General features: G+C 53.5%; 48 protein-coding genes, 1 tRNA gene and 3 rRNA genes (2 of these 52 only partly in view). 34 read left to right on the forward strand and 18 right to left on the reverse strand.

Translation table 11 applies throughout. The features are described 5' to 3' along the window. The 7 genes from yfiH to HV237_RS06575 all read left to right on the forward strand — a co-directional run. A protein-coding gene (gene yfiH / locus HV237_RS06545) for a purine nucleoside phosphorylase YfiH (RefSeq protein WP_016154062.1) crosses the window boundary here: on the forward strand, nt 1-552 show its 3' portion. The gene continues 180 nt to the left of window position 1, outside the view; the window shows 552 of its 732 coding nt (coding positions 181-732); its start codon lies off the left edge, out of view; its stop codon occupies nt 550-552. A gap of 129 nt (nt 553-681) precedes the next feature. Continuing rightward, nucleotides 682-3,255, forward strand: coding sequence for an ATP-dependent chaperone ClpB (gene clpB / locus HV237_RS06550; protein ID WP_016154061.1), 2,574 nt, complete (start codon nt 682-684; stop codon nt 3,253-3,255). A gap of 416 nt (nt 3,256-3,671) precedes the next feature. Then, nucleotides 3,672-5,213, forward strand: a 16S ribosomal RNA gene (locus HV237_RS06555). Between the two features lie 85 nt (nt 5,214-5,298). Next, nucleotides 5,299-5,374 (forward strand) — tRNA-Glu (locus tag HV237_RS06560). Nucleotides 5,375-5,594: 220 nt separating this feature from the next. Further along, nucleotides 5,595-8,501: ribosomal RNA gene (locus tag HV237_RS06565) — 23S ribosomal RNA — on the forward strand. Between the two features lie 98 nt (nt 8,502-8,599). Further along, nucleotides 8,600-8,715: ribosomal RNA gene (rrf, locus tag HV237_RS06570) — 5S ribosomal RNA — on the forward strand. The 16S, 23S and 5S rRNA genes sit together here with 1 tRNA gene alongside, the layout of an rRNA operon. A 284-nt stretch (nt 8,716-8,999) precedes the next feature. After that, nucleotides 9,000-10,298, forward strand: a complete 1,299-nt coding sequence (locus tag HV237_RS06575) for an MFS transporter (RefSeq protein ID WP_016154060.1) — start codon at nt 9,000-9,002, stop codon at nt 10,296-10,298. Here HV237_RS06575 and HV237_RS06580 read toward each other — a convergent pair. The 5 genes from HV237_RS06580 to trxC form a co-directional block, all read right to left on the reverse strand. Beyond that, nucleotides 10,295-10,618, reverse strand: coding sequence for a YfiM family lipoprotein (locus HV237_RS06580; RefSeq protein ID WP_016157180.1), 324 nt, complete (start codon nt 10,616-10,618; stop codon nt 10,295-10,297). The two genes, HV237_RS06575 and HV237_RS06580, sit on opposite strands and share 4 nt — an antisense overlap. A gap of 44 nt (nt 10,619-10,662) precedes the next feature. Next, complete coding sequence (gene pssA, locus HV237_RS06585; RefSeq protein ID WP_003835350.1) at nt 10,663-12,018, reverse strand: CDP-diacylglycerol--serine O-phosphatidyltransferase; 1,356 nt, start codon at nt 12,016-12,018, stop codon at nt 10,663-10,665. A gap of 114 nt (nt 12,019-12,132) precedes the next feature. Continuing rightward, on the reverse strand, nt 12,133-14,793 hold the full coding sequence (gene pat, locus HV237_RS06590; RefSeq protein WP_047359241.1) for a protein lysine acetyltransferase: 2,661 nt from the start codon (nt 14,791-14,793) through the stop codon (nt 12,133-12,135). 36 nt (nt 14,794-14,829) lie between these two features. Beyond that, the gene (tapT, locus tag HV237_RS06595) at nt 14,830-15,528 is read right to left on the reverse strand and encodes a tRNA-uridine aminocarboxypropyltransferase (protein WP_019077411.1); all 699 of its coding nucleotides are present in this window, start codon (nt 15,526-15,528) and stop codon (nt 14,830-14,832) included. Between the two features lie 69 nt (nt 15,529-15,597). Further along, nucleotides 15,598-16,017: a thioredoxin TrxC gene (trxC, locus tag HV237_RS06600; protein ID WP_003037559.1), complete on the reverse strand. Its 420-nt coding sequence runs from the start codon at nt 16,015-16,017 to the stop codon at nt 15,598-15,600. Nucleotides 16,018-16,224: 207 nt separating this feature from the next. Between trxC and HV237_RS06605 the strand changes: the two genes are divergently transcribed. Together HV237_RS06605 and tnpA are read left to right on the forward strand one after the other, a co-directional pair. Beyond that, on the forward strand, nt 16,225-17,304 hold the full coding sequence (locus HV237_RS06605) for a tRNA/rRNA methyltransferase (RefSeq protein ID WP_046275240.1): 1,080 nt from the start codon (nt 16,225-16,227) through the stop codon (nt 17,302-17,304). A gap of 178 nt (nt 17,305-17,482) precedes the next feature. Next, entirely contained in the window at nt 17,483-17,941 is a 459-nt protein-coding gene (gene tnpA, locus HV237_RS06610; protein ID WP_181541586.1) for an IS200/IS605 family transposase, read from the forward strand. Nucleotides 17,942-18,048: 107 nt separating this feature from the next. Here tnpA and ung read toward each other — a convergent pair whose 3' ends face one another. Beyond that, nucleotides 18,049-18,738: a uracil-DNA glycosylase gene (gene ung, locus HV237_RS06615; RefSeq protein WP_016154055.1), complete on the reverse strand. Its 690-nt coding sequence runs from the start codon at nt 18,736-18,738 to the stop codon at nt 18,049-18,051. 317 nt (nt 18,739-19,055) lie between these two features. Between ung and grcA the strand changes: the two genes are divergently transcribed. After that, nucleotides 19,056-19,439, forward strand: coding sequence for an autonomous glycyl radical cofactor GrcA (grcA, locus tag HV237_RS06620; RefSeq protein ID WP_003037563.1), 384 nt, complete (start codon nt 19,056-19,058; stop codon nt 19,437-19,439). 112 nt (nt 19,440-19,551) lie between these two features. Here grcA and srmB read toward each other — a convergent pair whose 3' ends face one another. Continuing rightward, entirely contained in the window at nt 19,552-20,880 is a 1,329-nt protein-coding gene (gene srmB, locus HV237_RS06625) for an ATP-dependent RNA helicase SrmB (protein ID WP_016154054.1), read from the reverse strand. A gap of 130 nt (nt 20,881-21,010) precedes the next feature. Here srmB and trmN point away from each other — a divergent pair, with 130 nt between their 5' ends. Further along, nucleotides 21,011-21,748: a tRNA(1)(Val) (adenine(37)-N(6))-methyltransferase TrmN gene (trmN, locus tag HV237_RS06630; protein ID WP_016154053.1), complete on the forward strand. Its 738-nt coding sequence runs from the start codon at nt 21,011-21,013 to the stop codon at nt 21,746-21,748. On the opposite strand, the gene nadB is transcribed toward trmN, so the two are convergent. After that, a complete protein-coding gene (gene nadB, locus HV237_RS06635; protein ID WP_047358259.1) occupies nt 21,733-23,355 on the reverse strand; it encodes an L-aspartate oxidase in 1,623 nt (540 codons plus the stop codon). The two genes, trmN and nadB, sit on opposite strands and share 16 nt — an antisense overlap. Before the next feature lie 305 nt (nt 23,356-23,660). Here nadB and rseD point away from each other — a divergent pair, with 305 nt between their 5' ends. The 12 genes from rseD to acpS all read left to right on the forward strand — a co-directional run bounded on the left by rseD (nt 23,661) and on the right by acpS (nt 33,299). After that, the gene (gene rseD / locus HV237_RS06640) at nt 23,661-23,783 is read left to right on the forward strand and encodes a rpoE leader peptide RseD (protein WP_223306697.1); all 123 of its coding nucleotides are present in this window, start codon (nt 23,661-23,663) and stop codon (nt 23,781-23,783) included. Beyond that, entirely contained in the window at nt 23,780-24,355 is a 576-nt protein-coding gene (gene rpoE / locus HV237_RS06645) for an RNA polymerase sigma factor RpoE (protein WP_003037573.1), read from the forward strand. The genes rseD and rpoE overlap by 4 nt, the downstream gene beginning before the upstream one ends. A 31-nt stretch (nt 24,356-24,386) precedes the next feature. Beyond that, entirely contained in the window at nt 24,387-25,037 is a 651-nt protein-coding gene (gene rseA, locus HV237_RS06650) for an anti-sigma-E factor RseA (protein ID WP_019077408.1), read from the forward strand. Continuing rightward, the gene (rseB, locus tag HV237_RS06655; protein WP_016154050.1) at nt 25,037-25,993 is read left to right on the forward strand and encodes a sigma-E factor regulatory protein RseB; all 957 of its coding nucleotides are present in this window, start codon (nt 25,037-25,039) and stop codon (nt 25,991-25,993) included. Before rseA ends, rseB begins: the two co-directional genes overlap by 1 nt. Continuing rightward, nucleotides 25,990-26,454 (forward strand): SoxR-reducing system protein RseC, encoded by a 465-nt coding sequence (gene rseC / locus HV237_RS06660; protein ID WP_016157173.1) that lies wholly within the window; start codon nt 25,990-25,992, stop codon nt 26,452-26,454. The genes rseB and rseC overlap by 4 nt, the downstream gene beginning before the upstream one ends. Nucleotides 26,455-26,669: 215 nt before the next feature. Next, nucleotides 26,670-28,469 (forward strand): translation elongation factor 4, encoded by a 1,800-nt coding sequence (gene lepA / locus HV237_RS06665; protein ID WP_003037577.1) that lies wholly within the window; start codon nt 26,670-26,672, stop codon nt 28,467-28,469. A gap of 15 nt (nt 28,470-28,484) precedes the next feature. Then, a complete protein-coding gene (lepB, locus tag HV237_RS06670) occupies nt 28,485-29,459 on the forward strand; it encodes a signal peptidase I (RefSeq protein ID WP_047358258.1) in 975 nt (324 codons plus the stop codon). Nucleotides 29,460-29,728: 269 nt separating this feature from the next. Then, nucleotides 29,729-30,409 (forward strand): ribonuclease III, encoded by a 681-nt coding sequence (gene rnc / locus HV237_RS06675; RefSeq protein ID WP_003037579.1) that lies wholly within the window; start codon nt 29,729-29,731, stop codon nt 30,407-30,409. Continuing rightward, nucleotides 30,406-31,311 (forward strand): GTPase Era, encoded by a 906-nt coding sequence (era, locus tag HV237_RS06680; RefSeq protein WP_003037581.1) that lies wholly within the window; start codon nt 30,406-30,408, stop codon nt 31,309-31,311. The genes rnc and era overlap by 4 nt, the downstream gene beginning before the upstream one ends. 132 nt (nt 31,312-31,443) lie before the next feature. Then, entirely contained in the window at nt 31,444-32,172 is a 729-nt protein-coding gene (gene recO / locus HV237_RS06685; protein ID WP_016154047.1) for a DNA repair protein RecO, read from the forward strand. A 15-nt stretch (nt 32,173-32,187) separates the two neighbouring features. After that, a complete protein-coding gene (pdxJ, locus tag HV237_RS06690; RefSeq protein ID WP_016157172.1) occupies nt 32,188-32,919 on the forward strand; it encodes a pyridoxine 5'-phosphate synthase in 732 nt (243 codons plus the stop codon). Further along, entirely contained in the window at nt 32,919-33,299 is a 381-nt protein-coding gene (gene acpS / locus HV237_RS06695; RefSeq protein WP_003037588.1) for a holo-ACP synthase, read from the forward strand. The genes pdxJ and acpS overlap by 1 nt, the downstream gene beginning before the upstream one ends. A gap of 40 nt (nt 33,300-33,339) precedes the next feature. On the opposite strand, the gene HV237_RS06700 is transcribed toward acpS, so the two are convergent. Beyond that, nucleotides 33,340-33,600 (reverse strand): YfhL family 4Fe-4S dicluster ferredoxin, encoded by a 261-nt coding sequence (locus HV237_RS06700; protein WP_003037590.1) that lies wholly within the window; start codon nt 33,598-33,600, stop codon nt 33,340-33,342. A gap of 55 nt (nt 33,601-33,655) precedes the next feature. Then, complete coding sequence (locus HV237_RS06705; protein ID WP_016154045.1) at nt 33,656-34,504, reverse strand: MurR/RpiR family transcriptional regulator; 849 nt, start codon at nt 34,502-34,504, stop codon at nt 33,656-33,658. Between the two features lie 117 nt (nt 34,505-34,621). On the opposite strand from HV237_RS06705, the gene murQ reads away from it, so the two are divergent. From murQ to tadA, 4 genes are all read left to right on the forward strand, one after another. Further along, a complete protein-coding gene (gene murQ / locus HV237_RS06710; RefSeq protein ID WP_016154044.1) occupies nt 34,622-35,515 on the forward strand; it encodes an N-acetylmuramic acid 6-phosphate etherase in 894 nt (297 codons plus the stop codon). A gap of 9 nt (nt 35,516-35,524) precedes the next feature. Then, the gene (locus HV237_RS06715) at nt 35,525-36,889 is read left to right on the forward strand and encodes a PTS transporter subunit EIIC (RefSeq protein ID WP_016157168.1); all 1,365 of its coding nucleotides are present in this window, start codon (nt 35,525-35,527) and stop codon (nt 36,887-36,889) included. A 3-nt stretch (nt 36,890-36,892) separates the two neighbouring features. Beyond that, on the forward strand, nt 36,893-37,528 hold the full coding sequence (gene yfhb, locus HV237_RS06720) for a phosphatidylglycerophosphatase C (protein ID WP_016157167.1): 636 nt from the start codon (nt 36,893-36,895) through the stop codon (nt 37,526-37,528). Between the two features lie 90 nt (nt 37,529-37,618). Then, the gene (gene tadA, locus HV237_RS06725) at nt 37,619-38,083 is read left to right on the forward strand and encodes a tRNA adenosine(34) deaminase TadA (RefSeq protein WP_230675888.1); all 465 of its coding nucleotides are present in this window, start codon (nt 37,619-37,621) and stop codon (nt 38,081-38,083) included. Between the two features lie 48 nt (nt 38,084-38,131). Here tadA and mltF read toward each other — a convergent pair whose 3' ends face one another. Then, nucleotides 38,132-39,682 (reverse strand): membrane-bound lytic murein transglycosylase MltF, encoded by a 1,551-nt coding sequence (gene mltF / locus HV237_RS06730; RefSeq protein WP_016154040.1) that lies wholly within the window; start codon nt 39,680-39,682, stop codon nt 38,132-38,134. A gap of 257 nt (nt 39,683-39,939) precedes the next feature. Here mltF and purL point away from each other — a divergent pair, with 257 nt between their 5' ends. The 5 genes from purL (at nt 39,940) to glnB (ending at nt 48,334) form a co-directional block, all read left to right on the forward strand. After that, nucleotides 39,940-43,827, forward strand: coding sequence for a phosphoribosylformylglycinamidine synthase (gene purL / locus HV237_RS06735; protein ID WP_046275234.1), 3,888 nt, complete (start codon nt 39,940-39,942; stop codon nt 43,825-43,827). 577 nt (nt 43,828-44,404) lie between these two features. Then, nucleotides 44,405-45,835: a two component system sensor histidine kinase QseE/GlrK gene (qseE, locus tag HV237_RS06740; RefSeq protein WP_049282310.1), complete on the forward strand. Its 1,431-nt coding sequence runs from the start codon at nt 44,405-44,407 to the stop codon at nt 45,833-45,835. Nucleotides 45,836-45,857: 22 nt separating this feature from the next. Further along, nucleotides 45,858-46,601 (forward strand): two-component system QseEF-associated lipoprotein QseG, encoded by a 744-nt coding sequence (qseG, locus tag HV237_RS06745; protein WP_047358256.1) that lies wholly within the window; start codon nt 45,858-45,860, stop codon nt 46,599-46,601. Further along, nucleotides 46,601-47,935: a two-component system response regulator GlrR gene (glrR, locus tag HV237_RS06750; protein ID WP_029139623.1), complete on the forward strand. Its 1,335-nt coding sequence runs from the start codon at nt 46,601-46,603 to the stop codon at nt 47,933-47,935. The genes qseG and glrR overlap by 1 nt, the downstream gene beginning before the upstream one ends. A gap of 60 nt (nt 47,936-47,995) precedes the next feature. Next, complete coding sequence (glnB, locus tag HV237_RS06755) at nt 47,996-48,334, forward strand: nitrogen regulatory protein P-II (protein ID WP_002914032.1); 339 nt, start codon at nt 47,996-47,998, stop codon at nt 48,332-48,334. Nucleotides 48,335-48,429: 95 nt separating this feature from the next. Here glnB and hmpA read toward each other — a convergent pair whose 3' ends face one another. Then, nucleotides 48,430-49,620 carry an NO-inducible flavohemoprotein gene (gene hmpA, locus HV237_RS06760; protein ID WP_047358255.1) on the reverse strand — a complete coding sequence of 397 codons (1,191 nt, stop codon included), beginning with the start codon at nt 49,618-49,620 and terminating at the stop codon, nt 48,430-48,432. A 326-nt stretch (nt 49,621-49,946) separates the two neighbouring features. Here hmpA and glyA point away from each other — a divergent pair, with 326 nt between their 5' ends. Continuing rightward, nucleotides 49,947-51,200: a serine hydroxymethyltransferase gene (gene glyA / locus HV237_RS06765; RefSeq protein ID WP_003835277.1), complete on the forward strand. Its 1,254-nt coding sequence runs from the start codon at nt 49,947-49,949 to the stop codon at nt 51,198-51,200. A gap of 78 nt (nt 51,201-51,278) precedes the next feature. Here the strand turns inward: glyA and hcaD are convergent, their stop codons facing one another. The 5 genes from hcaD to hcaE are packed head-to-tail and all read right to left on the reverse strand — an operon-like array spanning nt 51,279 to nt 55,496. Further along, nucleotides 51,279-52,481, reverse strand: a complete 1,203-nt coding sequence (gene hcaD, locus HV237_RS06770) for a phenylpropionate dioxygenase ferredoxin reductase subunit (protein WP_047358254.1) — start codon at nt 52,479-52,481, stop codon at nt 51,279-51,281. A gap of 9 nt (nt 52,482-52,490) precedes the next feature. Further along, entirely contained in the window at nt 52,491-53,303 is an 813-nt protein-coding gene (gene hcaB / locus HV237_RS06775) for a 3-phenylpropionate-dihydrodiol/cinnamic acid-dihydrodiol dehydrogenase (protein WP_047358253.1), read from the reverse strand. Then, nucleotides 53,300-53,620 carry a 3-phenylpropionate/cinnamic acid dioxygenase ferredoxin subunit gene (gene hcaC / locus HV237_RS06780; protein WP_016154025.1) on the reverse strand — a complete coding sequence of 107 codons (321 nt, stop codon included), beginning with the start codon at nt 53,618-53,620 and terminating at the stop codon, nt 53,300-53,302. The genes hcaB and hcaC overlap by 4 nt, the downstream gene beginning before the upstream one ends. Next, nucleotides 53,620-54,138, reverse strand: coding sequence for a 3-phenylpropionate/cinnamic acid dioxygenase subunit beta (hcaF, locus tag HV237_RS06785; RefSeq protein WP_016154024.1), 519 nt, complete (start codon nt 54,136-54,138; stop codon nt 53,620-53,622). Before hcaF ends, hcaC begins: the two co-directional genes overlap by 1 nt. Further along, on the reverse strand, nt 54,135-55,496 hold the full coding sequence (gene hcaE / locus HV237_RS06790) for a 3-phenylpropionate/cinnamic acid dioxygenase subunit alpha (protein WP_047358252.1): 1,362 nt from the start codon (nt 55,494-55,496) through the stop codon (nt 54,135-54,137). Before hcaE ends, hcaF begins: the two co-directional genes overlap by 4 nt. Before the next feature lie 135 nt (nt 55,497-55,631). Between hcaE and hcaR the strand changes: the two genes are divergently transcribed. Continuing rightward, nucleotides 55,632-56,525 (forward strand): DNA-binding transcriptional regulator HcaR, encoded by an 894-nt coding sequence (hcaR, locus tag HV237_RS06795; RefSeq protein ID WP_046275228.1) that lies wholly within the window; start codon nt 55,632-55,634, stop codon nt 56,523-56,525. A 3-nt stretch (nt 56,526-56,528) separates the two neighbouring features. Here the strand turns inward: hcaR and HV237_RS06800 are convergent, their stop codons facing one another. Further along, a protein-coding gene (locus HV237_RS06800) for an ROK family transcriptional regulator (RefSeq protein WP_047358251.1) crosses the window boundary here: on the reverse strand, nt 56,529-57,671 show its 3' portion. Its footprint extends 51 nt past the window's final position; the window shows 1,143 of its 1,194 coding nt (coding positions 52-1,194); its start codon lies off the right edge, out of view; it ends in the stop codon at nt 56,529-56,531.

Raw genomic sequence — 57,671 nt, forward strand, 5'->3', positions numbered from 1 at the left:
CCGTCAAAGCCAGTCTGGCTGGAGCAGGTCCACGGTAAGGATGTCCTGAAACTGACCGGCGAGCCTTATGCCTCCAAACGTGCGGATGCTTCTTACAGCAATACGCCGGGCACCGTGTGTGCAGTGATGACGGCCGACTGTCTGCCGGTGCTGTTTTGCAATCGCGCTGGAACGGAAGTCGCGGCGGCACATGCGGGTTGGCGCGGATTATGCGCAGGCGTGCTGGAAGAGACGGTGGCGTGTTTTGCCGACAAACCTGAAAACATTATTGCCTGGCTAGGCCCGGCGATTGGCCCGAACGCGTTTGAAGTGGGAGCAGAAGTTCGCGCAGCGTTCATGGCGAAAGATCCGCAAGCGGACCTCGCATTTGTACCGCATGGTGATAAATATCTGGCGAATATTTACCAGCTTGCGCGTCAGCGTCTGGCAAATATCGGAGTAGAGAACATCTACGGTGGCGACCGTTGCACCTTCAGCGAAAGTGAGACGTTCTTCTCTTATCGTCGCGACAATACCACGGGTCGTATGGCAAGTTTTATTTGGCTGATATAACCTAAAGAATCAAGACGATCCGGTACGTGTAATTTTCTTTTCACATAATTCAGGTCATTCACCTTGAATAATTGAGGGATGACCTCATTTAATCTCCAGTAGCAATTTTGACCTGTTATGGGAGGAGTTATGCGTCTGGATCGTCTTACTAATAAATTCCAGCTTGCTCTTGCCGATGCCCAGTCACTCGCATTGGGGCACGACAATCAATTCATCGAACCACTTCATCTAATGAGCGCCTTGCTGAATCAGGAAGGGGGATCGGTACGTCCTTTATTAACGTCTGCTGGCATTAATGCTGGCCAGTTACGTACAGCCATTGACCAGGCGTTGAGCCGGTTGCCGCAGGTAGAAGGTACCGGCGGTGATGTGCAACCTTCTCAGGATCTGGTGCGTGTACTGAATCTTTGCGACAAGCTGGCGCAAAAACGTGGGGACAACTTTATTTCGTCAGAACTGTTCGTACTGGCGGCGCTTGAGTCACGCGGTACGCTGACCGATTTACTAAAATCAGCAGGTGCGACGACCGCGAATATCACTCAGGCAATTGAACAAATGCGTGGAGGTGAAAGCGTGAATGACCAGGGGGCAGAAGACCAACGTCAGGCCTTGAAAAAATATACCGTCGACCTGACCGAACGTGCCGAGCAGGGCAAACTCGATCCGGTTATCGGGCGTGATGAAGAAATTCGCCGTACCATTCAGGTACTGCAGCGTCGTACTAAAAATAACCCGGTGTTAATCGGCGAACCAGGTGTTGGTAAAACGGCCATCGTTGAAGGGCTGGCCCAACGAATTATCAATGGTGAAGTGCCGGAAGGCTTAAAAGGTCGCCGTGTGCTGGCGCTGGATATGGGCGCGCTGGTGGCTGGGGCCAAATATCGTGGTGAGTTTGAAGAACGCTTAAAAGGCGTGCTGAACGATCTCTCGAAACAGGAAGGCAATGTCATCCTGTTTATTGATGAGCTGCATACCATGGTTGGGGCGGGTAAAGCCGATGGCGCAATGGACGCCGGGAACATGCTGAAACCTGCGCTGGCACGCGGGGAACTGCACTGTGTAGGCGCAACAACGCTTGATGAATATCGCCAGTACATCGAAAAAGATGCGGCACTGGAACGTCGTTTCCAGAAAGTATTTGTAGCCGAACCTTCAGTAGAAGACACCATCGCGATTCTGCGTGGCCTGAAAGAACGTTATGAGCTGCACCACCATGTGCAGATCACTGACCCGGCGATTGTTGCGGCAGCTACGCTGTCTCACCGCTATATTGCCGATCGTCAGTTGCCGGACAAAGCTATCGACCTTATCGATGAGGCGGCATCCAGCATTCGTATGCAGATTGACTCCAAGCCGGAGGAACTCGACAGACTCGACCGCCGTATTATCCAGCTCAAACTGGAACAGCAGGCATTAATGAAAGAGTCTGATGAGGCGAGTAAAAAACGTCTCGATATGCTCAACGAAGAGCTGGACGATAAAGAGCGCCAGTATTCTGAATTAGAAGAAGAGTGGAAAGCTGAAAAAGCATCCCTTTCGGGAACGCAAACTATCAAGGCTGAGCTGGAGCAGGCGAAAATCGCCATCGAACAGGCGCGTCGTGTCGGCGACCTGGCGCGGATGTCTGAACTGCAGTACGGCAAAATTCCTGAACTGGAAAAACAGCTGGAAGCAGCCACCCAGTCTGAAGGAAAAACCATGCGTCTGCTGCGTAATAAAGTCACGGATGCAGAAATTGCAGAAGTGCTGGCGCGCTGGACCGGGATCCCGGTTGCTCGCATGCTGGAAGGCGAACGGGAAAAACTGTTGCGTATGGAGCAGCAGTTGCACAGCCGCGTGATTGGCCAGAACGAAGCGGTGGAAGCCGTTTCTAACGCCATCCGTCGTAGCCGTGCTGGCTTGTCCGATCCGAATCGCCCGATTGGTTCGTTCTTGTTCCTCGGCCCAACCGGTGTCGGTAAAACTGAACTGTGCAAAGCGCTGGCAAACTTTATGTTCGACAGTGATGATGCCATGGTGCGTATCGATATGTCCGAGTTTATGGAGAAACACTCGGTGTCTCGTCTGGTCGGGGCGCCTCCGGGATATGTCGGCTATGAGGAAGGTGGATATCTGACAGAAGCGGTACGTCGTCGTCCTTACTCTGTCATCCTGCTGGATGAAGTGGAGAAAGCGCACCCGGATGTGTTCAATATTCTGTTGCAGGTGCTTGATGATGGTCGTCTGACTGACGGGCAGGGGAGAACGGTCGACTTCCGTAATACGGTTGTCATCATGACCTCGAACCTGGGGTCCGATCTGATTCAGGAACGCTTCGGTGAGCTGGACTACGGCCACATGAAGGATATGGTCCTGGGCGTCGTGAGCCATAATTTCCGCCCGGAATTCATCAACCGTATAGATGAAGTTGTTGTATTCCATCCGTTGGGTGAGCAGCACATTGCTTCTATTGCACAGATCCAACTGCAACGTCTGTACAAACGTCTGGAAGAGCGTGGCTATGAAATCCATATCTCTGACGAGGCGCTTAAACTGCTGAGTGCGAATGGTTACGATCCGGTGTATGGCGCACGTCCACTCAAACGTGCTATCCAGCAACAGATCGAAAACCCGCTGGCGCAGCAAATTCTGTCTGGTGAGCTGATTCCTGGCAAAACGATTCGGCTGGAAGTGAATGACGATCGCATTGTGGCAGTGCAGTAAGTCACAAAACGACAATAAACGAGCCCTGCGGGGCTCGTTTTTGTTTAAAAACAAAGCAAAAATCAATGTAATGGTTGAAAAGTAGTCGCTTGATAAGTTTTTTGTATTTTTAACTTGTCAGCCTGAAATAACTCCCTATAATGCGCCTCCACTGACACGGAACAACGGATTACAAACCGCCGGGTCAGCGGAGAAAAGCGAAAATAAACGCTTGACTCTGTAGCGGGATGGCGTAATATGCACACCCCGCGCCGCTGAGAAAAAGCGAAGCGGCACTGCTCTTTAACAATTTATCAGACAATCTGTGTGGGCACTCGAAGATACGGATTCTTAACGTCGCAAGACGAAAAATGAATACCAAGTCTCTGAGTGAACACGTAATTCATTACGAAGTTTAATTCACGAGCATCAAACTTAAATTGAAGAGTTTGATCATGGCTCAGATTGAACGCTGGCGGCAGGCCTAACACATGCAAGTCGAACGGTAGCACAGAGGAGCTTGCTCCTTGGGTGACGAGTGGCGGACGGGTGAGTAATGTCTGGGAAACTGCCCGATGGAGGGGGATAACTACTGGAAACGGTAGCTAATACCGCATAATGTCGCAAGACCAAAGAGGGGGACCTTCGGGCCTCTTGCCATCGGATGTGCCCAGATGGGATTAGCTAGTAGGTGGGGTAACGGCTCACCTAGGCGACGATCCCTAGCTGGTCTGAGAGGATGACCAGCCACACTGGAACTGAGACACGGTCCAGACTCCTACGGGAGGCAGCAGTGGGGAATATTGCACAATGGGCGCAAGCCTGATGCAGCCATGCCGCGTGTATGAAGAAGGCCTTCGGGTTGTAAAGTACTTTCAGCGAGGAGGAAGGTGTTGTGGTTAATAACCGCAGCAATTGACGTTACTCGCAGAAGAAGCACCGGCTAACTCCGTGCCAGCAGCCGCGGTAATACGGAGGGTGCAAGCGTTAATCGGAATTACTGGGCGTAAAGCGCACGCAGGCGGTCTGTCAAGTCGGATGTGAAATCCCCGGGCTCAACCTGGGAACTGCATCCGAAACTGGCAGGCTAGAGTCTTGTAGAGGGGGGTAGAATTCCAGGTGTAGCGGTGAAATGCGTAGAGATCTGGAGGAATACCGGTGGCGAAGGCGGCCCCCTGGACAAAGACTGACGCTCAGGTGCGAAAGCGTGGGGAGCAAACAGGATTAGATACCCTGGTAGTCCACGCCGTAAACGATGTCGACTTGGAGGTTGTGCCCTTGAGGCGTGGCTTCCGGAGCTAACGCGTTAAGTCGACCGCCTGGGGAGTACGGCCGCAAGGTTAAAACTCAAATGAATTGACGGGGGCCCGCACAAGCGGTGGAGCATGTGGTTTAATTCGATGCAACGCGAAGAACCTTACCTACTCTTGACATCCACGGAACTTGGCAGAGATGCCTTGGTGCCTTCGGGAACCGTGAGACAGGTGCTGCATGGCTGTCGTCAGCTCGTGTTGTGAAATGTTGGGTTAAGTCCCGCAACGAGCGCAACCCTTATCCTTTGTTGCCAGCGATTCGGTCGGGAACTCAAAGGAGACTGCCAGTGATAAACTGGAGGAAGGTGGGGATGACGTCAAGTCATCATGGCCCTTACGAGTAGGGCTACACACGTGCTACAATGGCATATACAAAGAGAAGCGACCTCGCGAGAGCAAGCGGACCTCATAAAGTATGTCGTAGTCCGGATTGGAGTCTGCAACTCGACTCCATGAAGTCGGAATCGCTAGTAATCGTGGATCAGAATGCCACGGTGAATACGTTCCCGGGCCTTGTACACACCGCCCGTCACACCATGGGAGTGGGTTGCAAAAGAAGTAGGTAGCTTAACCTTCGGGAGGGCGCTTACCACTTTGTGATTCATGACTGGGGTGAAGTCGTAACAAGGTAACCGTAGGGGAACCTGCGGTTGGATCACCTCCTTACCTTAAAGAACCGACCTTTGTAGTGCTCACACAGATTGTCTGATGAAAAGTAAATAGCAAGGCGTCTTGCGATTGAGACTTCAGTGTCCCCTTCGTCTAGAGGCCCAGGACACCGCCCTTTCACGGCGGTAACAGGGGTTCGAATCCCCTAGGGGACGCCACTTGCTGGTATGTGTGAGTGAAAGTCGCCGACCGAAGTATCTCAAAACAGACTTTCGAGTCTCGTTTGAGATATTTGCTCTTTAAAAATCTGGATCAAGCTGAAAATTGAAACGACACACTGTTTCATTTCTCCGTAAACAAGAAATGAAAAGCGGTGTGTCCGAGTCTCTCAAATTTTCGCAACACTGAAGTGTTTTACGAAACATCTTCGGGTTGTGAGGTTAAGCGACTAAGCGTACACGGTGGATGCCCTGGCAGTCAGAGGCGATGAAGGACGTGCTAATCTGCGATAAGCGTCGGTAAGGTGATATGAACCGTTATAACCGGCGATTTCCGAATGGGGAAACCCAGTGTGATTCGTCACACTATCATTACGTGAATACATAGCGTAATGAAGCGAACCGGGGGAACTGAAACATCTAAGTACCCCGAGGAAAAGAAATCAACCGAGATTCCCCCAGTAGCGGCGAGCGAACGGGGAGCAGCCCAGAGTCTGAATCAGCATGTGTGGTAGTGGAACGGTCTGGAAAGTCCGGCGATACAGGGTGATAGCCCCGTACACAAAAGTGCATGTGTTGTGAACTCGAAGAGTAGGGCGGGACACGTGGTATCCTGTCTGAATATGGGGGGACCATCCTCCAAGGCTAAATACTCCTGACTGACCGATAGTGAACCAGTACCGTGAGGGAAAGGCGAAAAGAACCCCGGCGAGGGGAGTGAAAAAGAACCTGAAACCGTGTACGTACAAGCAGTGGGAGCCTCTTTATGGGGTGACTGCGTACCTTTTGTATAATGGGTCAGCGACTTATATTCTGTAGCAAGGTTAACCGAATAGGGGAGCCGAAGGGAAACCGAGTCTTAACTGGGCGTTAAGTTGCAGGGTATAGACCCGAAACCCGGTGATCTAGCCATGGGCAGGTTGAAGGTTGGGTAACACTAACTGGAGGACCGAACCGACTAATGTTGAAAAATTAGCGGATGACTTGTGGCTGGGGGTGAAAGGCCAATCAAACCGGGAGATAGCTGGTTCTCCCCGAAAGCTATTTAGGTAGCGCCTCGTGAATTCATCTTCGGGGGTAGAGCACTGTTTCGGCTAGGGGGTCATCCCGACTTACCAACCCGATGCAAACTGCGAATACCGAAGAATGTTATCACGGGAGACACACGGCGGGTGCTAACGTCCGTCGTGAAGAGGGAAACAACCCAGACCGCCAGCTAAGGTCCCAAAGTCATGGTTAAGTGGGAAACGATGTGGGAAGGCACAGACAGCCAGGATGTTGGCTTAGAAGCAGCCATCATTTAAAGAAAGCGTAATAGCTCACTGGTCGAGTCGGCCTGCGCGGAAGATGTAACGGGGCTAAACCATGCACCGAAGCTGCGGCAGCGACACTATGTGTTGTTGGGTAGGGGAGCGTTCTGTAAGCCGTTGAAGGTGGCCTGTGAGGGTTGCTGGAGGTATCAGAAGTGCGAATGCTGACATAAGTAACGATAATGCGGGTGAAAAACCCGCACGCCGGAAGACCAAGGGTTCCTGTCCAACGTTAATCGGGGCAGGGTGAGTCGACCCCTAAGGCGAGGCCGAAAGGCGTAGTCGATGGGAAACAGGTTAATATTCCTGTACTTGGTGTTACTGCGAAGGGGGGACGGAGAAGGCTATGTTAGCCGGGCGACGGTTGTCCCGGTTTAAGCATGTAGGCGGAGATTCCAGGTAAATCCGGAGTCTTGTTAACGCTGAGGTGTGATGACGAGGCACTACGGTGCTGAAGTAACAAATGCCCTGCTTCCAGGAAAAGCCTCTAAGCATCAGGTAACACAAAATCGTACCCCAAACCGACACAGGTGGTCAGGTAGAGAATACCAAGGCGCTTGAGAGAACTCGGGTGAAGGAACTAGGCAAAATGGTGCCGTAACTTCGGGAGAAGGCACGCTGATATGTAGGTGAAGTGATTTACTCATGGAGCTGAAATCAGTCGAAGATACCAGCTGGCTGCAACTGTTTATTAAAAACACAGCACTGTGCAAACACGAAAGTGGACGTATACGGTGTGACGCCTGCCCGGTGCCGGAAGGTTAATTGATGGGGTTATCCGTAAGGAGAAGCTCTTGATCGAAGCCCCGGTAAACGGCGGCCGTAACTATAACGGTCCTAAGGTAGCGAAATTCCTTGTCGGGTAAGTTCCGACCTGCACGAATGGCGTAATGATGGCCAGGCTGTCTCCACCCGAGACTCAGTGAAATTGAACTCGCTGTGAAGATGCAGTGTACCCGCGGCAAGACGGAAAGACCCCGTGAACCTTTACTATAGCTTGACACTGAACACTGGTCCTTGATGTGTAGGATAGGTGGGAGGCTTTGAAGTGTGGACGCCAGTCTGCATGGAGCCAACCTTGAAATACCACCCTTTAATGGCTGGTGTTCTAACGTAGACCCGTAATCCGGGTTGCGGACAGTGTCTGGTGGGTAGTTTGACTGGGGCGGTCTCCTCCTAAAGAGTAACGGAGGAGCACGAAGGTTAGCTAATCCTGGTCGGACATCAGGAGGTTAGTGCAAAGGCATAAGCTAGCTTGACTGCGAGAGTGACGGCTCGAGCAGGTGCGAAAGCAGGTCTTAGTGATCCGGTGGTTCTGAATGGAAGGGCCATCGCTCAACGGATAAAAGGTACTCCGGGGATAACAGGCTGATACCGCCCAAGAGTTCATATCGACGGCGGTGTTTGGCACCTCGATGTCGGCTCATCACATCCTGGGGCTGAAGTAGGTCCCAAGGGTATGGCTGTTCGCCATTTAAAGTGGTACGCGAGCTGGGTTTAGAACGTCGTGAGACAGTTCGGTCCCTATCTGCCGTGGGCGCTGGAGAATTGAGGGGGGCTGCTCCTAGTACGAGAGGACCGGAGTGGACGCATCACTGGTGTTCGGGTTGTCATGCCAATGGCATTGCCCGGTAGCTAAATGCGGAAGAGATAAGTGCTGAAAGCATCTAAGCACGAAACTTGCCCCGAGATGAGTTCTCCCTGACCCTTTAAGGGTCCTGAAGGAACGTTGAAGACGACGACGTTGATAGGTCGGGTGTGTAAGCGTAGCGATACGTTGAGCTAACCGATACTAATGAACCGTGAGGCTTAACCTTACAACGCCGAAGATGTTTTGGCGAAAGAGACATCGAAATTCAGCTTGATTACAGATTACATCGACAGACCCGAGAGGTATGTTGATAAACAGAATTTGCCTGGCGGCTGTAGCGCGGTGGTCCCACCTGACCCCATGCCGAACTCAGAAGTGAAACGCCGTAGCGCCGATGGTAGTGTGGGGTCTCCCCATGCGAGAGTAGGGAACTGCCAGGCATCAAATAAGTGAAGAAGCCCATCCTGCCGGATGGGCTTTTTTGCGTCTGCAGGGAGTGAAAACTGCCGGAGGCAGCGTACCGTTTTATCCAGCCCATAAAAGCCCACTCTATTTCAAACCGATTTTTCTCTTTCTCGAACATATCTGAATCCTTTCTCTGCTAATGAAAATCGTGATCTTTCTCTCATAATAAATTATAACAATTATATAACATTTATTTCACCAAAAAAGACACAACCACCATTGATAAATTAATGCAATCGTTGGCAGGGGTACAATTCTAATGGCTGATAGCAGTGTAACTGAGAACGGGGCGCTGGCAGACGGCGATACTCGGCGTCGTATATGGGCGATTGTCGGAGCATCGTCAGGGAATCTGGTCGAATGGTTTGATTTCTATATCTATTCTTTCTGCTCTCTCTATTTTGCTCATATCTTTTTTCCATCAGGAAACACCACCACGCAACTCTTACAAACAGCCGGAGTTTTTGCTGCAGGCTTTCTGATGCGACCGATTGGCGGCTGGCTGTTTGGTCGCATCGCGGATAAGCACGGGCGTAAAAAGTCGATGCTGCTGTCAGTTTGTATGATGTGTATGGGATCGCTGGTGATCGCTTGTCTTCCGGGATATGAAACCATCGGTACCTGGGCTCCTGCTCTATTGCTGCTGGCTAGGTTATTTCAGGGGCTGTCTGTGGGTGGTGAATACGGGACCAGCGCTACCTATATGAGTGAAGTAGCAGTTGAAGGTAAGAAAGGTTTTTATGCTTCCTTCCAGTACGTGACGTTAATCGGCGGGCAGTTACTGGCACTGCTGGTTGTGGTCATATTACAGCAAACGTTAGAAGACTCAGCGCTGAGATCGTGGGGTTGGCGTATTCCATTTGCGTTGGGCGCCGTGCTGGCTATTGTTGCGTTATGGCTACGTCGACAGTTGGATGAAACCTCGAAACAGGACGTTCGTGCGCTGAAAGAAGCTGGCTCTCTGAAAGGTCTGTGGCGTAATCGCAAAGCCTTCATCATGGTGCTTGGCTTTACCGCTGCTGGCTCGCTGTGTTTTTACACGTTCACAACTTACATGCAGAAGTACCTGGTTAACACTGCCGGTATGCATGCCAACGTAGCCAGTGGGATTATGACGGCGGCACTGTGTGTGTTTATGCTGGTGCAACCGTTGTTCGGTGCCTTGTCAGATAAAATTGGCCGACGTACTTCAATGCTGTGTTTTGGCGCGTTGGCCGCGATTTTCACCGTCCCCATTCTGACAGCGTTGCAAAGCGTGACGTCTCCGTATATGGCGTTTGCTCTGGTGATGTGTGCCTTGCTAATTGTGAGTTTCTATACGTCAATCAGCGGTATTCTGAAGGCCGAGATGTTCCCGGCACAGGTGCGCGCTCTGGGGGTTGGATTATCTTATGCGGTGGCCAATGCTCTGTTTGGTGGCTCAGCCGAATATGTTGCGTTATCCCTGAAGTCTGTCGGTATGGAAACAACATTCTTCTGGTACGTTACAGCACTGGCAATAGTCGCATTTTTGGTATCGCTGATGCTGCATGGGAAGGGGAAAGGTCTGCGCCTCTAGTGATGTGCCAGTTGCCAGACCGCATAGCCGGTAGACGCACCTGCAACATCCCAGGCGAAGTCTTTCCAGCTCCAGCCGCTCCCAGCGGGACGGCTGTCCCATAACTCTTTTGATGCGCCCAGGCTGACAGAGAACATCAGGCCGATAGCCGCGCTGCGATCGCGGCTGTTGCCCTGATGTTGAGCATATTCGTTTCCAGCTGCGGAGAGCATAGCGGAGGCGATAAAGTGTTGAGCCTTGTCTTGTCCGCTCCAGCGGTCGTTTGCCATGTGGCTGCAGCCAGAAATGGCCAGAATACTGAAAAGAATAAACAAGCGCACCGTTGCCTCCATAGGAAAAACCCCGTCACTTGACGGGGTCTTGGTTACAGAATACGGCTAATTAGTCTGTCGATACGGATACGGCGTAGTCGACGGATGAGCTTACGCACTTTGACTGGATAGTCGGCAATGCTTTGCAGGTCGCGATAGTGCTTAACGACGGTAGTATGTGTGCGAATAAGCTCCAGCTCTTTATCGCGCTGGGGAGTCAGCTCTTGCTTCGGATCGTGGATAAGGATGGCGTTTTCCAGATCCAGACGCCAGGCGCGAGGGTTAAGGTTGTTGCCGGTGAGCAGCATCCATTTATCATCAACCCACATGCCTTTCAGATGATAGGTGTTGTCATCATCTTTCCATAAGCGCACGACCAGTTGGTCGGTATTTACGTAATATTGCAGTCTGCTCAGGAAACGGCGCAGGTTAATTTCATACAGGTAGGGCAGCGCGCCGATGATTTTAAATGGCTCATCTTCTGGAATGAAAAAGTCGTTGGCGGTTTTATCACCGACAATGATCTCGACCTTTTTGCCTTCACGCAGCAGCTGAATGATATTGCGCACCAGTATAGCGGGCAGGTTGAAATAAGGGGTACAGATTGTGAGCTTGTGCTCCGCGCAGGGCATAAGGTGGAAAATGGTCTTATTTAACAGACTGGATTTTCCAAGGCCTACCAGAGGCGTTACCGAAAGCTGTTCATTATCCGCATCACCCTGAAAATGGAATGACGCATCGCGCAGTTCCTGACGGTACAGGCGGATGTCGTTTTTAATTTCCGGGCTTTTAGGGCGATTAATATCATCAAGGCGATTAACGCCGCGACCGTTCATCAGGTTCTGCGTGACCCAATCGAACATGATATCGGCCATTTGCGCGTTGCGAATCAACTGATAACGGTCATAGCGATATTTATCATGCTGATGCAGATAAACATCATTCAGGCTGGCCCCGCTATACAGGACGCTGTCATCGATGATAAAGCCTTTAAAATGCAGGACGCCAAGCGCTTCTCGGGTGTTAATCGGAACACCGTAGACAGGAATATCAATACCTGGGTTTTCTTGTGCCATTCGGCAATACCAGTCAGCGTTGGTATTCGATGCCGCAGCACCAATACGTCCGCGCTGGGCTCGGTGCCAGTCGACAAGCACCCGGACATCCAGTTCAGGACGCTGCCGTTTTGCCGCATAGAGCGCGTCGAGTATGCCTTTGCCACCGTCATCCTGTTCCAGGTACAGCGCAATAATGCAGATCCGTCGCGTCGCGCTGGCTATTTTTTCCAGCAGAGTCTCCCTGAAATTAGCGGGAGCATAAAAGAAATCTACATCATCAACTGACTGAGAAATCTTGGGTAGTTGGGCAAGGTGTTGTTGATGTTTATTACGCTTAAATTTTGACAACATCACAGTGCATTTCTTCTCTGTTCATTGAAGGGTCCTCTGTGCTATGCAGACGACATAAGCGGGTAATGATACCACCAGTACCTATTAATGTGGTCAACATTTCCAGTACCTTACTCACGATTCCTCAAATTGGGCCAGATTAAGCGTTAGCCCAACAATTCCCTCTTCGAGTTGGACGTCAACAGCGAACCCGAGTTTCCGGGCCAGGGCGACCATCCCACGATTGTTTGGCATCGTAATACCATTCAAACGTCTAAGTCCGTGATCTCGGGTATATGCAATTAATTTTTCCATCAATCGGCGACCCAGTCCAAGCCCTTTGAGATCTGAACGAACCAGCACGGCGAACTCGGCGTCAATGTTATCAGGATCCGAGATTGCTCGCGTTACGCCGAGGATCTCTTGCTGATTGTTTTTACAGCGTACCGCAACAAAGGCCATTTCCCGATCGTAGTCGATCTGCGTCATATTGGCTAAATCTTCGTGGGTAAATTCGTTGATCTCACTGAAATAGCGATAATAAAGATCTTCTTTTGTTACCTGAGAAATGAACTGCTGCAGATGAGGTTCATCCTCGGGCAAAATAGGGCGGAACAAGCAACGCTCGCCGTTCTTCAACTCCACCCATTCTTCAAGCTGATGGGGGTAGGGACGTATAGCCAGTCTGCTTTCGTTATCGCCCGTGAAAGGGGCAATGTCCAGCGTGACATCCAGCGCGGTAAATTCACCGGCGGAGGCCAACAGCGGATGAATATCCAGACGCTGAATTTCCGGGCAATCGACGATCAGATTGGAGACCTGCACCAGAAGCTGACTTAACCCGGCGATATCCAATGGGCGTAATGCGCTGCGAGCGCGGATCTTTTTATTTTTGATCCCCTGGATCACCAGATAACGCGCCAGATTCATGTTCAATGGCGGCAACGCCACCACGGCTTGCTCTTCTGGTCGCCACTCAACTCCGCCTTCACCAAGCATAATCAACGGGCCAAATACCGGGTCATGTTCAACGACGACGCGCAGCTCCTGAGCGCCAGCGCGATTCGCCATACTTTGTACTAATAAACCGTGAATGCGCGCCTGCGGCCAGGCCATTTTTACCCGATCAAAAATCGCATTGGCTGCCTGCTGCACCTCTGTTGCCGTTCGCAGGTAGAGCATTACCCCCTGAACTTCTGATTTATGTGGGATATCAGGAGAACGCAGCTTTAGCGCCACCGGGTAACCGATTTGCTCCGCGATGTGTACGGCTTCAGCGCTGTCGCTGGCGATCCACGTCGGCAGTGTGTGTAAGCCATAGGCTTGTAAAATCGGCTGCACTTCATGGGTATCCAGCGACGTTGCTCCTTCAGCAATCGCCTGCTGTAACAGATTATGCGCCTCGGCGGTATTGGTGGTCAGGTAGTCGGGCAGCGCAGGGGTTTCCCGCAGTTGCTTCTGGTTACGCCGGTACTCCACCATATGCATAAACGCGGTGATGGTGCCTTCTGGCGTGCGGTAGGTAGGTAATCCGGCTTCGCTAAACAGTCTACGGGCTTCCTGGGAGGAAAACTCTCCGCACCAGTTGGTCAGTAACGAGACGAACTTACCGCGGGGATGACGTTTTACCGCCTCGATTAACGCTTGCGCGCTTTCTGTTCCCGGGGCGGCTGCGCTGGGTGAGTGAATCACCATCAGTGCGTCGAAATCCTGGCTGGCGAGCAAGATATCCAGCGTCTTAACGTAGTGTTCGCTGCTGGCGTCGTCACGCAGATCCAGTGGGTTGGCGATATCAATATGTTCAGGTAGCGCATCGCGTAATTTCTGGCAGGTATCTTCACTCAATGTCGCCAACTTGCCATTTTTTGACCACAGCTCATCTAATGCCAGTGCGGCAGGCGCGGCCCCATTGCTGATGATCATCAGCCTGTCGCCGCGCAGTGGACGCATGTGGCTCAGGGTTTCTACCGCAGAGAACAGCTCGTGAGTGTCTTGTACGCGTAATAAACCGGCGCGCTGGATAGCTGCGTCCCACGCTGGGTCCATCCCTGCGCTGGTATGCAATAAACGCTGCGCCGCCGGGCTGCGACCGCTCTTAATCACCAGAATGGGTTTATTGCGCGAGGCGCTACGGGCGGCGGAGACAAAGCGCCGGGCATCACTTAAATGTTCGAGATACAGTAATATCGCGCTGGTTTTACTGTCGCGCGCCAGGTAATCCAGCAGTTCATCAACGTCGATATCCAGGCTGTCGCCCAGCGCGATGAACCAGGAAAAACCCATGTCGCGCTGTTGCGCCCAGTCCAGAATGGTGTTGGAAATCGCCGCTGACTGGGAAATAAATGCCAACTTACCGCGCTTGATGGGGACGGGGGAAAAGCTGGCGTTAAGCCCCTGCCAGGGCGCGAGAAGTCCCAGGCTGTTTGGGCCGAGGAGACGTATGTTGTAGCGTGCGGCGCAGGCCAACAATTCCAGGTGCTGCGATGCGGGAGCTGAAAGAATAATGCAGGTTTTACAGCCTTTCTCGCCAAGCACTTCGAGTAATGCCAGGTTGCGGCTGGCATTGGTGCACAACACGGCAAGGTCTGGGCTAAAAGGCAGGCTGTTGATATTGGGCCAGGCCAGGACGCCCAACACCGCTTTCCATGCTGGCGTCACTGGTAAAACAGGTCCATTGAAACCGCCGGCAAGCAGGTTACGCATCATCAGGTAACCTGCGCGATTAGGCTTCATTGACGCCCCAATCACCGCAATGGATTTCGGTCGCAGTAGTGCTTCCAGACCACGCTGACTCATATCGGCTTCCTTAATGACACCAGTGACCGAATGATTTTAAACGCTTTCTGGCGAGTCTGCTGTGACGCTTCCCTGATGTTGAGTTTTTCCTGCCAGGTAGCGGGTTTTAAAGCGAGTGAAATGATCGCTCAACCCCTCCGCGGCTTGCGTATCGCCCGCCAGATCCAACAACGCGATGGCCACTTCGGCAGTACAGTATTGCCCTTCGGCGTGAATGCCACGCAGGTGGTAAGCGGAAAGTCGTGATAAATCAACGGAGATCACCGGCAGGTTATCAAGGTACGGGCTTTTACGGAACATTTTACGTGCTTCAGGCCAGGTACCATCAAGCATGATAAACAACGGCGGTTTACCGGCTGGTGGAGCGAAAATCACTTCACGCTCTTCGCCCGCATAGGATGCCGGGAATACAACCATCGGCTGGTAATCCGGATTTTTCACCAGTTCGAGCAGCGCCTGTGGCGGTTCGGTGCGTGACCACTGAAAAGCCGTGGTATCGGGCAAAATATCGGCAATCAAACGTCCCGTATTGCTGGGCTTCATCGGCTCGGTATCAAACATCACCAGACAAAAGCGGCTTTTGGCCTCAGACGGCACCAGCGTTGCGCACAAGCAGAGCTTCAGTGGCAGCAGGCAGCGCTGACAGCGGCGAATGCGATTACCTCGGGCAAGGAAAGGGCGCGTGGCGCGCGCGAGGCGCTCAGCGCGTAACTGAAGAACAGCGTTATCGGTCATGGGAGAACACGTTGAAAAACGCTATTGTCGCAGAGGTGAAAACGGGGCACAAGATGCGCCCCGTAGAGATTATAATGATTCGTTAAGCCAGCTATCAAACGGGGCTTTAGGTACAGCGCCATTAAGCATGTCGACGATTTCACCTTTTCTGAAGATCATAATGGTCGGGATGCTGCGGATACCGAAACGGGCGCTGAGTTCACGCTCGGCTTCTGTATTCACTTTAACAAAACGCACTTTACCGCTACGCTCTTCCGCGACATCTTCAAAAATCGGGGCGAAGTTACGGCATGGACCACACCAGGGGGCCCAAAAATCAACCACCACCGGGAGATCGTCTTTTAACAGTTTATCCAGTGTTTCACCGGTCGCATTGATCACCTCCCCATCAAACAGGTCGTGACCACAGCGTCCGCATTTAGCCGCTTCCTGGACACGATCGTCGGGGATGCGGTTGATAGCCTGGCAGCTGGTACAAACGGTATTCATAACTAACCTCTGGATGAGTGGAGTGGACTTCACGGCAGTAACGCCAGTATGTTTCTATTATGTTACATATTATCGGGGAGTCTGTTCTAAACAACAATGCGTTTTATTCAATGAGTACAATAGTCCTTAGCTTTTAAATGAAATAATGGCTAACGACGTGCACATCGGGTAATCTTCGCGCTTCGCGCAGAGCAGGTGGAGAAAAACATGAGCGACGAACTGAAGAATAAAAACGGCAAGGTCAAAGTGATGTACGTCCGCAGTGACGATGACTCGGATAAACGCACCCAAAATCCACGTACTGGTAAAGGCGGCGGTCGCCCCGGTACTTCCCGAGCCGAAGGCGGTCGTCGCCCTGCCCGTGATGACAGAAAGGGTCCGAACAGCGAACGTGGTCGCGAACGTGGTCGTGGCCGCGATGTAGAACGCGACCGTGGACGTGAAGATTCACCATGGCGTACCGTGTCCCGCGCACCGAATGATGATGCAGCAGACAAAGCCGATCACGGTGGTATCAGCGGCAAAAGCTTTATCGATCCTGAAGTATTACGTCGTCAGCGCGCGGAAGAAACCCGTGTTTACGGTGAGAATGCCTGTCAGGCTCTGTTCCAGAGTCGTCCGGACGCTATTGTTCGCGCCTGGTTTGTTCAGAGCGTAACCCCGCGCTTTAAAGAAGCATTACGCTGGATGGCGGCGAACCGCAAAGCCTACCACGTGGTTGACGAAGCCGAGCTGGCGAAAGCCTCCGGCACTGAACACCATGGCGGCGTTTGTTTCCTGATCAAAAAACGTAACGGTACCACTGTTAAGCAGTGGGTTGGTCAGGCCGGGGCGCAGGATTGCGTGCTGGCCCTGGAAGACATTGCTAACCCGCACAATCTGGGCGGCATGATGCGTAGCTGCGCGCACTTCGGTGTGAAAGGCGTGGTGGTACAGGATGCGGCGCTGTTGGAATCAGGTGCGGCTATCCGCACCGCTGAAGGCGGAGCTGAGCACGTTCAGCCGATCACCGGTGACAGTATTGTCGATGTGCTGGACGACTTCCGTAATGCGGGTTACACGGTAGTGATGACCTCAAGCGTGAAAGGCAAGCCGCTGTTTACTACCACGTTGCCGGAAAAAATGGTGCTGGTATTAGGGCGTGAGCGTGAGGCTCTGCCAGAAGCAGCATGCTCAGCCGACGACCTGTGCGTGGCGATAGACGGTACGGGCAACGTAGAAACGCTCAACGTTTCTGTCGCGACCGGCGTGCTGCTCGCGGAGTGGTGGCGTCAGAACAAAGCCTGATAATAAAAATGCCAGCGATTCGCTGGCATTTTTTTGTGCACAGAAAACCCCCTGCTAGGCTGGGGGTTCCGGAAAGCTTTCAGCTTTGGGCCAGTTATTAAAACCCCTTTTGATTTGTTAAAACACATTGCGGTCTGGCAACTGCAAATGTTTAACAAGAAATCAAAAGGGGGTCCCAATGGGGGACGAAAAGAGCTTAGCGCACACCCGATGGAACTGTAAATATCACATAGTTTTTGCGCCCAAATACCGGAGACAAGCATTCTACGGGGAGAAACGCAGGGCGATAGGCAGCATCTTAAGAAAGCTGTGTGAGTGGAAAAACGTGCGGATCCTGGAAGCGGAATGCTGTGCGGATCATATCCATATGCTTGTGGAAATCCCACCCAAAATAAGCGTATCCGGCTTTATGGGGTATCTGAAAGGGAAAAGCAGTCTGATGCTGTATGAACAGTTTGGGGATATGAAATTCAAGTACAGGAATAGAGAGTTCTGGTGCCGGGGATACTACGTAGATACGGTGGGTAAGAACACGGTGAAGATACAGGAATACATAAAGCACCAGCTTGCAGAAGATAAAATGGGTGAGCAGTTATCGATCGCTTATCCGGGTAGCCCGTTTACGGGCCGTAAGTAACGAAGTCTGATGCAAATGTCAGATCGTATGCGCCTGTTAGGGCGCGGCTGGTAACAGAGCCTTATAGGCGCATCCGAAAAACCTCCGGCTATGCCGGAGGATATTTATTACTCGCTTTCTGCTGGTAATACCGGCGTCCAGTCAATCGGCTTTTCACCTCGCTGTTCCAGCCACTCATTAGCCAGTACAAAATGATTGCAGCCAAAGAAACCGCGATGCGCAGAGAGCGGTGATGGGTGCGGCGCTTTCAATACATGGTGACGCTGCGCATCAATAATCGCACCTTTCTTTTGTGCGTGTGAACCCCAGAGCAGGAATACCACGCCTTCCCGATGTTGGTTAATCAGGCTGATGACTTTATCGGTAAATGTTTCCCATCCCAGACTGGCGTGCGAATGTGCCTGCCCGGCACGGACGGTAAGCACGGTGTTGAGTAACAGCACACCCTGGCGTGCCCAGCTTTCCAGATATCCGTGCGTTGGGCGTGTGAAGCCAGGAATCGTTGCTTCCAGCTCTTTGTACATGTTCAGCAACGAGGGCGGGGTGGCAATACCGGGGCGGACAGAAAACGCGAGACCGTGTGCCTGGCCCGGACCGTGGTATGGATCCTGCCCTAAGATGACGACTTTCACGTCGCCAAGTTCGGTAAAGCGAAAAGCGTTGAATACATCTTTTTGTGGCGGATAAATTGTCATACCTGACTGACGCTCGCCCGCCACAGTATGCAGCGTGTTAACAAAATAAGGCTGCTGTTTCTCTTCTGCCAGCACATCGTGCCAGGTTAATTCGGTGGCCATCTCGCTCTCCTGCGAATTTTCAATCCCCCTAGCTTAACTGCTTCTTTCGACGTCGCAAAATTCTGTACGTTTCTCAAGGGGCTACCCCTTAAAGATAGTTGAAAATTTATGTAAAAAGTTTAGCTGCGCATGTGGCGTAAGTTGATGTAAAACAATAAAATCCACCTATCACCACTTTTCATGTGTGGTTTTTATTGATTTAAATCAAAGATTCAAGGGTGTGTGAGGGGTATATATACACTCAAGCAACAATGGTTTTACCAATTGGCCGGATGACGGCCAACCGAGATCAAATAATTTTGCCGGGGAGGCATCAAATGATTACAGGTATCCAGATTACTAAAGCTGCAAATGACGACCTGCTGAACTCTTTCTGGCTGCTGGACAGCGAAAAAGGCGAAGCACGCTGCATCGTTGCGAAAGCAGGTTTCAATGCTGATGAAGTCGTTGCTGTCAGCAAACTGGGTGAAATCGAATACCGTGAAGTACCGGTAGACGTACAGCCGGAAGTCCGTGTGGAAGGTGGTCAGCACCTGAACGTGAACGTTCTGCGCCGCGAAACTCTGGAAGATGCAGTTAAGCATCCGGAAAAATATCCGCAGTTGACCATCCGTGTTTCTGGTTATGCCGTGCGTTTCAACTCTCTGACGCCAGAACAGCAGCGCGACGTTATTGCTCGTACCTTTACTGAGAGCCTGTAAGGCTCACGGGGAATAACCCCGTCTGGCAGAGAATCTGAAAGCGGAAGATGCCAACGTATCTTCCGCTTTTTTGTGCACAAAAAATGCCGGGCTAAACGGCCCGGCATTCGGTTTACTCTTTGTCGGACTGCTGAGTAGCAGCTCCGCTCGGCTTACGACGTTTGCCGATATTTTTGGCGTCGCGGTGACGTTTTTTCACCCGCGGTTTCTCTTTCTCTTTCGCTTTTTGCTCGGCGCGCTTCGCCAGCACTTTCTTGGATGGCTTACCGTTAGATTTCTCACTTGGCGCGCGCGTGGTTGGACGCAGTTCGTCGATGACGCGTGCTTTCAGTGGCTCGTCAATATAGCGGCTCGCTTTGCCGAGCAGCAGATGGTCGTGGGCTTCAACCAAAGAGATCGCAGTACCTTTACGGCCTGCACGACCGGTACGGCCAATGCGGTGCAGATAGGCATCGCCACTGCGCGGCATGTCGAAGTTAAACACGTGGCTGACGTCAGGAATATCGATCCCACGAGCGGCAACGTCGGTTGCTACCAGCACGTTCACACGACCATCGGTCAGGCGTTTGATCGCTTCATTACGTTTGTTCTGCACCATCTCGCCTTCGAGATAGCAGTTATTAATGCCCGCCTGGCGCAGCCAGCCTGCCAGCTCGTGCACACGCTCGCGTTTACGTACGAAGACAATCGAGCGGGTCGCTTCCGGCTGTTTTAACAAATGGATCAGCAGGGCAGTTTTGTGCTCGATGTCATCGGCACGGTAGTAAAACTGATGAATCTTCTTGCGTTCGCGGGTAGACGGATCCGCCGAAACTTCGACCGGATCCTCCAGCAGACGCTCAGCAAAATCTTTGATCGCATCGCCTTCCAGCGTGGCGGAGAACAGCATAGTTTGCTTACGCCAGCGGGTTTCTCCAGCGATATGCTCGATGTCCTGGGCAAAGCCCATGTCCAACATGCGGTCTGCTTCATCGAGGATTAGTGTCTCAACCGCATGACAGTCGAAGTTTTCTTCTTTAATGTACTGCAGCAGACGACCGGTAGTGGCGACCACGATGTCCTGGTTTTCGCTAAAGACTTCCATGTGGTTCATGTAAGCCACGCCGCCGGTAATCGTGGCGATATCCAGATGCGTATTCTTCGCCAGTTCACGGGCGTGTTCGGCAACCTGCATCGCCAGTTCGCGCGTCGGTGTCAAAATCAAAATGCGCGGCGGGCCAGATTTCTTGCGCGGGAAGTCGAGCAGGTGCTGCAACGCTGGCAGCAAATATGCCGCCGTTTTACCGGTGCCTGTCGGCGCAGAACCGAGTACATCACGGCCATCGAGCGCAGGCGGAATGGCGGCAGCCTGAATGGCGGTCGGGCGAGTGAAACCTTTTTCCTGGAGGGCATCCAGAAGGCTTTCATCGAGTTCAAGTTCGGAAAAAGTCGTTACAGTCATGTTCTACCTCTGAGTGGGGCGCTGATTATAGACGTTACGGCTGCAATCTTCATCTGTTTGTATGGATATACCTTCTCAGGTATTGTTTTTATCCTATGTTATCGTTTTTTTTCCAGGAAGGTTGTTCTTCATGCCCCAGTCTACATCCGTACTTAGACGTAATGGATTTACTTTTAAGCAGTTTTTTGTGGCACACGATCGTTGTGCAATGAAAGTCGGAACGGACGGCATTTTATTGGGGGCCTGGGCCCCTGTTGCTGGCGTAAAGCGGATCCTGGATATTGGTACCGGGAGCGGCCTGTTGGCGCTGATGCTGGCCCAGCGCACAGATGAAAACGTCATCATTGACGCTGTGGAGCTTGATGTTGATGCCGCGCAGCAGGCGCAGGAGAACATCGCGCAATCCCCGTGGATGCATCGCGTGAACGTTCATACGGAAGATGTGCAGCAGTGGGTACCGCGCCAGACCGTGCGCTTTGATTTGATCATCAGCAACCCTCCCTATTATGAACAGGGAGTGGAATGTGCCACGCCGCAGCGCGAGCAGGCTCGCTACACCACCACGCTCGATCATCAAGTATTGCTGACGCTGGCGGCAGACAGCATTACGGAAGAAGGTTTTTTTTGTGTGGTGTTGCCCGAACAGATTGGTAACGCATTTTCCCAGCAGGCACTGGGCATGGGCTGGCATCTGCGATTGCGCACGGATGTAGCAGAAACCGAGGCCCGACTACCGAATCGGGTACTGCTGGCATTCTCCCCGCAGGCCGGGGAGTGCTTTAGTGACAGGCTGGTGATCCGTGGGCCAGACCAACGTTACTCTGAAGGTTACACGGCGCTGACCCAGGCGTTTTATCTGTTCATGTGATGACTTAGCGGCGAGAGAATGGACGGGCCCGCCTCTGGAAGCTGTTCTGGATAATCCAGCGTATAGTGCAGGCCCCGACTCTCTTTACGCATCATCGCGCAGCGGACAATCAGCTCAGCAACCTGCACCAGATTGCGCAGTTCCAGCAAGTTGTTCGACACGCGGAAATGAGCGTAATACTCGTCGATTTCCTGTTGCAACATGGTGATACGGCGCAGGGCGCGCTCCAGACGTTTAGTTGTGCGCACGATACCGACGTAATCCCACATAAATAGCCGCAGCTCATGCCAGTTATGCTGAATCACAACCAGTTCATCCGGGTTTTCTACCCGGCTTTCATCCCAATCCGGGAGGGTGCTGACGCTGCGAGCATAAGGCATTCGCCTGTCGATATCTTCAGCCGCGGACCAGCCGTAAACCAGGCACTCCAGTAATGAGTTTGACGCCATCCGGTTGGCTCCATGCAGGCCGGTGTAACTCACTTCGCCGATCGCATACAGCCCGTCGACATCCGTACGGCCAAAGTCATCCACCATCACGCCGCCGCAGGTATAGTGCGCGGCAGGAACGATGGGAACCGGCTCTTTGGTCAAATCGATGCCCAGTCCCAGCAATTTTTCATAAATCATCGGGAAATGCTGACGAACAAATTCTTCCGGTTTATGGCTGATGTCGAGAAACATGCAGTCAGCGCCCAGGCGCTTCATTTCGTGGTCAATGGCGCGGGCAACAATATCGCGGGGAGCCAGTTCGCCACGCTCGTCAAAATCGGGCATAAAGCGCGAACCGTCCGGGCGCTTCAGATGTGCGCCTTCGCCACGCAGCGCCTCGGTTAGCAGAAAGTTGCGCGCCTGCGGATGATACAGCGCCGTCGGGTGAAACTGGTTAAATTCCAGGTTGGCGACACGGCATCCCGCACGCCAGGCCATCGCAATCCCGTCACCCGAGGAAATATCTGGATTGGTGGTGTATTGGTACACCTTTGACGCGCCGCCGGTGGCCAACACTACTGACTTGGCATGGCAGGTTTCTACGGCTTCTTTATTACGGTTCCAGATCCAGGCTCCGACAACCCGACGCGTTCCCGGCAGACCGATTTTATCGGAGACAATCAGATCGACGGCATTACTGCGCTCAAGAACCCGTATGTTGGGGTGATTTTGTGCCTGGCTGACGAGGGTGGTTTCGACTTCTTTACCGGTGGCATCCGCAGAGTGCAGAATTCGTCGATGGCTATGACCACCTTCACGGGTCAGGTGATAGCTCTCCTCACCGTTGGGCTGAACCTGCGTATCAAATAAGACGCCCTGATCGATAAGCCACTGAACGCAGGTGCGGGCATTGCTGGCGACAAATTCAACCGCATGGCGATCGCACAGGCCGGCCCCGGCAATCAGAGTATCTTCAACGTGGGAGTCGATGCTGTCGGTTTCATCAAACACCGCGGCAATACCGCCCTGGGCATAAAATGTCGAGCCTTCGCTGACCGGACCTTTGCTCAGGACAATAACCTGATGTTTTTCGGCCAGGCGCAGCGCCAGTGAGAGTCCGGCAGCCCCGCTGCCAATGATCAGCACGTCACAGGATAATTCAGGAGTCGTATTCATGATTTTTGTTTAATTTACTAAACAGTGTTTGGTCACCATAGCACCACATTGCGCGATGCTGCACGTTTTATTTTTAAATGTGTTGCAGTGACTAAACATGAAAAAAAAGCATGACGAGGACGAAATGAGCAAAAATATTTTGTGAAGCAGGCCGTTAGCACCAGATTATGTGATGAAATTAAGTGGCCGTTGGGTTACTCTGCAAGCGGTGAAATGGGCATTTCTAAACAGATAGTGCGTCGATCGGATTATGTAGACTTATAATGAGAGATAAGACCTGTCTACAACATGACAAACAAAAAACAATGCGTAACGGAACTTTACGAAACTTGAGCACTCTAAGCATTTGCTTGCTCATAGTGAAGCTGATGGAGTGGCGTTTCGAAGGCGCGTGGAAATTTGGTTTGGGGAGACTTTACCTCGGATGAGCGAGCAGTTAACGGACCAGGTCCTGGTAGAACGGGTCCAGAAGGGAGATCAGAAAGCCTTTAACCTACTGGTAGTGCGCTATCAGCATAAGGTGGCGAGTCTGGTTTCTCGCTATGTACCGTCGGGCGATGTACCCGATGTAGTACAAGAAGCATTTATCAAGGCCTATCGTGCGCTGGACTCGTTCCGGGGAGATAGTGCTTTTTATACCTGGCTGTATCGTATTGCAGTCAATACAGCGAAGAATTACCTGGTCGCTCAGGGGCGTCGTCCACCTTCCAGTGATATTGATGCGATTGAAGCAGAAAATTACGAAAGTGGCGGTGCGCTGAAAGAAATTTCGAACCCTGAGAACTTAATGTTGTCAGAAGAACTGAGACAGATAGTTTTCCGGACTATTGAGTCCCTCCCGGAAGATTTACGCATGGCAATAACTTTGCGGGAGCTGGATGGCCTGAGCTATGAAGAGATAGCCGCTATCATGGATTGTCCGGTAGGTACGGTGCGTTCACGTATCTTCCGAGCGAGGGAAGCTATTGATAATAAAGTTCAACCGCTTATCAGGCGTTGACGATAGCGGGATACTGGAAAAGGTATTAGGCATGCAGAAAGAAAAACTTTCCGCTTTAATGGATGGCGAAACGCTGGATACTGAGTTACTCAAAGAGCTGACTCAGGACCCGGAAATGCAAAAAACCTGGGAGAGTTATCACCTGATTCGCGATTCCATGCGAGGTGATACCGCCGACGTTCTCCATTTCGATATTTCCGCCCGCGTAATGGCTGCCATCCAGGATGAGCCAGTACGTCAGACGGTGCCATTGATTCCTGAGGCCCAGCCAGCACCGCACCAGTGGCAGAAAATGCCATTCTGGAAAAAAATGCGTCCATGGGCCGCGCAGCTTACCCAAATGGGTGTGGCCGCGTGTGTATCACTTGCAGTTATTGTTGGCGTCCAGCACTATAATGGGCAATCTGAAACGTCCCAGCAGCCCGAAACGCCGGTATTTAATACATTACCGATGATGGGTAAAGCCAGTCCGGTAAGCTTGGGTGTACCCTCTGACGCGACGGCCAGCGGCGGTCAGCAACAGCAGGTACAGGAGCAGCGTCGTCGTATTAATGCCATGTTGCAGGACTACGAACTGCAACGTCGACTGCACTCTGAACAGCTTCAGTTTGAGCAGGCCCAAACACAGCAAGCCGCTGTGCAGGTGCCAGGAATTCAAACTTTAGGAACGCAATCGCAGTAATGAAGCAACTTTGGTTTGCCATGTCACTTGTGGCTGGTAGCCTGTTTTTCTCTGTAAACGCCTCGGCCAATCCTGCGTCCGGGGCGTTGTTGCAGCAGATGAATCTGGCCAGCCAGTCGCTAACCTATGAGCTGTCATTTGTCAGCATCAATAAGCAGGGTGTTGAATCCCTACGTTATCGCCATGCCCGCTTGGATAACCGTCCGCTAGCGCAACTGTTGCAAATGGATGGACCGCGCCGGGAAGTGGTGCAGCGTGGCAATGAAATTAGCTATTTTGAGCCTGGTCTCGAACCGTTCACGCTGAACGGCGACTATATCGTTGACTCTCTGCCCTCTCTGATTTACACCGACTTCAAACGTCTTGCTCCCTACTATGACTTTATCTCAGTAGGTCGCACCCGCATTGCCGATCGGCTCTGTGAAGTGATCCGCGTAGTCGCCCGTGACGGTACGCGTTACAGCTATATCGTCTGGATGGACACGGAGACTAAGCTGCCGATGCGCGTCGATCTTCTCGACCGTGATGGTGAGACGCTGGAACAGTTCCGTGTTATCGCGTTTACCGTAAACAACGGCGTTAGCGATAGCATGCAGGCGCTGGCGAAAGCCAATCTACCGCCGTTGCTGTCAGTTCCTGCGGGTGAGAAAACCAACTTCAACTGGAGTCCGTCGTGGTTGCCGCAAGGCTTCAGCGAAGTTTCCAGCAGTCGACGTCCGCTGCCGACGATGGATAACATGCCGATCGAATCGCGCCTATATTCTGATGGCCTGTTCAGTTTCTCCGTGAACGTAAACCGTGCGATGCAAAACAGCGCCGATCAGCTGTTGCGAACCGGGCGTAGAACGGTTAGCACCAGCGTGCGTGATAACGCAGAAATTACGATTGTGGGCGAGCTTCCACCGCAAACGGCGAAGCGTATCGCGGACAATATTAAGTTCAGGGCTGCACAATGATTAAAGAGTGGGCGACAGTCGTCTCCTGGCAAAATGGTCTGGCGACGGTCAGCTGTGATGTTAAAGCATCATGTAGCAGCTGTGCTTCGCGGGCCGGATGCGGGAGCCGCGTGCTGAACAAACTTGGGCCGCAGACCACGCATACCATCGTGGTGCCCAGCGACGAACCCTTAGCGCCCGGTCAAAAAGTTGAACTGGGTATTGCCGAGGGTAGCCTGCTGGGTTCAGCGATGTTGGTCTACATGTCTCCGTTGGCGGGGCTCTTTCTCTTCGCGGCGCTATTCCAGGTGCTGTTTGGTTCCGACCTTGCGGCATTAAGCGGTGCCGTGCTGGGGGGCGTGGGCGGATTCCTGATTGCCCGTGGATACTCTCGTAAGCTTGCTGAGCGCGAAGCCTGGCAGCCGGTCATTCTGAACGTTGCTCTCCCACCCGATCTCATTCGCGTCGAAACCCAACAGTGATAGCTTTGCCGGATGGCGCTTGTGTCGCCATCCGGCAAAAGTTTCACCAACTTTGCAAAGTTGTTTCCAGTTCCCGCTATCCTTGCTCTATGAACATTTCCTCGCCTCAGCGTTGTAGTGTAGAATGCGGCGTTTCACTTAAACAGACGTTAAGCTCAGATCAGCGACTTCTCAGAGCCTGCTCAGGCGGGCGTAAGGCACAATAATTACACTATATGAAGAACATACGTAACTTTTCAATCATAGCTCACATCGACCACGGTAAATCGACGCTGTCTGACCGTATTATCCAGATCTGCGGTGGCCTGTCTGACCGTGAAATGGAAGCGCAGGTTCTCGACTCGATGGATCTTGAGCGTGAGCGCGGTATTACTATCAAAGCGCAGAGCGTGACGCTCGATTTCAAAGCATCTGATGGTGAAACCTATCAGCTTAACTTTATCGACACCCCGGGCCACGTTGACTTCTCGTATGAAGTTTCTCGCTCGCTTGCCGCCTGTGAAGGCGCACTGCTGGTGGTTGATGCCGGACAGGGCGTCGAAGCACAGACCCTGGCTAACTGCTATACCGCCATGGAAATGGATCTGGAAGTAGTGCCGGTACTGAACAAAATTGACCTGCCAGCCGCCGATCCTGAGCGTGTGGCGGAAGAGATCGAAGATATCGTCGGTATCGATGCGACGGATGCCGTTCGCTGCTCGGCGAAAACCGGCGTTGGCGTCACTGACGTTCTTGAACGTCTGGTGCGCGACATTCCGCCGCCGGAAGGCGACCCGGAAGGTCCGTTACAGGCGCTAATCATCGACTCCTGGTTCGATAACTACCTGGGCGTCGTATCACTGGTGCGTATTAAAAACGGCACCATGCGTAAAGGCGACAAAATTAAAGTGATGAGCACCGGTCAGGTCTATAACGCTGACCGTCTGGGTATCTTCACGCCAAAACAGGTTGACCGTACCGAGCTGAAATGCGGCGAGGTGGGTTGGTTGGTGTGTGCGATTAAAGACATCCTGGGCGCACCGGTTGGCGATACCCTGACGCAGGCGCGTAACCCGGCGGACAAGCCGCTGCCAGGCTTTAAAAAAGTGAAGCCGCAGGTTTACGCCGGTCTGTTCCCGGTGAGCTCTGACGACTACGAAAACTTCCGTGACGCGCTCGGCAAGCTGAGCCTCAACGACGCCTCCCTGTTCTATGAACCGGAAAGCTCAACCGCGCTGGGCTTCGGCTTCCGCTGTGGCTTCCTCGGTCTGCTGCACATGGAGATCATTCAGGAACGTCTGGAACGTGAATACGATCTGGATCTGATCACTACCGCGCCGACCGTAGTCTACGAAGTCGAAACCACGGCGAAAGAGACGATCTACGTCGATAGCCCGTCCAAGCTGCCGCCGTTGAACAACATTTACGAACTGCGTGAGCCGATTGCTGAGTGTCATATGCTGCTGCCGCAGGCTTACCTCGGTAACGTCATCACGCTGTGTATCGAGAAGCGCGGCGTACAGACCAACATGGTTTACCATGGTAACCAGGTGGCGCTGACCTATGAAATTCCGATGGCGGAAGTGGTACTCGACTTCTTCGACCGTCTGAAGTCAACTTCTCGCGGCTATGCGTCGCTGGACTATAACTTCAAACGTTTCCAGGCGTCTGACATGGTGCGCGTTGATGTTCTCATCAACAACGAACGTGTCGATGCGCTGGCGCTGATTACCCACCGCGACAACTCCCAGAGCCGTGGTCGTGAACTGGTCGAGAAGATGAAAGATCTGATCCCTCGCCAGCAGTTTGATATCGCGATCCAGGCGGCCATTGGTACGCACATCATCGCGCGTTCAACGGTTAAGCAGCTGCGTAAAAACGTTCTGGCGAAATGCTACGGTGGCGATATCAGCCGTAAGAAAAAGCTGCTGCAAAAACAGAAAGAGGGTAAAAAGCGCATGAAGCAGATCGGTAACGTTGAACTGCCACAGGAAGCCTTCCTCGCCATTCTGCATGTCGGTAAAGACAGCAAATAATCTTAAGGAGTTGGCATGGCGAACATGTTTGCCCTGATTCTGGTGATTGCCACACTGGTGACGGGCATTTTATGGTGCGTAGATAAATTCATCTTCGCGCCAAAACGCCGGGAGCGTCAGGCAGCAGCGCAAGCTGCTGCAGGTGATTCACTGGATGAAGCAACGCTGAAAAAAGTGGCCCCTAAGCCAGGCTGGCTGGAAACCGGGGCATCCGTTTTCCCGGTTTTAGCTATTGTGCTGGTGGTGCGTTCATTTATTTATGAGCCGTTCCAGATCCCGTCTGGTTCGATGATGCCGACACTGCTTATCGGTGACTTTATTCTGGTGGAGAAATTCGCCTACGGGATTAAAGATCCGATTTACCAGAAAACGCTGATCGAGACCGGCCATCCGAAACGCGGTGATATCGTGGTGTTTAAATACCCGGAAGATCCGCGTCTGGACTACATCAAACGTGCTGTCGGTTTACCGGGAGACAAAGTGACGTACGATCCGGTGGCGAAAGAGGTAACTATTCAGCCAGGATGCAGTTCCGGTCAGGCGTGTGAAAACGCGCTGCCGGTAACGTACTCTGATGTTCAGCCAAGTGATTTTGTGCAGACATTTGCGCGTCGTAACGGCGGTGAAGCGACCAGCGGCTTCTTTGAGGTTCCGCTGAATGAAACGAAAGATAACGGTATTCGCCTCTCCGAGCGTAAAGAAACGCTGGGTGAGGTAACGCACCGCATTCTGACCGTGCCAATCGCGCAGGATCAGGTGGGGATGTATTACCGCCAGCCAGGCCAGCAGTTGGCAACCTGGATCGTCCCGCCGGGACACTACTTCATGATGGGTGATAACCGTGACAACAGCGCGGACAGCCGTTACTGGGGATTTGTGCCGGAAGCGAATCTGGTTGGTAAAGCAACCGCTATCTGGATGAGTTTCGATAAGCAAGAAGGCGAATGGCCGACCGGTGTGCGCTTAAGCCGTATTGGTGGCATTCACTAATCGCTGATAATCGTTCACGTTGTCGTCATTATGGCGACAGCGTGAATTATTTCTCGGATAAATTCCCGCAGACTAACGACATCCCTTGTCGTTGTGTATAGAATATTCCCCCGAAGTTTGAGGTTGGCACCGACAGGTTGCCACGGCACACGAAACAGCGTTGGTTTGTGTATAAATGCATTCAGCCGAAGCGGGATAGCTAAGCGAAATGCGTATATCAGGTCTGTTTCGTGTGCTGAATTGTTGACGCATTCATTTATTGGTATCGCATGAACCCCATCGTAATTAATCGGCTTCAACGGAAGCTGGGCTACACTTTTAATCATCAGGAGCTGTTGCAGCAGGCATTAACTCACCGTAGCGCCAGCAGCAAACATAACGAGCGTTTAGAATTTTTAGGCGACTCTATTCTGAGCTTTGTTATCGCTAATGCGCTGTATCACCGTTTTCCGCGTGTGGATGAAGGTGATATGAGTCGCATGCGCGCGACGTTGGTTCGCGGCAATACGCTGGCTGAATTAGCCCGTGAGTTTGACCTCGGTGAATGTTTACGTTTGGGGCCAGGCGAGCTGAAAAGCGGCGGTTTCCGTCGTGAATCGATCCTGGCAGATACCGTTGAAGCTTTGATCGGCGGCGTCTTCCTCGACAGCGATATTCAAACCGTTGAACAACTGATCCTGAACTGGTATCAGACTCGTCTGGATGAAATTAGCCCAGGCGATAAACAAAAAGATCCGAAAACGCGCCTTCAGGAATATTTGCAGGGTCGCCACCTGCCGCTACCGTCCTATCTGGTGGTGCAGGTTCGTGGTGAAGCACACGATCAAGAATTTACTATCCACTGCCAGGTCAGCGGCCTGAGTGAACCGGTGGTTGGCACAGGTTCGAGCCGTCGTAAGGCTGAGCAGGCTGCCGCCGAACAGGCGTTGAAAAAACTGGAGCTGGAATGAGCGAAGAGAAAACTTACTGCGGATTTATTGCCATCGTCGGTCGCCCGAACGTCGGCAAATCCACCCTGTTGAATAATCTGCTTGGGCAGAAGATTTCCATAACCTCACGTAAGGCTCAGACAACACGTCACCGTATTGTTGGCATCCATACCGAAGGTGCGTATCAGGCGATTTATGTTGATACCCCGGGCCTGCATATGGAAGAAAAACGGGCGATCAACCGCCTGATGAACAAAGCGGCAAGCAGCTCGATTGGTGATGTTGAACTGGTTATTTTCGTTGTGGAAGGCACCCGCTGGACGCCGGACGACGAAATGGTGCTCAACAAGCTGCGCGACGGTAAAGCCCCGGTTATTCTGGCTGTGAACAAAGTGGACAACGTTCAGGAAAAAGCCGATTTACTGCCGCACCTGCAGTTTCTGGCAAGCCAGATGAACTTCCTTGATATTGTCCCGATTTCTGCCGAAACCGGCCTGAATGTTGATACCGTTGCGGGCATCGTGCGTAAGCACCTGCCGGAAGCCATTCATCACTTCCCGGAAGATTACATCACCGACCGTTCTCAGCGCTTTATGGCGTCTGAAATCATCCGTGAAAAGCTGATGCGTTTTCTGGGGGCTGAACTGCCGTACTCCGTTACCGTGGAGATTGAACGTTTTATCTCTAACGAACGCGGTGGTTACGATATTAACGGGCTGATCCTCGTTGAACGTGAAGGGCAGAAGAAGATGGTTATTGGCAACAAAGGGGCCAAAATTAAAACCATCGGCATCGAAGCGCGTAAAGACATGCAGGAGATGTTCGAAGCGCCCGTTCACCTCGAGCTGTGGGTGAAAGTGAAATCCGGCTGGGCCGATGACGAGCGCGCGCTGCGTAGCCTCGGTTACGGCGACGACGTCTAATTTTTCATAGGTTATGGCTTTCGAGGTGCAGGAAGGCGGCAAGACCGCAGATCCTCGGGAGCTTACTCAAGTGAGTGACTGGGGTGAGTGGGCGCAGCCAACACACCTGCAGCTTGAAAGACGGCGGGTATGATGGAAGGATGGCAACGCGCTTTTGTCCTGCATAGCCGCCCGTGGAGCGAAACCAGTCTCGTGCTGGACGTCTTCACGGAAGAATCGGGTCGTGTGCGCCTGGTGGCTAAAGGCGCACGCTCCAAACGTTCTAATCTCAAAGGCGCGCTCCAGCCTTTTACTCCGTTGTTGCTTCGCTTTGGTGGACGTGGTGAGGTCAAAACCTTACGCAGTGCCGAAGCCGTTTCTCTGGCTCTTCCTCTTAGCGGTATCACACTGTACAGCGGCTTGTATATCAACGAGCTTATCTCTCGCGTACTTGAGTATGAGACCCGCTTTTCTGAACTCTTTTTCGACTACCTGAACTGTATTCAGGCGCTGGCTGGCGCGACGGGTTCGCCAGAGCCTGCGCTGCGTCGCTTTGAGCTGGCCTTACTTGGACATCTGGGGTACGGCGTCGATTTTACCCACTGTGCGGGTAGTGGCGAGCCGGTGGACGACACCATGACCTATCGTTACCGGGAAGAAAAAGGGTTTATCGCAAGCGTAGTGATTGATAACGCCACCTTTACCGGACGCCATCTGAAAGCACTCGAATCGCGGGAATTTCCGGATGCTGATACGCTTCGCGCCGCGAAACGCTTTACCCGCATGGCGTTAAAGCCGTATCTTGGTGGTAAGCCGTTAAAAAGCCGGGAACTGTTCCGGCAATTTATGCCAAAACGCGCAGTAAAAACAAAAAATGATTAACGAGGATGGATTGCCATGGCCGAATTACTGTTAGGCGTCAACATTGACCACATTGCCACTTTACGTAATGCACGCGGCACCGCATACCCTGACCCGGTTCAGGCGGCGTTTATCGTTGAGCAGGCGGGCGCAGACGGCATTACCGTGCACCTGCGTGAAGACCGTCGCCATATTACCGATCGCGACGTGCGCATTTTGCGCCAGACGCTGGATACGCGTATGAATCTGGAAATGGCGGTAACCGAAGAGATGCTGGCGATTGCCGTTGAGACTAAGCCGCATTTTTGCTGCCTGGTGCCGGAAAAACGTCAGGAAGTGACGACTGAAGGTGGCCTGGATGTCGCTGGTCAGCGTGACAAGATGCGTGATGCCTGCAAACGCCTGGCGGACGCAGGCATTCTGGTTTCGCTGTTTATCGATGCTGATGACGAACAGATTAAGGCCGCTGCTGAAGTCGGCGCGCCGTACATCGAAATTCACACCGGCTGTTACGCCGATGCGAAAACCGACGCTGAACAGGCCAGCGAACTGGCGCGTATCGCCAAAGCGGCGACCTTTGCCGCCAGCCTTGGCCTGAAGGTGAATGCGGGTCACGGCCTGACGTACCATAACGTTAAAGCCATCGCCCGGATCCCGGAAATGCACGAGTTGAACATTGGCCATGCCATTATCGGCCGCGCGGTGATGAGTGGTCTGAAAGATGCAGTAGTCGAAATGAAGCGCCTGATGCTGGAAGCGCGTGGCTAATGGCGATTCTGGGATTAGGTACGGATATCGTGGAGATTGCCCGCATCGAAGCGGTGATCTCCCGTTCCGGCGACCGTCTGGCAAGACGCGTGCTCAGCGACAACGAATGGGCAATCTGGGAGACGCATCAGCAACCGGTGCGCTTTCTGGCGAAGCGTTTTGCGGTCAAAGAGGCGGCAGCAAAAGCCTTTGGTACCGGTATTCGCAACGGTCTGGCGTTTAATCAGTTTGAGGTCTTTAACGACGAACTCGGTAAGCCGCGTCTGCGGTTATGGGGGGAGGCGTTAAAACTGGCGGAAAAACTCGGCGTCGCACATATGCATGTGACGCTGGCCGATGAGCGTCACTACGCCTGCGCCACGGTGATTATCGAGAGCTAACGTTTTGTCGACCTGATAAGCATCGCGTCATCAGGCAACGTTACAGCTTATCGGCGTGGTGCATCAGTACAAACTTATCCCACAGCTGCTCTTCCGTTTCGACATGTGCCGGATCTTTCAAAATAGTATTGGGGATCGGGCACACCTTCTGACAGGTTGGTGTGTCGTAATGGCCTACGCATTCCGTACACTTGTCGCTGTTAATCTCGTAAATGCTGTCACCCATCGAAATCGCCTCATTCGGGCATTCGGGCTCGCACATATCGCAATTGATACACTTTTTAGTGATTAACAGGGCCATCAGGAAACTCTCAAAACATCACAAATCGGGCGGGCATTATACGCGCATTCTTTGCTCAGACCAGTTTTTTTACCAGTGCTTCGCTGTGGCGAATGCGTTCCGGAGCATGCTCCAGATCTTGCTGCACCAGCGCCATAAACAGTAAATCAGTGAGCATCATTTGCGCATGGGTAGAGGAAATCGCTGCGCTGCGCGTGGCCTGTTCTTCAGCTATCGTGTACAGACAATGAGTTGCGCGCTGTTGCAGGGCGTTAGGGGTAAATCCGGTGATGGCGAGAATTTTGGCTCCGGCGCGCAACGTTTCATCCGCAGCCAGGTTGAGTTCGCGGCGTTCTCCGGTATACGAAATGGCCAGCAGCAGATCGTTGGGTGAAAGCGCCTGCACCGCCGCCAGCAGGGCGTGCATATCGCGTTCAACCACCGCGTTAAACCCAATCTTTAGCAGTTTCCAGGCAAAATTCTGCGCTACCAGACCCGATGCGCCAATCCCGGTCAGGATAATGCGCCGGGCTGAGCGCAGCATCGTGACGCTCTCTATCAGTTTCTCTTCGCTGTTGACGTCCAGCGTCGCATGCATCGCCGCCACGTTCTCTTTAATCAGCTTTTCGCCCACCATACGCATGGGGTCGTCACCGCGAATCTGATTATGCACCGGAATGGAATGAGGGTTGGGATTGCTGGCCAACGCTTCGCTAATCGCCAGTTTCAGCGCCGGAAACCCTTTAAAGCCCATCTTTTGCGCGAACTTCACCACGCTGGACTGGCTGACGCCTGCTTCAAAGGCCAGTTGCTGTGAGCTGAGATGACGCGCGGTATCCGGCTGAGCAAGAAGATAATCCGCAAGTTTTTTATCGCTTTGCGCGAGGTCCGGGTAACGCTGACGAATGCGAATTAAACAGTTCATGCTGTCTCCTGGCGAAAACGTGATGGCGATTGCAAAACAAAATTTCACTCGCCTGGATGAATATAATATTCCATTATGACAGATTATTATGAATTAAAAATTCCTAAGGAACAAAAAATGAATCTCGGTGCATTAGTTTCAGAAACCCGCAATCCACAGACCATGGATCTGGATGCGCTCTCAACGTTGGAGTTGGTTCATCGATTTAATCAACAGGATACGCTGGTAGCGGAAGCAGTAAAAGCAACTCTGCCTCAAGTTGCGTGCGCGGTCGATGCGGCAGCCAACGCGTTAAAAGCCGGTGGACGCATTATTTACATGGGCGCAGGTACCAGCGGACGTCTTGGAGTGCTGGACGCGTCTGAGTGCCCACCGACCTTCGGTGTACCGCATGGTCTGGTGGTTGGGCTGATTGCCGGGGGGCCGGGCGCGCTGCTCAAGGCGGTAGAAGGCGCGGAAGATAACCCGCAGTTAGGCGAGGACGATCTGCGCGCACTCAACCTTACCGCACAGGATCTGGTGGTTGGTCTGGCGGCTTCAGGTCGCACGCCGTATGTGATTGGCGGGCTGAAATATGCGCGTTCGGTGGGTTGTACGACGGCGGCTATTTCCTGCAATCCGGATTCTCCTGTCGCGCATGAAGCGGATATTGCTATCTCCCCGGTGGTGGGGCCGGAGGCGTTGACCGGGTCAACGCGACTGAAATCCGGCACCGCGCAAAAACTGGTGCTCAATATGATCTCCACCGGTGCGATGGTGAAATTTGGCAAGGTGTACCAGAACCTGATGGTGGATATGCAGGCAACCAACGTCAAACTGGTCGATCGAGCGTGCCGTATGGTGGTTGAAGCCACCGGCATTGCGCGTGAACAGGCGCAAGCGCTGTTAAAGCAGACTGATTTTGACGTTAAGCCAGCGATTTTAATGGCGCTCACCGGCCTGGATGCCGCTGCCGCCCGTGAAAAGCTTGCCGCTCACCAGGGTTTTTTACGCGCGGCGTTAGAACACTAAGAGGTGTATATGGATAAGACGGCGGTGCTGGCCAGCGACATTCTGCTGGGCGTAGGCGGAGAGCAAAATATTCTGCGCCTGGAAAACTGTATGACCCGCGTCAGGGTGGAAGTTCAGGATGACGATCAGATTGATATTCCCCGTCTCAGGCAACTGCCCGGTGTTAGCGGTTACGTGAAGCAGGGCGCGCAGCATCAGATAATCGTCGGCCCCGGTAAAGCTGCCAAGGTGGTGGATGCCATGCGCTCCCTGATTGCCGGTGGCGGCGAGCGTGCAGATGTGAATAATATCGAGCGCACCAAATCAGAGGCCAAAGCGAAGTACAAAGCGCCAATGAGCGATGCGCTGCGCAAGCTGGCGAACGTCTTTATCCCTCTTATTCCGGCGTTTATCGCCTCCGGTTTGATTACCGGCATTATTAACATCCTTAAGCGACCGGATATCGTGGGGGATTTTGCGACCCATTATCCGAATATGCTGGGGCTGATGGGCATATTTGGTAGCGCCGTGTTTGCCATCATGAATATTCTGGTTGGGGTGAATACCGCCAAAGTCTTCGGCGGCTCTCTGGCGATGGGTGGGGTGATGGCGGGGATCCTCTCCAGTCCGCAGCTGGCGCAGATTACCCTGTTTGGCGAAGCGTTGCAGCCGGGGCGCGGCGGGGTGATCGCAGTACTGCTGGTGGTTGCGCTGATGTGTTGGATCGAGCGCAAATTCCGCGAGCTGTTGCCGGAATCGCTGGAGCTTATCCTTAACCCGCTGCTGACCACCATCATTACCGGGGCCATCGCGATTGTGGCGCTGCAACCGCTTGGAGGCTGGATTTCTGAATCCATCGCTCACGGCGCATCCTGGGCTATCGACCGCGGCGGGTTCCTGGTTGGTGCCATACTGGCGGGAACTTTCCTGCCATTGGTGCTCACCGGACTTCATCAAGGGTTGGTGCCCATCCACGTTGAGCTGGTACAGGCGCACGGTTATAACGCGCTCTTTCCTATCCTGGCGATGGCAGGCGTTGGACAAGTAGGGGCTGCGATAGCGGTGTTGATGAAAACCCGCAATGCGCGGCTAAAGAAAGTGATCAAAGGAGCGCTGCCGGTCGGGCTGCTGGGCATTGGCGAGCCGCTTATTTTTGGCGTCACGCTGCCGTTGGGTAAACCGTTTATCGGTGCCTGCCTTGGCGGAGCGGTAGGCGGGGCGCTGATTAGCTACTGGAAGGTGGCGACGGTTATCACCTTTGGCATCTCCGGTTTGCCGCTGGCACTGACGATTGTTGCCGGAAAAGTGATGTTCTATCTGTTAGGCTATCTGGTAGCAGTTATCGCCGGGTTCCTGTTTACCTGGCTATTGGGGTTCAACGATCCAGAGGAATAAGGTTTGACCAATCACCAGCGCCGCGTTGTTTTTTTTGATTTGGATGGCACGTTACACCAGCAGGATATGTTCGGTAGCTTTATACGTTATCTGCTGCGTCGCCAGCCGCTGAACGCGTTGCTTGTGCTGCCTCTGCTACCGGTGATTGCGCTGGCGCTGCTGATACAAGGGCGCGCCGCCCGCTGGCCAATGAGCCTGCTGTTATGGGGATGCACTTTTGGTCGTAGCGAGGCGCGCCTGAAAGGGCATCAGGCTGACTTTGTGCGCTGGTTTCGCAGTAACGTGACGGCCTTTCCGCTCGTTCAGCAGCGGCTGACAACCTACCTGTTAAGCTCTGACGCCGAAATCTGGCTTATCACTGGCTCCCCGCAGTCGCTGGTCGAGCAGGTGTACTTCGACACGCCGTGGCTACCGCGTGTCAATCTGATCGCCAGTAAAATGGCGCGGGGATTCGGCGGGTGGGTGCTGCCTCTGCGCTGTCTGGGCCATGAGAAAGTGACGCAACTGGAACGCCACATTGGTGCGCCGCTTCAGCTTTACAGTGGCTACAGCGACAGTAATCAGGACAATCCTCTGCTCTCTTTTTGCCAGCATCGCTGGCGCGTCACGCCGCGCGGAGAGCTGCAACAACTCGAATAGAGTAAACGATAGCGTCTGTGTATAATGCGCCCGCTTTGATTACTGGAGTTACCCCCTTTGTCTGAAGTTGAATTTAGCCACGAATACTGGATGCGTCATGCTTTAACGCTGGCTAAGCGCGCCTGGGATGAGCGTGAAGTCCCGGTGGGCGCGGTATTGGTACATAACAACCGCGTGATTGGCGAAGGCTGGAACCGTCCGATTGGTCACCATGATCCGACTGCCCACGCTGAAATTATGGCGCTGCGTCAGGGTGGCCTGGTGCTGCAAAACTATCGTCTGTTGGATACCACGCTGTATGTCACTCTGGAGCCGTGTGTGATGTGCGCAGGCGCGATGGTGCACAGCCGTATCGGCCATGTCGTTTTTGGCGCGCGCGATGCGAAAACGGGGGCTGCCGGGTCATTAATGGATGTACTGCATCACCCTGGAATGAATCATCGGGTGGAGGTGACCGAAGGGGTGCTACGAGATGAATGCGCCACGTTGCTCAGTGATTTCTTTCGCATGCGTCGTCAGGAAATCAAAGCGCTGAAAAAAAACGCCAATTTGTAAATGCCGGTCTGATTGCCTGATGACGCTGCGCTTATCAGGCTTCCGAGGCTACTTGCCCTCTTTTTTCTGCGGTGAAAACAGCAGGGAAGGGGAGTGCGACAGGTAATTTGACGACGTCTGAGACAAAAATGCCGAAAGCGGCAATTCATCTTTACCTATTAGCTCTGCCGGCGTCACCGCCGGGTAATCCTGCGCCAGTTGCTGCGTTTCAAGCGCCCGTTTTTCTTTCTCCTGCAGATACCCCACCAGGCTAATCTGGTACTTACGGATATTTTCTACATAAGCGTAGGCTTCGTGGCCTCGCGCATAACCATAGGTCAGCTTGTTGTAATACGGCTTTTGGCTGAGCAGTGGCAGACGCTGTTTTACGTCGGACCAGCTGTTCGGATTGCCTTTGGTTTTCACGGTCAGCGCCCGTGCATCCAGCATGTGCGCATAACCCATGTTGTAGGCTGCGAGCGCAAACCAGATGCGTTCCCCTTCGGGGACGGTATCGGGCACTTTACTCATCATATCCTGCAAATACCGCGCGCCGCCGCTGATGCTTTGTTCGGCATCGGTACGGTCGGTAAGTCCGAGACTTTGAGCGGTATTTTTGGTCAGCATCATCAACCCGCGTACGCCGGTCGGGGAAGTGGCCTGCGCGTCCCAGTGTGACTCCTGATAAGAGATTGCGGCGAGCAGTCGCCAGTCTATCTCCTGAGCATATTTCTCAAACAGCGGCTTAAGGTCCGGCAATACGCTGTCTACGGCGCGTAAAAAGGTGCGGGTATCAACATAGTCAAAATCATCGCCATGTCCGAGATACTTTTCTTCTAGTCGCGCCAGAGAGCCGTCTTCATTCATGGTGTTAAAAAAATCCAACAGGGCGGCAGACAGCGTGTTGTCATCGTCCAGGCGACTAAACCAGGTCACCGGCTGTTCGTCAGATACGTCCAGCGCTACGGCCAGTTCAGGATGTACGCGCTGGTATAAGCTGATGGCGACGGAATCGGCAATGGTGTAATCCAGCTTCCCGGCGATAACATCATCAAGCAGTTCAGTGGTGCCCTTTTTGTCATCCACCTTCCAGCTCAGATCGGGAAATTTATTCTCTTTAAGCAACTGGAGATCGTTAACCACCACGTGTCCCGGGGCGATGGTCAGCTGATTTTCGTTCACAGTGGCAAGAGTGCGCGGGCGGTATTGCCCAACCCGATACACCAACTGTTGTGAAACCGAATAGTAGGTTGGGCCGGGCTGGTAATTTTTCACCCGCTCGCTGTTATATACCAGGCCTGCGGCTAACAGATCGGCATGGCCGTTATCCAGGTCGTCAAAAAGCTGGCTGATGTTCTGGCGCACGGTGACTTTTAACTTCACGCCCAGGTAGTTGGCGAATGCCTGAGTCAGTTCATAATCCAGGCCGAATTTCTTACCGTTGAGGGTCGCGTAAGTTAACGGCGAGTCGAGGGTACTGACGCGCAGTTCTCCCCGCGACTGAATGGCGGCGATACGATTTTCGGCTTTACCGAACCAGGGAATAGATGGCCAGAGGGCCGCTGCCAACAACAGCGTTAATATGCCGATGAACAGATAATTAATCTTTAATTTTTTCAATTAGTTAATTCTCTGAACCGTACGTTGTCTCTGCCTGCTGTGGTGATGATTAAGAAGTGAAGTCGTCATTAATGAGCGGCATTTTGCTTAAACTTGCGTCAGTTGGCAACTTATTCAGAAACCAGACCGCATTTGATGATAAGAGAAGGTCGTGATTTTATTTCGACGCAAACGGTTTCGTCGGCGCGGTAGATTCTTTATAATGACGCCCGTTTCCCCCACTTGGGCACACCGAAAGCTTAGAAGACGAGAGACTTATGATGGAAATTCTGCGTGGTTCACCTGCACTGTCTGCATTCCGTATTAACAAACTGCTGGCACGTTTTCAGGCTGCCAACCTCCAGGTCCACAATATTTACGCCGAGTACGTCCATTTTGCCGATCTGAATGCACCGTTGAATGAGGATGAGCACGCCCAGCTTGTACGCCTGCTGAAATATGGTCCTGCTCTTCACAGCCATGCCCCTGAAGGCAAACTGCTGCTGGTTACGCCTCGCCCTGGCACCATCTCCCCGTGGTCTTCTAAAGCGACTGATATTGCCCACAACTGCGGCCTGCAACAGATTAGCCGTCTGGAACGTGGCATTGCCTGGTATGTAGAAGCCTCTACGCTGACCGCTGAGCAGTGGCAGATGGTTGCCGACGAACTGCACGACCGCATGATGGAAACGGTTTTCTCTGCGCTGAACGATGCCGAAAAACTGTTTGTCCATCACCAGCCTGCGCCGGTCTCCAGTGTTGATCTGCTGGGTGAGGGACGCCAGGCGCTGATCGACGCTAACCTGCGTCTCGGTCTGGCGCTGGCGGAAGACGAAATCGACTATCTGCAGGATGCGTTTACCAAACTGGGACGCAACCCGAACGACATTGAACTGTACATGTTTGCGCAGGCTAACTCCGAGCACTGCCGCCACAAAATTTTTAACGCCGACTGGGTTATCGACGGTAAACAGCAGCCCAAGTCGCTGTTCAAGATGATTAAAAACACTTTCGAAACCACGCCGGACCACGTGCTGTCTGCTTATAAAGACAACGCCGCGGTAATGGAAGGTTCTGAAGTGGGCCGCTACTTTGCCGACCACAAAACCGGCCGCTACGATTTCCATCAGGAGCCAGCCCACATTCTGATGAAGGTTGAAACCCACAACCACCCGACGGCTATCTCTCCGTGGCCGGGCGCGGCTACCGGCTCCGGCGGCGAAATCCGCGACGAAGGTGCAACCGGTCGCGGTGCAAAACCGAAAGCCGGGCTGGTGGGCTTCTCCGTTTCCAACCTGCGTATTCCTGGCTTTGAACAGCCGTGGGAAGAAGACTTTGGTAAGCCGGACCGTATTGTTACTGCGCTCGATATCATGACCGAAGGTCCGTTGGGCGGCGCGGCGTTTAACAACGAATTCGGTCGTCCGGCGCTGACCGGCTACTTCCGCACCTACGAAGAAAAGGTCAACAGCCACAACGGCGAAGAGCTACGCGGTTACCATAAACCGATCATGCTGGCGGGGGGGATCGGTAACATCCGTGCCGATCACGTGCAAAAAGGTGAGATCGTCGTTGGCGCCAAGCTGATCGTCCTCGGCGGTCCGGCGATGAACATCGGGCTTGGCGGCGGGGCGGCCTCCTCTATGGCTTCCGGCCAGTCTGATGCCGATCTTGATTTCGCTTCGGTACAGCGCGACAACCCGGAAATGGAACGTCGTTGCCAGGAAGTTATCGACCGCTGCTGGCAGATGGGCGATGCGAACCCGATCCTGTTTATCCATGACGTTGGCGCAGGCGGTCTGTCTAACGCCATGCCGGAGTTGGTAAGCGATGGCGGTCGCGGCGGTAAGTTCCAGCTGCGCGATATTCTTAGCGACGAGCCGGGTATGAGCCCGCTGGAAATCTGGTGTAACGAATCCCAGGAGCGCTATGTGCTGGCGGTTGCCGCTGACCAGCTACCGCTGTTTGACGAACTGTGTAAGCGCGAGCGCGCGCCGTATGCGGTGATCGGTGAGGCCACCGAAGAACAGCATCTCACACTGAGCGACAGCCACTTCGATAACCAGCCGATCGACATGCCGCTGGATGTGCTGCTGGGTAAAACCCCGAAAATGACCCGCGATGTGCAGACGCTGAAAGCCAAAGGCGACGCCCTGAATCGTGGCGAAATCTCGATTGCAGATGCGGTTAACCGCGTGCTGCATCTGCCGACTGTCGCTGAGAAAACGTTCCTCGTGACGATCGGCGACCGTACCGTTACCGGCATGGTGGCGCGTGACCAGATGGTTGGTCCGTGGCAGATCCCGGTAGCCAACTGCGCGGTCACCACCGCAAGCCTGGATAGCTACTACGGTGAAGCGATGTCTATCGGTGAGCGTGCGCCCGTTGCGCTACTGGATTTCTCGGCCTCTGCGCGTCTGGCGGTAGGTGAAGCGCTGACTAACATTGCGGCAACGCAGATTGGCGATATCAAACGCATTAAACTGTCGGCTAACTGGATGGCGGCTGCGGGTCACCCCGGTGAAGATGCCGGGCTGTACGAAGCGGTAAAAGCCGTTGGGGAAGAATTATGTCCGGCGCTTGGCCTGACTATTCCGGTGGGCAAAGACTCTATGTCGATGAAAACCCGCTGGCAGGAAGGTAATGAGCAGCGTGAAATGACTTCGCCGCTGTCGCTGGTGATCACCGCCTTTGCCCGCGTGGAAGACGTGCGCCACACGATAACCCCACAGCTCTCTACTGAAGACAACGCCCTGCTGCTGATTGACCTCGGTCTTGGTCACAACGCGCTGGGCGCGACGGCGCTGGCACAGGTTTATCGTCAACTGGGCGACAAGCCTGCCGACGTGCGTAACGTTGAGCAACTGAAAGGCTTCTACGACGCCATTCAGGCGCTGGTCGCGCAGCGTAAGCTGCTGGCCTACCATGACCGTTCCGACGGCGGACTGCTGGTTACGCTGGCGGAAATGGCCTTCACCGGTCACTGCGGTATTGACGCTGATATCCACTCGCTGGGTGACGATCGTCTGGCGGCGCTGTTTAATGAAGAGCTGGGCGCAGTGATCCAGGTTCGCGCTGCTGACCGTGAAGCGGTTGAGGTGTTGCTGGCACAACATGGCCTGGCAGATTGCGTGCACTATCTCGGCCAGGCGGTAACGGGTGACCGTTTCACCCTGAGCGCCAACGGTCAGCCGGTGTTCAGCGAAAGCCGCACCACGCTGCGCATGTGGTGGGCGGAAACCACCTGGCAGATGCAGCGTCTGCGCGACAACCCGGAGTGTGCCGATCAGGAACACGACGCGAAAACCAACGATGCCGATCCTGGCCTCAACGTTAAACTGTCGTTTGATATCAACGAAGATGTTGCCGCCCCGTACATCGCTACCGGCGCGCGTCCAAAAGTGGCCGTGCTGCGCGAGCAGGGCGTGAACTCCCACGTCGAAATGGCGGCTGCCTTCCACCGTGCGGGCTTTGACGCCATCGATGTGCATATGAGCGACCTGCTGGGCGGACGCATCGGTCTGGGTAACTTCCAGGCGCTGGTAGCCTGTGGCGGTTTCTCTTACGGCGATGTGCTCGGCGCAGGGGAAGGCTGGGCGAAGTCGATTCTGTTCAACAACCGCGTCCGTGATGAGTTCGAAACCTTCTTCCATCGCCCGCAAACGCTGGCGCTCGGGGTGTGTAACGGTTGCCAGATGATGTCTAACCTGCGTGAACTGATCCCGGGAAGCGAGCTGTGGCCACGCTTTGTGCGTAACCACTCCGATCGTTTTGAAGCCCGCTTCAGCCTGGTCGAAGTGACGCAAAGCCCGTCTTTACTGCTTGCTGATATGGTTGGTTCGATGATGCCGATTGCCGTTTCTCACGGTGAAGGCCGTGTGGAAGTGCGTGACCGCGCGCATCTGGCCGCGCTGGAGAGTAAGGGACTGGTGGCGCTGCGCTACGTTGATAACTTCGGTAAGGTGACCGAGACCTACCCGGCTAACCCGAACGGTTCGCCGAACGGAATTACTGCCGTTACTACTGAAAATGGTCGCGTCACCATTATGATGCCGCACCCGGAACGTGTATTCCGTACCGTGAGCAACTCCTGGCACCCGGAAAACTGGGGCGAGGACAGCCCGTGGATGCGTATCTTCCGCAACGCGCGTAAACAGCTCGGGTAATCAGCTCGATAACCCTTAAGCCCCTCCGCGTGAGGGGCTTTTTTTGTCTGTCATTTTGTATGCCGGATAAGGGAATTATGCGGCTATCCGACAATGCGTTTAAGTGTCGGGAAATCCCGACATAGGCGGGGTGATGCTGTCGTCAAAAAGAGACACTTAATTATATGATTTACAATGAATTTGTTTTTAAGTGCTGCAAGTGTTGCTGATTGGAGACAGTAAGGGTGAAAAATAGCCAAAATCATTTTTCATATGAATAAGAACATTTTCTATATTTATCATTGTGTTAATAAAGTGTTTTGAATATTGGCACAGATGCTGCATAATATAACCCAGTGGCTCATTCACCTTCTTATGTCAGCCCCTTCGGGACGTGCTACATAAACTTCGAATGACGCACAACAAGGTGCCTGCCGTCCAACATCTGATATTAGCATCGCTCATATCAACCTTCGGGCGAAACGTCGAGTTAGGCACCGCCTTATTCCACAACAAAGCCGGGTTAATCCCGGCTTTGTTGTATCTGACGTTCCCCTCAGTTAGCATCAACCTATTCCTGTCCATTGAGAGTAACGCCTTGAAGCGCTGGTCTGTTTTCCCCCGATCTTTACGTCAATTGGTTACGTTGGCATTTTTGCTTATCCTGCTGCCGTTGTTAGTTTTGGCCTGGCAGGCGTGGCAAAGTCTGAATGCCCTGAGCGCGCAGGCGGCGCTGACGAACCAAACCACGCTGATTGACGCCAGACGCAGCGAAGCGATGACCAATGCCGCGCTGGAGATGGAGCGTAGCTACCGGCAATACTGTGTGCTTGATGACCCGACGCTGGCTAAGGTTTACCAGAGCCAACGTAAACGCTACAGCGACATGCTGGATGCGCATGCGGGCGTGTTGCCGGATACCAAGCTTTATCAGGCACTGCGTCAGGACCTCAACGATCTCGCGCAGTTACAGTGCACCAACAGTGGTCCTGATAGCGTGGCGGCGGCGCGGCTGGACGCTTTCGCCAGTGCCAATACTGAAATGGTACAAGCGACGCGTACGGTCGTCTTTTCTCGCGGGCAGCAGCTACAGCAGGAAATAGCCGAACGTGGGCAGTTCTTTGGCTGGCAGGCGCTGGTGCTGTTTCTTGTCAGCCTGGCGATGGTGTTGCTGTTTACCCGCATGATAATCGGTCCGGTGAAGGGCATAGAAAAAATGATCAATCGTCTGGGGGAAGGGCGCTCGCTGGGCGATAGCGTATTATTTACGGGACCCCGGGAGCTGCGGTCCGTGGGCCAGCGCATTATCTGGCTGAGCGAACGTCTCTCCTGGCTGGAGTCACAACGACATCAGTTTTTACGCCATCTGTCTCATGAGCTGAAAACGCCTCTGGCGAGTATGCGCGAAGGTACCGAGCTGTTAGCCGATCAGGTCGTTGGGCCGTTAACGCCAGAGCAAAAAGAGGTGGTCGGTATTCTCGATGACAGTAGCCGCAACCTGCAAAAACTGATTGAGCAACTGCTCGATTACAACCGCAAGCTGGCGGATGACGAGGTTGAGCTTGAACGTGTGGAAATCGCGCCGTTGGTGGAAAGCGTTGTTTCTGCACATAGCCTGCCGGCTCGCGCCAAAATGATACATACTGATGTTGCGCTTGCGGTGAACGCCTGCCTGGCAGAACCGATGCTATTGATGAGCGTGCTGGACAATCTTTATTCCAATGCGGTGCACTATGGCGCTGAATCCGGTAACATTTGGATCCGCAGCAGTTTGCATGGCTCAATGGTATACATTGATGTAATGAATACCGGCACACCGATTCCAGAAGCAGAACAGACCATGATCTTCGAGCCTTTTTTCCAGGGTAGCCATCAGCGAAAAGGGGCGGTAAAAGGAAGCGGGTTGGGGCTGAGCATTGCCAGAGATTGCATCCGCCGTATGCGGGGCAAACTGTATCTGGTTGATGAGCATGCGCAAAACGTTTGTTTTCGCATAGAACTGCCGCTATCTGCAGCGAAAAATCACTAAAATAAACCTAAGTCTGGTGAGTATGCCATACGTTGTTGTCCGAATGCTTAAACGACATTTTTTCCGTCGCGTCATCCTCGCAAGCCTGCCGTGTCTGGCGCTGGTAGGCTGCGTCCCGAACGCGGTGAATCATATTATCGGCGACCCCTTGCAGGAGAAAATTCCGCCTCATCAACTGGCGGACTACCTTGCTACCGACTGTAGCGATATCTGGTCGCTGTCTGGTCAGCCCACAGAGACCAATCCGCTGTACTGGCTGCGGGCGATGGATTGCGCCAATCGCCTGATGCCGGTACAGGCGCGTAGTGAAGCCAGCACGATGATGCCTGATACCTGGCAGGGGGCTTTCAGGCGCGGGATCCTGCTTGATAACGCCAACATTACGCCGCCTGAAAGGCGGGAGACGGTTACGCGCCTCGACGCATTAAGCCCGCAAATTCCGCCACAGGTACGCCCGCTGTATCAGGTCTGGCGCAGCAGTCAGACGTTGCAGTTGCAACTGGCCGAAGAGCGTATGCGCTACAGCAAGCTTCAGCAGGCGTCAGACAGCGATCTTGATACGTTACGTCAGCAGCAACAACACTTGCAGTCTCAGCTCGATCTCACGACCCGCAAGCTGGAGAATCTAACCGATATTGAACGCCAGCTTTCCACGCGCAAACCTGCCGGTAGTTACAACCCTGATGCGCCGCACGGGAACGATAAACTCACCCCACCTGATAACGAGGAAGGCGCAGCGCCGTCTGCCGATGAGGTCACGCCATGATAAGCCGTAAGCCCGCGCATCTGCTGCTGGTGGATGACGATCCCGGCCTGTTGAAATTACTTGGAATGCGCCTGACCAGCGAAGGCTACAGCGTCGTAACCGCAGAAAGCGGGCAGGAAGGGCTACGAGTGCTGAACCGTGAAAAAGTGGATCTGGTTATTAGCGATCTGCGCATGGATGAAATGGACGGCATGCAGCTGTTTACTGAAATCCAGAAAGTGCAGCCGGGAATGCCGGTTATTATCCTTACCGCTCACGGTTCCATCCCCGACGCCGTTGCGGCGACCCAGCAAGGGGTGTTCAGCTTTCTCACTAAGCCGGTCGATAAAGACGCGTTATACCATGCGATCGACGGGGCGTTGGAACAGTCTGCGCCTGCCGCTGATGACAGCTGGCGTGAGTCCATCGTCACCCGCAGCCCACTGATGCTGCGCCTGCTGGAACAGGCGCGCATGGTGGCGCAATCGGACGTAAGCGTATTGATCAACGGCCAAAGCGGAACCGGGAAAGAAGTTTTTGCCCAGGCCATTCACAACGCCAGCCCGCGCAGCCTCAAGCCTTTTATTGCCATTAACTGTGGCGCATTGCCGGAACAATTGCTGGAGTCTGAGCTGTTTGGTCATGCGCGCGGCGCCTTTACCGGCGCGGTGAGCAATCGTGAAGGGCTGTTTCAGGCCGCGGAAGGCGGGACGCTGTTTCTCGATGAGATTGGCGATATGCCCGCGCCGTTGCAGGTTAAATTGCTACGTGTATTGCAGGAGCGAAAAGTCAGGCCGCTGGGTAGTAACCGCGATATCGATATTGATGTGCGGATCGTTTCCGCGACCCACCGTGATTTACCCAAAGCGATGGCTCGGGGGGAATTTCGCGAAGATTTGTACTATCGCCTCAACGTGGTGAGCCTGAAGATCCCGGCGCTGGCCGAGCGTACGGAAGATATTCCGCTGCTGGCAAACCATCTGCTGCGCCAGTCTGCTGAACGACACAAACCGTTCGTGCGCGCCTTTTCGACCGATGCCATGAAACGGTTAATGACCGCCAGTTGGCCTGGTAACGTGCGTCAGTTGGTTAACGTGATTGAGCAGTGCGTGGCGTTGACCTCTTCGCCGGTGATCAGCGACGCGCTGGTGGAGCAGGCGCTGGAAGGGGAGAACACCGCGCTGCCGACCTTTGTTGAAGCGCGTAACCAGTTTGAACTCAACTACTTGCGTAAGCTGTTGCAAATCACCAAGGGCAATGTGACCCATGCGGCGCGAATGGCGGGGCGCAACCGCACCGAATTCTACAAGTTGCTCTCTCGCCATGAGCTGGATGCAAACGATTTCAAAGAATAAATCTGCGGATTATGTTAGTTTTATTCGATCAAAAGACAGGCGACCTTTTCAAGGAATAGCATGAAAAAGATTGATGCGATTATTAAACCCTTCAAGCTGGACGACGTCCGCGAAGCGCTGGCTGAAGTCGGCATTACCGGTATGACTGTAACAGAAGTGAAAGGGTTTGGCCGTCAGAAAGGCCATACTGAGCTGTACCGTGGTGCGGAATATATGGTGGATTTTCTGCCGAAGGTAAAAATTGAAATTGTGGTCACCGACGACATCGTCGATACCTGCGTCGACACCATTATTCGTACTGCCCAGACCGGTAAAATCGGTGACGGTAAGATTTTTGTCTTCGACGTGGCACGCGTGATTCGTATTCGCACCGGTGAAGAAGACGACGCGGCAATCTAAGCCGCGCCGTGCTTGCCGGATGGCGGTGTAAACACCTTATCAGGCCTACAATATCCCGTAGACCTGATAAGCGCAGCGCCATCCGGCATGAGTAATTACAAGACTTTATGCGGGCCGAAGCATTCGTAATGAATGTTCTCGTTTTTCACGCCCAGGCCGACCAACTGCTTCGCGGCAAACTGCATAAAGCCAACCGGACCGCACAGATAAAACTGCATCGCCGGATCGCTGATTGCGCCTTCCAGTTTGTTCAAATCCATCAGACCAATACTATCAAACGCACCTTTCGCGCGATCGGCTTCGGTTGGCTCACGATACCAGGTGTGTGCGCTAAAGCGTGGCAGCGTTTTGCCCAGTTCATTCACTTCATCGGCAAAGGCATGTACATCGCCATTTTCTGCCGCGTGGAACCAGTTAACCTGCGCCGTATGATTCGCTTTTGCCAGCGTATCCAGCATCGCCAGCATCGGGGTTTGACCCACGCCTGCTGAAATCAGAGACACTGGGGTATCGGTCGCAACGTCCATAAAGAAATCGCCCGCAGGTGCAGCTAAGTGAACGACGTCGCCCACATTCGCATGGTTGTGCAGCCAGGTGGAAACCTGACCACCGTCTTCACGCTTCACAGCAATACGGTAGCCTTTGCCATCGGGTTTACGGGTCAGTGAGTACTGACGAATTTCCTGATGCGGGAAACCTTCCGGCTTCAGCCAGACGCCCAGGTATTGCCCCGGATGATATTCAGCCACTGCGCCACCGTCGACAGGTTCAAATTCAAAGCTGGTGATAAGCGCACTGCGTGGGGTTTTTGCCACGATGCGGAAAGGACGGGTACCTTCCCAGCCGCCATTTTTATTGGCATTTTCACTGTAGATCTGCGCTTCACGGTTGATGAAAACGTTCGCCAGCACGCCGTATGCTTTGCCCCATGCATCCAGAACTTCCTGGCCTGGGCTGAACATTTCGTCCAGCGTTGCCAGCAAATGGCCACCTACGATGTTGTACTGCTCCGGTTTAATCTGGAAGCTGGTATGCTTCTGCGCGATTTTCTCAACGGCAGGCAACAGCGCCGCCAGGTTCTCGATATTGCTGGCATACGCGGCAATAGCGTTAAACAGCGCTTCCCGCTGATCGCCATTACGCTGGTTACTCATGTTGAAGATTTCTTTCAACTCTGGGTTATGCGTAAACATGCGATCGTAGAAATGGGCGGTCAGCTTCGGGCCTGTTTCAACCAGCAGGGGAATGGTGGCTTTCACTGTAGCGATGGTTTGTGCGTCAAGCATACGGTCTTCCTTTATCTGAAATTTTAATGATGTATGTCAAATGCATCTTATAAAAAATACCCCTGCATTGTAAATGGTTCTTTGTAACTTTGCGTTGTAAAGGTTACATCGTGAAAAATCTGCATCACAAACCTGAAAAGAAATCCGTTGAAATTCAGCAGACCTTTGTTCTCCAAAGCCTTGCGCGCCGTGAAGGTAATCGTTTGCGTAAAATCCTTTGTCAAGACCTGTTATCGAAGAATGATTCGGTTATACTGTTCGCCGTCGTCCAACGGGACTGCCTTTTTAGGCCGAAATTCTATTGTTAGCTGAGTCAGGAGATGCGGATGTTAAAGCGTGAAATGAACATTGCCGATTATGATGCCGAACTGTGGCAGGCTATGGAGCAGGAAAAAGTACGTCAGGAAGAGCACATCGAACTGATCGCCTCCGAAAACTACACCAGCCCGCGTGTTATGCAGGCGCAGGGTTCTCAGCTGACCAACAAATACGCTGAAGGTTATCCGGGCAAGCGCTACTACGGCGGTTGTGAGTACGTTGATATCGTTGAGCAATTGGCTATCGATCGTGCAAAAGAGCTGTTTGGCGCTGACTACGCTAACGTACAGCCGCACTCCGGCTCTCAGGCTAACTTCGCTGTTTACACCGCTCTGTTGCAACCGGGTGATACCGTTCTGGGTATGAACCTGGCGCAAGGCGGCCACCTGACTCACGGTTCCCCGGTTAACTTCTCTGGCAAGCTGTACAACATCATTCCTTACGGTATTGATGAGTCCGGTAAAATTGACTACGAAGATATGGCTAAGCAGGCCAAAGAGCACAAGCCGAAGATGATCATCGGCGGCTTCTCTGCTTACTCCGGCGTTGTTGATTGGGCAAAAATGCGTGAAATCGCCGACAGCATTGGCGCATACCTGTTCGTTGACATGGCGCACGTTGCGGGCCTGATCGCCGCAGGCGTTTACCCGAACCCGGTTCCACACGCACACGTAGTGACCACCACCACCCACAAAACCCTGGCGGGTCCGCGCGGCGGCCTGATCCTGGCGAAAGGCGGTGACGAAGAGTTGTACAAAAAACTGAACTCCGCGGTGTTCCCAAGCGCACAGGGCGGCCCGCTGATGCACGTGATCGCGGCGAAAGCCGTGGCGCTGAAAGAAGCGATGGAGCCTGAGTTTAAGGTTTACCAGCAGCAGGTTGCTAAAAACGCTAAAGCGATGGTGGAAGTGTTCCTGAACCGTGGCTACAAAGTGGTTTCTGGCGGTACTGAAAACCACCTGTTCCTGCTGGATCTGGTTGATAAAAACCTGACCGGTAAAGAAGCTGACGCCGCACTGGGCCGCGCTAACATCACTGTTAACAAAAACAGCGTGCCGAACGATCCGAAGAGCCCGTTTGTGACTTCCGGTATCCGTATCGGTTCTCCGGCTGTAACTCGCCGTGGCTTTAAAGAAGCGGAAGTGAAAGAGCTGGCTGGCTGGATGTGTGACGTTCTGGACAACATCAATGACGAAGCCGTTATCGAGCGCGTCAAAGGTAAAGTTCTGGATATCTGCGCACGCTTCCCGGTTTACGCGTAATTCTGCTTAACGCAAAACGAAAGGCCGCTGATGCGGCCTTTTTTAATGCCTGATAGCGCTGCGATTATCAGGCTGCTATCACAACGACTTCAGCGGCACGCTTTCATTGCACAGTGCTTCCTCGCTTACTACTCGTCCTGAATGAATTAACTTACGCAGTGCGCGCACTTCGCGTCCGTTGTTGAGCGCTACTGCGCCAATTAGCTTCCCATCACGCAGGTGGAACCAGATAGCCTTGCCGTCATCCGGATTGCCACGACATAACCATGTTTGCCCTTGCATATCGCCAACAAATTGCAGATTGTCATTAAATTGGTCGGTCCAGAACCAGCCTGGCGTCTTCTCCGGCAACGGCAGGTTGAGCATTGCGGCAGCGGCAATCTGTGCCTGGTTATTGGCATTTTCCCAGCTTTCTACTCGTTCTAACGAACCGTCGGGCTGGCGCGTTATCGCCACATCACCGGCGGCAAAAATCGCGGGATCGGAGGTGATGCAGGCGGAGTCAACGATAATACCGTTAGCCGTCTCCAGCCCCGCTTCGCGAGCCAGCGCATCATTCGCCACGATGCCGATGCCATAAACCAGCGCATCGGCCTGTAGCGTCTCGCCGTTTTGCAGGGTAAGCGAGAGAAACTCTCCCGCTTCAGCGTGCTCAATGGCGCTGTTGAGCAGCACCCGCACCCCTGCCTGTCGGTGGCGATTTAGCAGATAGTCGCGCACCGGAGCTGGGGCGTTGCGACCCATTACCGTTGAGGCCAGCTCCACTAACGTTACCCGACAGCCGCGTTGGATCGCGCTGGCCGCTAATTCCAGGCCAATGGTGCCCGCACCGACAATCACAATCGACTTGCCCGGCAGCAAGGTACCGCGCAGACGCTCGGCATCTGTGGCGTGACGCAGGGTAAAGCAACGTTCGCCCAGTTTATCCAGTAGCGGCAGCGGTCTGGCGGCGGCCCCAGTCGCCAACAGCAACTGCGACCAGCGGTAGGACTGACCATCGGCGAGCATCAGCGTGCGCGAGGTGCGGTCAATCTGACGCAGCGTGACGCCAAGATGCAGCTGTACGTTGTTCTCCCGCCACCAGTCAGCGTTCAGGATCGGCTGTCGCTGTGGATTTTCGTCCAGCTGCATCGCTTTGGAGAGCGGAGGGCGTTCATAGGGCAGATACAGCTCATCAGAAAATAGATGCAATTCGCCGTTAAATCCTTGCTGACGCAGTGCGACGGCGGCCATTGCCGCAGCCTGACCACCGCCGACGATAGCGATAATTTTATGGCTCATAACGCCTCCTCAGAGATCCAGTCCGGCGGCAACGTGACGAATACCGCGAATGCCCAAACCGGCATCGGCATTGATCATCACGCCACTCAATGTGCGATTGTTGCGCTTTGACGCCAGCATCACATACGGGCCGGTAAAATCCGCTGGCTCAGGAAAAAACTGCAACGGCAAAATGGCGGCGATTTTTTCCGGCGTCAGCGACTGCATAATCGACGTATCGCCCTGGCCCAGCGCCTGTGGGCCGCGCAGATCGGTCGCCATGCCGCACGGACCGACGCCGTTGACGCGCACCTTTGGCGCCAGCTCGTAGGCTAACTGGCGAATCAACCCGGTGGCGGCATGTTTAGAGGCGGTATACAACGGACCGCCGCCGCCGGGATACCACGCCGCGTTGGAAAGGGTAAAGATGATGTTGCCTTCGCTGGCGATAAGCGCAGGGGCGCAGGCTTTTGCGCCCAGCAGATAGCCCAGCACGTTGACGTTAAACAGCTCATGAAAGCCGCTCTCCAGCGCGTCCGCTGGCGTATTGACCAGCGAGGCGTTGTGATCCCATATCCCGGCGTTGCCGATCAAACAGTCCAGGGTGCCGTAGCGCGCCAGAATTTGATCCACCGCGCGCTGATAGTCGGCGTAGCAGGTGACGTTGCCTTCTACTGCCAGCACATGTTCGCCAAAATGTTGGCGCAGGCTGGCGACTTTGGCTGGCGAAAGTTCCAGCGTGGCGACCCGCGCGCCTTCCTCAATGAAACGCTCGACCAGCGCCAGGCCAAGACCGGAGCCGCCGCCGGTGATAAAGACCACGTTATCGCGTAAATCGCTCATCTCGCGTCCTCTGGAATATCAACGAACACATCACTACCTTCCACGTACACCGCGTAGGTGGTCAGCGGATCGGTGGCAGGTAAACACAACGCCTTACCGGTTTTCAGGCAGAAACTGGCGGCATGTAGCGGGCATTCCACCGTCGCATCGTCTTCCAGATAACCTTCCGACATCGAGGCATTACCGTGGCTACAGCGATCGTTAATGGCATAAAACTCGCCGCCAACGTTGAACAGCGCGATGACGGGCGAGGTGTCGAGCCGGAGCGCTTCACCCTCCGGCAAATCCCCTACGGGGCAGGCATAAATACGACTCATCAGAACAATACACTCAGGTTATGGGAGGTGATCACCGCTTGATCCAGCACGATCTCACGCTCCAGTAAGCGCCACTCATCGCCCGGTAAACGGCGCACTTTGTCCATGCGCATGCCGACGTAAAAGGTTTCATCGCGCTCTTTTTGCGCGCGATACAGCAGATAGTTAAGGCGCACGGCGAATACATCCGGCACTTCGGTTTCACTGACCTGGCAGTTGCTGATCAGGTGTCGGGTACGCGACGGCGGCTCCTCTGCCCAGGCCATTCCGGTTTCCAGTCGCGCAATACGGCGTTCAAGCTGATCTTTATTGTCGTTAAAAATCCAGGTGGTTGGCGGCTGCACGCCTTTGCGACGATCGCGCGTCTGGGCATTGACCGTTGTGCGCATGGTATAGCGAATGTCGTCATCCAGCTGTGCCAGCCAGTCGCGAAACTGCCAGTCATCCAGCAGGCTGGCTTCATGGTAGAGAAACTGCGTAATGCGGTGATGCAGTTCCAGGGAAACTAAAGCACTCATTTCATCACCTCCTGCTGGTAAGCGGCGGTTTTTTCCTGCACTTCCTGCCAGCTTTCGCTGCTGAGTAAATCAGCCCAGCGCTGATACATGCCGCGGGCGGCGGTTTCTGAGAAGATGTAGTTGGTGATCCCCGGAATGCCGTCTTCACGACGTTTCTCCTGACCTAACCCCATTTCCAGGCACAGTTTGCTATTACGCGCCCGATGACCCTTCAGCAGTTTTTGAATTTCACACCAGTTTTCCGAGTCGTCCTGTTCAAGGAATCCGGCGGGGCCAAAAGCGCGCGTAGCGCTGTTTTCAAATGCGGCTTTCACTTCATCAGAGGCGGCTTTATCGGTAATACAGAACGCCCACACTTCAACCTGATCAGGACCGCGCGGATGCCAGACGCGCAACGTAGCGGTACCATTGAGCCAGGAAAGCGTTGGAAAAATGTTGTTGTGACCGGCCAGACGCAGGGCACGAACCTTACCCAGACGCTGTTCAGCTTCAGCGTAGGTGTCGCGGTAGTAGCTGGAGACTTCGCCGTCGACCCACACGTTGGCATCCGGCTTTTCGGTAAAGAAGAAGCCGCTGCCGTGCCCGTCCTGGCCGAACTGTAGTGCATCTTTGGCGGTTTCCCACACCGGGCGAGCGGTTTGTCCGTCACCGAGGCGTTTATCGCTACCGTCGTCTTTTGCCCCCAACACCTGCACAGCGGAGGCATGACTGAACAATGCGTGATACTGATCGCTGGCAAACTGTTCGGCGGGGAATTTCCAGTTACAGTCGATGGTCCACTTCTGTACGCCGCCGACGATTTCTGTGCCGCCTTCGCGGCGGTCAAGCACACCGTCGAGATACCACGCGATGTCGCCGAGATAATCGCGTAGCGTGGGCGCGGTGGTGTCCCAGTTGCCGAAAATCAGCCCTTTATAGCTCTCTACGCCAGGAACTTCGTTCAGTCCCCAGTGCGATTTGCATAGCCCTTGCGGGTAAGCGCGAGGCTCCAGCGGGACGTCGATCAGCTCGCCATTGATACCGTACGACCAGCCGTGATACGGGCAGGTAAAGGCGCGAGTGTTCCCGCAGTCGGCGTAGCTGACGCGCATCGCCCGGTGGCGGCACTGGTTGAGAAACGCTTTGATGCTGCCGTCTTTCTGGCGAACCACCACGACCGCATCCTCGCCCATGTAGGTGTTAAAAAAATCACCGGCTTTGGGGATTTGGCTTTCGTGGGCGAGAAATAGCCAGCAGCGCCCGAAGATGCGCTCCAGCTCCAGTTGGTAAATTTCTGGGTCAGTATAAATCCGTGGGGTTACACGACCGTTTTGTGTGTCGATCAGTTGGTAGATGTCTAAATTTGAGGGTGTGGTCATATTTTTTAATCCTGAAAGATAAGATGTATTGACCTTCTATTTTTGTGCCATAAGGATGTTGCTGGTTAGTTATCAATCTGTGAAATAGTAAATTTCTACCAGTTGAGACATTTTTTCGATAACAAGGAGAAGGGCATGGAACTGAGGCACTTACGCTATTTTGTGGCGGTGGCGCAGGCGCTGAATTTCACCCGGGCGGCAGAAAAGCTGCATACCTCTCAGCCGTCGTTAAGCAGCCAGATCCGCGATCTGGAAACCTGCGTGGGCGTTCCGTTACTGGTGCGGGACAAGCGAAAAGTTGCGCTGACGGCGGCGGGGGAGTGCTTTTTACAGGATGCGCTGGCGATCCTTGAGCAGGCGGAAAATGCCAAAGTTCGCGCCCGTAAAACGGGGCAGGAAGATAATCATTTCGCTATTGGTTTTGTCCCTTCCGCTGAGGTGAATTTGCTCCCGAAGGTGCTGCCCTTATTTCGTTTAAAACAACCGGATACACACATTGAGCTGGTAAGCCTGATAACCACCGAACAGGAAGAAAGGATCCTCAACGGAGAACTGGATGTGGGCTTAATGCGTCACCCGGTGTACAGCCCGGAGCTGGATTATCTGGAGCTGATTCATGAGCCGCTGGTCGTGGTGTTACCGGTGAATCATCCGTTAGCCAATGAGCAAGCGATCTCCGCAGAACAGTTACACGGCGTAAATTTTGTCAGTACCGATCCCGCTTATTCCGGGGCGCTAGCGATGATTGTCAAAAACTGGTTTCAGCAGCAGGAAAGCCAGCCCAATATTGTGCAGGTAGCGACCAATATTCTGGTGACCATGAATCTGGTCGGCATGGGACTGGGGGTGACTTTGATACCCGGTTATATGAATAATTTTAATACCGGGCAGGTGGTTTTTCGGCCTATTGTTGGCGATGTTCCGACCATTGCCCTGCTGATGGCGTGGAAAAAAGGGCCAATCAAACCGGCATTGACCGATTTTATTGCCACTGTGCATGAACGTTTAGCCGTGAGCCTGGCGGAGTAATGACTACAGCTCGCTAAGCTGTGATTCGACATAAAGATAGCCAATTCCCATGAGTTGCTGAGGGCGATTAAGCTGACCGAAGCTTATCTGAGTTGCTCTGGCACGCGGGTTATCGCCGTGATCGAACGGATTAAACCCGGTTTGCTGTACCAGCGTATTGAGCCAGCTATCGCCAAATGCACAGCTACGACCATACAACCATATTTGATTAATGTTCAGTATATTCAAAAAATTATAAAGACTCAGGCCGATGGCGCTGGCGGCATGTTCGGCCCAGGCCTGAATGCGAACATCTCCGTGTTGCCAGGCAGTAATAAGTTGGTCGGTGGTGAGCGTTTCCGGGTCGTAAAGGGATGTCGGCTGCGATTTCATCCACACGCGGGCCTGCTTTTTCAACGCGCTCAATGACGCCACTGTTTCCAGACAGCCATAACGGCCACAGTCACAGGCGATCCCATCGGGATGAATGATGGTATGTCCAATCTGACCGCTGCCATACAGACTCCCGCGCCAGATGTTATCGTTAATCACAAACGATGAGCCAATACCGTAATCAACGTTAATCACGCAAAAATCACCGTTAGCCGCCGGGTTTTGCCATTTTTCCGCCAGCGCCAGCATCACGCAGTCATTATCCAGCCGGACCTGTACGCCGAGCATCTCCTCCAGCAGATATTTTATTTCCACCGGTGTTTTCCACGGCGCCTGAGGCATGGTTTTTGATGCGCCGGTTATCGGATCAACCTGACCGTGAACGCCAAGCGCCAGATTAATCGTGACCTCGGGAAATTGTCGACGGTATTCCCGCCAGTGCGCCGCCAATGCTGTCAGCAGCGCTTTTGGCGATTCGGGGTTGATGATTTCATGCTGCCAGTCGCCGACGGCAACCAGCCGAGCATCCGCCAGTTGACTGGTGATGCTGGTGGGGGTGACGTTGATACACAGCGTCCAGGCACCTTTTTCTGGCAAATGGTAGCTGCCACTGCTCAAACCGCGCTGGCTTAAAGTTTCTCGCGAATGGCTGATTCTTCCTTCATCCATCAGTTCTTCGAGGATATTGCTAACCGCCGGGATCGACAGGCTGGTGAGCTGCGCCAGCTGTGACTTGCTGAGCTGCTTTTCTCGCCACAGATGTGACAAAAAAAT

Source organism: Citrobacter sp. RHBSTW-00570, from assembly GCF_013739755.1.
Classification (GTDB): Bacteria; Pseudomonadota; Gammaproteobacteria; order Enterobacterales; family Enterobacteriaceae; genus Citrobacter; species Citrobacter braakii.

Coding starts and splice junctions, on each gene's coding strand:
- tapT (WP_019077411.1), bottom strand. CDS start 15,528: ATGACCGATAACGCTGTTCTTCAGTTACGCGCTGAGCGCCTCGCGCGC.
- HV237_RS06715 (WP_016157168.1), top strand. CDS start 35,525: ATGGATAAGACGGCGGTGCTGGCCAGCGACATTCTGCTGGGCGTAGGC.
- HV237_RS06575 (WP_016154060.1), top strand. CDS start 9,000: ATGGCTGATAGCAGTGTAACTGAGAACGGGGCGCTGGCAGACGGCGAT.
- rseD (WP_223306697.1), top strand. CDS start 23,661: ATGCGTAACGGAACTTTACGAAACTTGAGCACTCTAAGCATTTGCTTG.
- rseB (WP_016154050.1), top strand. CDS start 25,037: ATGAAGCAACTTTGGTTTGCCATGTCACTTGTGGCTGGTAGCCTGTTT.
- rseC (WP_016157173.1), top strand. CDS start 25,990: ATGATTAAAGAGTGGGCGACAGTCGTCTCCTGGCAAAATGGTCTGGCG.
- hmpA (WP_047358255.1), bottom strand. CDS start 49,620: ATGCTTGACGCACAAACCATCGCTACAGTGAAAGCCACCATTCCCCTG.
- tadA (WP_230675888.1), top strand. CDS start 37,619: ATGCGTCATGCTTTAACGCTGGCTAAGCGCGCCTGGGATGAGCGTGAA.
- HV237_RS06705 (WP_016154045.1), bottom strand. CDS start 34,504: ATGAACTGTTTAATTCGCATTCGTCAGCGTTACCCGGACCTCGCGCAA.
- glnB (WP_002914032.1), top strand. CDS start 47,996: ATGAAAAAGATTGATGCGATTATTAAACCCTTCAAGCTGGACGACGTC.
- srmB (WP_016154054.1), bottom strand. CDS start 20,880: ATGACTGTAACGACTTTTTCCGAACTTGAACTCGATGAAAGCCTTCTG.
- rseA (WP_019077408.1), top strand. CDS start 24,387: ATGCAGAAAGAAAAACTTTCCGCTTTAATGGATGGCGAAACGCTGGAT.
- recO (WP_016154047.1), top strand. CDS start 31,444: ATGGAAGGATGGCAACGCGCTTTTGTCCTGCATAGCCGCCCGTGGAGC.
- lepA (WP_003037577.1), top strand. CDS start 26,670: ATGAAGAACATACGTAACTTTTCAATCATAGCTCACATCGACCACGGT.
- murQ (WP_016154044.1), top strand. CDS start 34,622: ATGAATCTCGGTGCATTAGTTTCAGAAACCCGCAATCCACAGACCATG.
- purL (WP_046275234.1), top strand. CDS start 39,940: ATGATGGAAATTCTGCGTGGTTCACCTGCACTGTCTGCATTCCGTATT.
- hcaD (WP_047358254.1), bottom strand. CDS start 52,481: ATGAGCCATAAAATTATCGCTATCGTCGGCGGTGGTCAGGCTGCGGCA.
- trmN (WP_016154053.1), top strand. CDS start 21,011: ATGCCCCAGTCTACATCCGTACTTAGACGTAATGGATTTACTTTTAAG.
- ung (WP_016154055.1), bottom strand. CDS start 18,738: ATGGCCACCGAATTAACCTGGCACGATGTGCTGGCAGAAGAGAAACAG.
- hcaE (WP_047358252.1), bottom strand. CDS start 55,496: ATGACCACACCCTCAAATTTAGACATCTACCAACTGATCGACACACAA.
- lepB (WP_047358258.1), top strand. CDS start 28,485: ATGGCGAACATGTTTGCCCTGATTCTGGTGATTGCCACACTGGTGACG.
- era (WP_003037581.1), top strand. CDS start 30,406: ATGAGCGAAGAGAAAACTTACTGCGGATTTATTGCCATCGTCGGTCGC.
- acpS (WP_003037588.1), top strand. CDS start 32,919: ATGGCGATTCTGGGATTAGGTACGGATATCGTGGAGATTGCCCGCATC.
- trxC (WP_003037559.1), bottom strand. CDS start 16,017: ATGAATACCGTTTGTACCAGCTGCCAGGCTATCAACCGCATCCCCGAC.
- nadB (WP_047358259.1), bottom strand. CDS start 23,355: ATGAATACGACTCCTGAATTATCCTGTGACGTGCTGATCATTGGCAGC.
- rnc (WP_003037579.1), top strand. CDS start 29,729: ATGAACCCCATCGTAATTAATCGGCTTCAACGGAAGCTGGGCTACACT.
- pssA (WP_003835350.1), bottom strand. CDS start 12,018: ATGTTGTCAAAATTTAAGCGTAATAAACATCAACAACACCTTGCCCAA.
- hcaC (WP_016154025.1), bottom strand. CDS start 53,620: ATGAGTCGTATTTATGCCTGCCCCGTAGGGGATTTGCCGGAGGGTGAA.
- hcaB (WP_047358253.1), bottom strand. CDS start 53,303: ATGAGCGATTTACGCGATAACGTGGTCTTTATCACCGGCGGCGGCTCC.
- grcA (WP_003037563.1), top strand. CDS start 19,056: ATGATTACAGGTATCCAGATTACTAAAGCTGCAAATGACGACCTGCTG.
- clpB (WP_016154061.1), top strand. CDS start 682: ATGCGTCTGGATCGTCTTACTAATAAATTCCAGCTTGCTCTTGCCGAT.
- rpoE (WP_003037573.1), top strand. CDS start 23,780: ATGAGCGAGCAGTTAACGGACCAGGTCCTGGTAGAACGGGTCCAGAAG.
- HV237_RS06700 (WP_003037590.1), bottom strand. CDS start 33,600: ATGGCCCTGTTAATCACTAAAAAGTGTATCAATTGCGATATGTGCGAG.
- tnpA (WP_181541586.1), top strand. CDS start 17,483: ATGGGGGACGAAAAGAGCTTAGCGCACACCCGATGGAACTGTAAATAT.
- qseG (WP_047358256.1), top strand. CDS start 45,858: ATGCCATACGTTGTTGTCCGAATGCTTAAACGACATTTTTTCCGTCGC.
- glyA (WP_003835277.1), top strand. CDS start 49,947: ATGTTAAAGCGTGAAATGAACATTGCCGATTATGATGCCGAACTGTGG.
- hcaF (WP_016154024.1), bottom strand. CDS start 54,138: ATGAGTGCTTTAGTTTCCCTGGAACTGCATCACCGCATTACGCAGTTT.
- pdxJ (WP_016157172.1), top strand. CDS start 32,188: ATGGCCGAATTACTGTTAGGCGTCAACATTGACCACATTGCCACTTTA.
- hcaR (WP_046275228.1), top strand. CDS start 55,632: ATGGAACTGAGGCACTTACGCTATTTTGTGGCGGTGGCGCAGGCGCTG.
- HV237_RS06605 (WP_046275240.1), top strand. CDS start 16,225: ATGAGCGACGAACTGAAGAATAAAAACGGCAAGGTCAAAGTGATGTAC.
- pat (WP_047359241.1), bottom strand. CDS start 14,793: ATGAGTCAGCGTGGTCTGGAAGCACTACTGCGACCGAAATCCATTGCG.